We start from the raw sequence: 57,671 nt of genomic DNA on the forward strand, positions 1-57,671 counted from the left end.
CAATGCTCTCAAAGGAACCTCAGTACGAGGTTCAATACATAAGCTCTACTGGCTTAGTTCACTAGCACACTGTTGAGTTCTCAAGCAACACACCCCGAGTCGCACCGCCGTCAAGCGGCCTTACTCGAAGCGAGTTATTCCTAGCAGTTTGTGTGGGCCACCCACTCAATCGCGATCCGCGAGAGCTTGGTTCGTGTCCCTGCCGCCCGGTTTCCCTGGCGACTTGGAGAACTTTACATGCCCCGAAAGGGCCCGAAACAGGGGGGTCCCTTAACAAGATCAGCGCAGGTCAGACCCCACGACGAAGCCCGTCTGCGGCCCAGTCTGCACCCCCGGGCCCCGGAGCGCCAGCGAAAGAACATTGCTCCGACTACATTGCACCGTATTGCTCCGCGGCAAAGCTCCGCCTAGCGTCGGCCGCATGAACCTCGCCCACGACGACCTCGGCCCCCGGGACGGACAGCCGGTCCTGCTGGTCCACGGCCACCCCTTCGACCGCTCCATGTGGCGTCCCCAGGCCGAGCACCTGGCCGGGCGGGGCTACCGAGTGGTGACACCGGACCTCCGGGGCTACGGCGACTCCCAGACCACCGACACCAAGACCGGCCTCGACGTCTTCGCGACGGACCTCGTAGAGCTGGCCGACCACCTGGGGCTGGCGAGCTTCGTCCTCGGCGGCCTCTCCATGGGCGGCCAGATCGTCATGCAGCTCGTCGCCGACCACCCGCAAAGGGTGAAGGCCCTTCTCTTGGCCGACACCTTCCCCGGCCTCGACACCCCGGCGGCGAAGCAAGCCCGCTACGACACCGCCGCGAGGATCACCGAGGAAGGCATGGAGCGCTACGCCGACGAGCTCCTCCCCAAGATGATCTCGAAGCGGACCCGCGCGACCAGGCCCGACGTCGAGGCCCACGTCCGCCGCATGATGCGCAACGCGCCGAAGGAAGGAGCCGCGGCCGCTCTGCGGGGCCGCGCCGAGCGTCCCGACTACACACCGGCCCTCAAGCGCATCGACGTCCCGGCCCTGGTCGTCGTCGGCAGCGAAGACGAGTTCACCCCGGTCGCCGACGCCGAGCTCATCCACCGGGAGATCGGCGGTTCGACCCTGGTGGTGATCGAGGGCGCGGGCCACCTGCCTAACCTGGAGTGCGAGACCGAGTTCGACGAGGCACTCAGCACCTTCCTGAAGAACAGCGGAGCCACCCCATGACCCAGCAGACCGTGTTCGTGACCGGCGCCAGCGCCGGCTTCGGCGACGCCATCGCGCGCCGGTTCGTCGCCGAGGGCGACCGGGTGATCGCCGTCGCCCGCAGCGAGGACAAGCTCGAGAAGCTGGCCGGCGAGCTCGGCGACGCCGTCCTGCCTGTGACCCTGGACGTCAGCGACCCCGAAGCGGTCCGGCAGAAGATCGAAGCTCTCCCCGGGGAGTGGGCAGCAGTCGACGTCCTGATCAACAACGCCGGCCTGGCCAAGGGCCTCGAGCCCGCCCACAAGGCCGAGCTCGACGACTGGGACCAGATGATCGCGACCAACGTCCGCGGCCTCGCGCACGTCACGCGCGCGCTGCTGCCCGGCATGGTCGAGCGCGGCCGCGGCCACGTGATCAACATCGGCTCGATCGCCGGCACCTACCCCTACCCCGGCGGCAACGTCTACGGCGCGACCAAGGCGTTCGTCCACCAGTTCAGCCTCAACCTGCGCAGTGACCTGCACGGCACCGGCGTGCGCGTGACGAACGTCGAGCCCGGCATGGTCGGGGGCACGGACTTCTCCAAGGTCCGCTTCGACGGCGACGCGGCCAAGGCCGACAAGGTCTACGAGGGCACCACCCCGCTGACCGCCGAGGACGTCGCCGAATCCGTCTACTGGGCGGCGAGCCAGCCGAAGCACGTCAACATCAACGTCATCGAGCTGATGCCGGTGGTGCAGAGCTTCTCGGCCCTGCAGATCTACCGGGAATCCTGAAACAGGGAGAGGAGCGCCTGCTGCTCCGGGTCCGACCCGGTCAGCAGGCGCTTGGTCCGCGGCCGCCCGCCGGTCGACGGATACGTCAGGACCAGCTCGCCGATGCCCGCGAGCTGGTCCAGCAGCTCCCGGACCGACAGGTTCATGCCCGCCCGGTCCGCCTCGCGGCGCATCAGGTGGGTCACCGTCGCCGCCAGCACCGACACCAGGCCGTGGGCCGCGATCCGCGCGCGCGTCCATTCCCAGCGCGGGGTCGGGCTGGTGAGCGCGGGCCCGGTCAGCCAGCGGAACGTCGACTCGAGGTGAGTGCGGGCGCGGTAGGCCGTGACGACGTCGCCGACCGGCCAGTCCCGGTCGGTGACCAGCACCTGCTTGCCGAAGAACTCGTCGTCCAGCCGGGCCAGGGCGGCGGAGTCGATCCGCCGTTCCACCCGGATCTCGCCGGGCCGGGTGCCGCTGAGCACGGCGGTGAGGACGCGTTCGATGCGCCGGCCCCGCGTGACCCGGCCGATTTCGGCGTGCACCTGCGCGCGGTCGCCGCGGTGGGTGCCGGCGGCCAGCGCCGCGGCCAGGCCGTCCAGCTCGCGGGTGGTGGTGGCCAGCTCGTCGGCGAACGCCCGGGACTGGGCCGCATGCAGGGTCGCCGAGTGGGTCAGGATCACCCGGCGGCGGACACCGTCGACCACCGCGTGCGTGTCCAGCGCGGTGAGCCCGGCGAACCGCTCGGGGTCGACGCGCTTGCGGGCGGACGCGGGCTGCGTCAGCAGCTCCGGGTGGTCGGTCAGCGGCAGCGAGCCGACGAACCCGCTGCGGGAACCGAGGTCGAGCTGCGCGGCCTGCCCGGCGTGGAAGACCAGCGTCGCCGGGCCCAGCTCGCCGGTCAGCGCGGCGAACGTCGGGGCGTTGTCGCGGCGGTACAGCCGCGAGGCCAGCGGGATGGCGCCGTCACGGGTGACGCGCAGCCCCACGCCGGCGAGCACCTCCCGGCAGGCCGAGGGCAACGTGCAGTCCGCGGGGGCGAACACGGCGAACTGCGGAACGTCGACGGCGAGGGCTTCGTGGTCGTCGAGGGTCTCGAGGACGGCGGCGGAAACGGTCTCCTCGATGCCCGCGATCCGCTCCGGGGTCAAGCGTTCCAGCGCCCGCCACAGACCATCCACTGTGGACAGCCGGACCAGGTCCGCGGCCGCGCTCCTGCCCCACCACTCGCCGATCGGCGTGTCCGGCGCGGTCGCGCGGTGCAGCACCGCCACGGCCAGGGTCAGGCCCAGCGACGGCTTCGAGCGCACGACGTCGTCGACGCGGCGGACGAAGTCCAGCCGGGACAGCGTCGCCCACACCGCGGCGACGTCGCCGTACGTCCGGTGCGATGCCGCGGCCGGTTCGCCGCCGGGGACGGCCCGGGCGATCTCGTCGGCCGTGCCGAGATAACGCTGGGTCACCACCCGGGGCTTGCCGTCGACCCGGGCGGACTCCGCCAGGTAGTAGTACGTCCGGCCGCCGATCTTCTTGCCGACCACAGATGCCACCCTTTAGGTAATACACCCCGCACCGGTGATCGACAACCCGCTGAGCGCGCTGACCTGCGACGACGATCACGTCCGGGTACAACCGCAGCCAGGTGCGGAACGCACACTGGCTGGTCGCGCGAGGACGGTCCTAGCGTGGGCGGAATGGGACCCGAACCCGACGCCACCACCCCGACCGCCTCCGCGATGCGCCGCGCGCTCGCCCGGGCGCGTGACGGGAAGACACTGGACGTCACCGAAGCGGCCGTCCTGCTGCACGCCCGCGGCGACGACCTCACGACGCTTTCCGAGTACGCCTCCCGCATCCGCGACGCCGGCCTGGCCGAGGCCGGGCGCGCCGGGATCATCACCTACAGCCGCAAGGTGTTCATCCCGCTGACCCGCCTGTGCCGCGACCGCTGCGGCTACTGCACGTTCGTCACGGTGCCGGGCCGGCTCGAATCGCCGTTCCTTTCGCCGGACGAGGTGCTCGACATCGCCCGCAAGGGTGCCGAGATGGGCTGCAAGGAAGCCCTCTTCACGCTCGGCGACCGGCCCGAGGACCGCTGGAAGGCCGCCCGCGACTGGCTGGACGCGCACGGCTACGACGACACGCTCTCCTACGTCCGCGCGATGGCCATCCGCGTGCTGGAGGAGACCGGCCTGCTGCCGCACCTCAACCCGGGCGTGCTGACCTGGCAGGACTTCCAGCGGCTCAAGCCGGTCGCGCCGTCGATGGGCATGATGCTGGAGACCACCGCGACCCGGCTGTGGAGCGAGAAGGGCGGGCCGCACTACGGCTCCCCGGACAAGGATCCGGCGGTCCGGCTCCGCGTGCTCGAAGACGCCGGTCGCAGCTCGGTCCCCTTCACCACCGGTGTCCTGATCGGCATCGGCGAGACGTTCGAGGAGCGCGCCGACGCGCTGTTCGAAATCCGCAAGGTCGCCAAGACCTACGGCGGCATCCAGGAAGTCATCGTGCAGAACTTCCGGGCCAAGCCGGACACGAAGATGCGCGCGACGCCGGACGCCGACCTCGAAGAGCTGGCTGCGAACATCGCCGTCGCGCGGCTGGTGCTCGGCCCGAAGATGCGCATCCAGGCGCCGCCGAACCTGATCGGCAGCCAGTACGACCTCATGATCCGCGCCGGCATCGACGACTGGGGCGGCGTCTCGCCGCTGACCCCGGACCACGTCAACCCGGAACGCGCGTGGCCGCAGATCGACGAGCTCGCCCGCCGCACCGAGAAGGCCGGCTTCGAGCTCAAGGAACGGCTGACGATCTACCCCGAGTACGTCAAGGCCGGCGAGCCGTGGCTGGACCCGCGGATCACCCGGCACGTCGCCGCGCTCGTCGACTACGACACCGGGATGGCGCGCGAGGACGCGATGCCGGTCGGCATCCCGTGGCAGGAGCCGGACGGCGGCTGGCAGGAGTCCGGCCGCACCGACCTGCACACCGAGATCGACACCAGCGGCCGCACCGAAGACCGCCGAAGCGACTTCGACTCCGTGTACGGGGACTGGAAGGAGATCGGCGACCGGATCAAGACCGGGCCGGCCAAGTTCGACACGGACATCCTGGAAGCCTTGCGCAGCGCGGAAAAGGACCCGGCCGGCCTGTCCGACGACGCCGCGCTGGCGTTGCTCCACGCCGACGGTCGCGAGCTGGACGCGTTCACGAAGCTCGCCGACGACCTGCGGCGCGAGACGGTCGGCGACGACATCACGTTCGTCGTCACGCGGAACATCAACTTCACCAACGTCTGCTACACGGGTTGCCGCTTCTGCGCGTTCGCTCAGCGTCGCACCGACGCCGACGCGTACACGCTCTCGCTGGAGCAGGTCGGCGACCGCGTCGACGAGGCGTGGGCCGCGGGCGCGACCGAGATCTGCATGCAGGGCGGCATCCACCCGGACCTGCCGGGCACCGCGTACTTCGACCTCGCGGCCGAGGTCAAGCGCCGGCAGCCGGACATCCACCTGCACTCCTACAGCCCGATGGAGGTCGTGAACGGCGCTTCGCGGACCAACCTGTCCCTTCGCGACTGGCTGATCGCGGCGAAGGAGTCCGGCGTGGACTCGCTGCCGGGCACGGCGGCGGAGATCCTCGACGACGACGTCCGCTGGGTGCTCACCAAGGGCAAGCTGCCGACGTCGGAGTGGATCAAGGTCGTCACGACCGCGCACGAGGTCGGGCTGCCGACGACGTCCACGATGATGTACGGCCACGTCGACACGCCGGCGCACTGGGTCGCGCACCTGAAGCTGCTCGCGCGGCTGCAGCGTGAGGGCCTGGAGAAGCACGGGCGACGCGGGTTCAGCGAGTTCGTGCTGCTGCCGTTCATCCACCAGAGCTCGCCGATCTACCTCGCCGGCCTCGCCCGCGCCGGGGCGACCGTGCGCGAGAACCGAGCGGTGCACGCGCTGTCCCGGCTGCTGCTGCACGGCATGATCGACAACATCCAGAGCTCCTGGGTGAAGCTCGGCGTGGAAGGCAGCCGCGCGGTGCTGCAGGGCGGCGTCAACGACATCGGCGGCACGCTGATGGAGGAGACGATCAGCCGGATGGCGGGCGCGTCCAACGGGTCGTACAAGACGATCAGCGACATGCGCGAGATGGTCGAACCACTCGGCCGTCCGCTGGTGCAGCGGACGACGGGGTACGGCCGGCCGTCGGCCGAGCGCGTCGCCGCCGCGGAGGCGTCGGACGGCGTCGCGACGGCGGTGCGCAAGCCGCTGCTGCCCCTGCTGACCCCCTGACGGAACCGACGTGAATGACTCATTCACGTCGCCTGGCGACATGAATGAGTCATTCACGTCATCCGCTACCCTTCCGCCGCATGGGGGTTTCACGCTTCGCGCCGCTGCTCGTCCTCGCGCTCTTGGTGGGCTGTGAAAGCCCGCCACCACCCGCGCCGACACCCACGCCGACGCCGAGCCCGACGTACGGGCCACCGCCGTCGAGTGGACTGTCGCTTTCGGTCGGCCAGTTCGAAGCCGGGCTTGGGCACCGCGCGAGCGTGCTGACGCTGACCAACCGGGACACCGCGCCGCGGAAGGTCACCGGCTACCCCGACCTGAAGATCCTCGCGGGTGACGGCTCCCCGCTCGAGGTGAAGGTCGAGCACGGCACTTCGTACTTCGCGCGCGACCTCGGCCCGCAGGACCTGACCGTCCAACCGGGCGAGAAGGTCGTGGCCGTGCTCGCGTGGTCGGCGACCGTCACGAGCGGCGACACGCGCACCGGCGCGGCAATCGCCGTGGTCCCGGTTCCGGGCGAGCCTGCGCAAAAGCAGCCCCTCGACACCGATCTCGGCACCACCGACACCGTCACCGTCAGCTCGTGGGCCACCGAGGTGGGGGCCTGACGACCCTGTGTCACCGCTCACAAACCGACGGTTGACCAGCGGGACTCTGTGCTAACTCTGGTCCTTCACCCGCCGGAAGGGACCTCGATGAGCACCTCCGTAGCGCCACTGGAAATGGTCGACACCGACCGCTACCCGCTCACCGAACCGGACAGCCCCGCGTGGCGGGAGACCGTCGGGCGCACCCGGGCCGACCTGGCCGACGCCGGGTGCAGCGTGCTCGCCGACTTCATCCGGCCCGAGCTGCAGGAAGCCCTTCGCGCGGAGTGCGCCGCGCTGGAGCCGCACGCTTACACGAAGATCGAGAAGGTCAACGCCTACAACACGGCGATCGACGAGCCGCTGCCCGAGGACCACCCGGGCCGCACGATCATGGAGCGCGGCAACGCCTTCGTCGCGCGGGACCGCATCCCCGCGTCGTCGATCATCGCGCGGCTCTACACCAGCCCGCTGTTCCAGCGGTTCGTCGCCGACTGCTTCGGCCTGCCGGAGCTGCACGAGCTGGCCGACCCGCTGTCCGGCCTGACGCTCAACGTGATCGCGCCCGGCCGCGCGCACCCGTGGCACTTCGACACGAACTCCTACACCGTGAGCATGCTGACGCAAGCCGCCGAAGCGGGCGGGACCTTCGAATACTGCCCGGGCATCCGGTCGGCGGCGGACGAGAACTTCCCGGCCGTCCGGGCCGTGCTCGCCGAGGACGGCACCCAGCCGGTCCAGCGCCTCGGCCTCCGTCCGGGGGACCTGCAGCTCTTCCAAGGACGCTTCGCCTTGCACCGGGTCAGTACGGTGGAGGGTGCGATCGCGCGGTACTCCGCGATCTTCGCCTACAGCGAGCGCCCGGGGGTCATCGGCAGCGCGGAGCGGACCAGGCAGCTGTTCGGCCGGGTCCTGCCCGCCCACCTGGCCGGGCGCACCGACCGTGGCGACGAGTTGCTCGACTGATCAGGAGCCAGGCCAGTGCCTTTCGACTCGACCGGCAAGATCTCGTTCGACCACATCTACACCGCGCCCGACCCGAGGCCGTTCTTCGGCACCCTGCGGCGCGTGAACTACGAAATCCCGCAGCTGGCGAAGCCGTACTTCGCGAAGCTGATCGCCGAACACCCGGCCGAGCGCCCGACCGTGCTGGACGTCGGGTGCTCGTACGGCGTCAACGCGGCCTTGAGGCGCTGTGACGCCACGATGGACGACCTCTACGCGCACTACACCGACCCGGACGTGCGGGCACTCAGCCACGCGCAGCTGATCGAAGCCGACCGCGCCCGCGTCACCGATCCGGGCGGGGCGAAGTTCTACGGCCTGGACGCGTCGGCGCCGGCGCTCGAGTACGCGCTTTCCACCGGGTTCCTCGACGAAGCGATCCACGCGGACTTCGAAAGCGACGACCCGGACAGCACCCAGCGCAAACTGCTCGACGACGTCGACCTCGTGCTCTCGACCGGCTGCGTCGGCTACGTCACCGAGAAGACGCTCTCCCGGATCGCCCGCGGGTCGCGGCCGTGGATGGCGCACTTCGTGCTGCGGATGTTCTCCTACGAACCGGTCGCCGACAGCCTGGCCGGACTCGGGTACGAGACCGCGCAGGTCCCGGGCGTGTTCCGGCAGCGGCGGTTCGCCTCCGCCGAGGAGCAGGCGCAGATCCTCGACACCCTCGACACCGCCGGCGTCGACCCGACCGGGCTCGAATCGGATGGTTGGCTGTACGCACAGCTGTATGTTTCCCGACCTGACAGCGCAGCCGCTCTGGCTACCGCGCTGGGCAACTTCGACGAAGAAGGATGACCGTGAGCAGTCCGGACTGGTCCACCCGCACCTTCGGCAACGAGGACCGGCTTCCCCGCGTCCCCGTCCCCACGCTGGAGGACAGCCGCCGCCGTTTCCTCGAGTGGTGCGCCCCGCTGCTGACGCCGGACGAGCTGGCCGAGACCGAGACGGCCTTCGCGGACTTCCTCGCAGGCCCCGGGCCCGAACTGCAGGCCGCGCTCGAGGAGTACGACCGCTCACCCGGTGTGCGCAGCTGGCTCGACACGTTCTGGCCATACCGCTACCTCGGCCGCCGCGACCGGATCGCACTCAACGCCAACTTCTTCTTCCTGTTCCAGGACTCCCCGCTCGGCCAGGTCGAGCGCGCGGCCGAGCTGACCGCGTCCGCCGTGGACTACAAGCTGAAGCTCGACGACGAACGCGTGCCGCCGGTGCTCCTGCGCGGCACGCCGCAGTCGATGGTGCAGCACCAGTACCTGTTCTCGGCGACGCGGATCCCCGGCGAGCTGCTGGACACCGCGCGCACGCGGTTCCCGTCGCCCGAGCGGCACATCGTCGTGTTCTCGAAGGGCACGCCGTTCCGCATGGACGTCCTCGCCGAGGACGGGCGCCCGTACTCGCCGGAGCAGATCGCCGACGGGCTGCGCGCGATCCTCAAGGACGACCACGTCACCGACGTCCCGGCCGGTCCGTTCACGACGAAGGCGCGCGCGGAGTGGGCGGCTTCGCGGGCCGCGCTCATCGAGGCGGGCAACGCCGCCGCGCTGGAGACCATCGAGACCGCGCTGTTCTGCCTGTGCCTGGACGACTTCACGCCGGCGAACGCCCTGGAGGCGGGCGACCGGCTGCTGTACGGCGACAACCGCTGGTACGACAAGGCCGTCTCGCTGATCGTGTTCGAGGACGGCACCGCGGGGATCAACGTCGAGCACTGTGAACTCGACGGCACGACGATCCTCGGCTTCACCGACGCTCTCCTGAGCGGCTCGCGCGAGGAGCGTGAACCGGCTGACGGCGTCCCGGGCTATGAAGTCGTCGAGTTCACGCTGACCGACGCCCTCCGCGAAGACGCGCGCGCCGCCCGAGAAGCCTTCAAGGCCTACGCGGACGCGACGGCGACGCAGACCGTGTCGTTCGACGTCGGCGCCAACCGCGCGAAGGAGCTGGGGATGTCCCCGGACGCCTTCGCGCAGATGTCGTACCAGCTCGCGCATCGCCGCGCGAAGGGCCTGACGGGTGCGACGTACGAGTCGATCGCGACGCGGCAGTTCCAGAACGGCCGGACCGAAGCGATGCGGGTCGTGACGCCGGAGGTTGTGCGCTTCGCCGACGTCATGACTTCGCCGGACGCCTCTCTTGAAGAAAAGCGTGCCGCGTTCCGTGCCGCTGCCGCGAAGCACGTTTCGCGGGCGAAGGAGTGCCAGGCCGGGGACGCGCCGGAGCAGCACCTGTGGGAGCTGCAGCTGATCGCGAAACGCCGCGGGGAAGCCACGGACCTGCCGCTGTACTCCTCGCCGGGCTGGCTGAAGTCACGGGACGACTACCTGAGCACCAGCTCGGCGCCGTCGGTCAACATCCAGTACTTCGGCTTCGGCTCGACGAGCCCGCAGTGCATCGGCATCGCGTACGTGCTGCTGCCGGACCGCTGGAACATCTACCTCAGCACGCCGAAGCACGTCTCGGCCGAGATGTACCGCTTCGCGGACGAACTCGCCGTCGCGGTGCGGGAGCTGCAGGAGCTACTGGCCGAGTAGGCGTCCCAAGGCGGCCTTGGGTGCGTCTGACGCATCCAAGGCCGCCTTGGGTGTGTCTGACGCACCGAAGGCCACGTTGGGGCGCTCGAGGCGGGCCGCGCTACTGGCCGAGTAAGCGCCGCAACCAGGTCAGCCGGGCGGCGCGCGCCGCCCGGCTGAGCCGCGCTTCGGGGGCCAGCGAGTCGAAGCCGTGGAAGCCGCCCGGCCACACGTGCAGTTCCGCCTCGCCGCCCGCCTGCCAGAGGCGGCTCGCGTAGGCGACGACCTCGTCGCGGAACGTCTCGGCCGTGCCGACGTCCAGGAACGCCGGCGGCAGGCCGGAAAGGTCGTCGGCGCGGGCCGCGGCGGCGTAGGCCGGGACGTCCTCGAGGCCGCCCAGGTAGGCCGTCCAGCCGACGTTGTTGGCCGTGCGGTCCCACAACCCGCGGCCGTCGAGGTCGACCGCCGACGGGGTGTCGTTGCGGTCGTCGAGCATCGGGCAGAGCAGCAGCTGCCCGGCGAGGGCCGGGCCGCCGCGGTCGCGGGCCAGCAACGCGGTCGCGGCCGCGAGCCCGCCGCCCGCGCTGATCCCGCCGAGCACGAGCGGGCCGGCGAACCGCTCGGCCGTCCACCGCAGACCGGCGTAGCAGTCCTCGACCGGCGCCGGGTACGGGTGCTCGGGGGCGAGCCGGTAGCCGGGCGAGACGATCGTCAAGTCCAGTTCGCCCGCCCAGGTCAGCAGGTTCGGCACGTCGGCACCGAGGTGGCTGCCGACGATCGTGCCGCCGCCGTGCACGTAGTACAGGACGCCCGCGCTCGACGCCGGCGTCATCACCAGCAGCGGGACGTCCCCCGCGTGTTCTTCGGCGACCTTGTACCCGGGGTGTGCGGCGGCCAGCTCCTCGACGGTCCGGTGCTCGGCGGCGTTCAGCTCGCGCCGGCCGGGGATGTCGGCGAGCGACGCCAGCGGCGGCCGGAGGGCGCGCAGCACTTCGACGACGGGCGCCAGTTCCGGGTCGAACGGCGGCGGCGTCACGACGTCGGGTCCGAGACGACGAGGACCAGGGAGCCGTCGAACGTCTGCTGTTCGCGCAGCCTTCCGTAGCGGCGGTCCCACGTGCCGTCGTCGAGGTCGTGCTGCAGTTCGGCGGCGAAGCGGTGGTGCACGCGGTCGTCGACGAAGCTCCACGCCGAGCACGACAGCCGCGCGCCCGGGTCGAGCAGGCGTTCCGGCCGCGCGTAGTAGGCCTCGTTGAAGCCGTCGGTGCAGTCGATCGGGATCGGCACGCCGACGATCGACGTGTGGCCGCCGAGCCCGTCGGCGATGTCGTCGACCGACGGGTAGCGCCGCGCCTCGGTCTCGATCACCTCGGGCGCGTAGTCGAGCAGCCAGAACCGCCGCAGCAGCGCGGGATCGCAGGTCAGGATGGCGATCGGGCCGCGGGTGACCCGCCGCATCTCCTTGAGCCCGGTCCACAGGTCGTTCCACTGGTGGACGCTGAACGTGCTCATCGCGCCCTCGAACGCCCGGTCCGGGAACGGGAGCTTTTCGGCCACCGCGTCGACCGCCGGCGGCAGGTCCGCCGGCCGCTGCGCGCGCATCGACGCGGACGGCTCGACGGCGGTCACTTCGCGGTCTTCGGGCTCGTACGCGCCGGCGCCCGCGCCGACGTTGAGCACGGTCCGCGCGTCGCCCAGCGCGTCGAGGATGTACTGGCCGATACGGGGATCCGGCTTGCGGTAGTCGGTGTAGACCCCGCCGATCGCGCCGTAGTCCGCGTCCCCGGCGCTGCCGTCCGCACGTCGCTGGCTCATGCCTGAAAACTATCAGCGCGCTCCGCCGTCGACGGCGTTGCTCCGCAGGGCGCAACCGAACGTCGGGCATCCGGCGCAGTCGTCAATTCCTGTCGCAAACTTGCGTAAGTTCGTCCAACTATTGCGATTTCCTGTCCAGGATTCGTATGATCCGGATCACAGAGGTCCCCACCTGCTGCGGAAAGGCCAGTGCCGCCCATGTCTCCCAGCTCTGTCTTCAGCGCGCCCAAAATCCGGTTGGGTGCGGCAGCCGCCGCCGTACTCACTGCCGTCGGACTCACGATCGCCGCTGCTCCCGCGGGGAATTCGGCCCTCGCGGCCGGCCGCGGCGCGAGCGTGCCCTTCGTCGAACAAGAAGCGGAAGCCGCTGCCACCAACGGCTCGGTCATCGGCCCGAACCGCGCGGCGGGCACGCTCGCCGGGGAAGCGTCCGGCCGGAAAGCCGTGACGCTGTCCGGTCAAGGCCAGTACGTCGAATTCACGCTCACCGCGCCGGCCAACTCGATCGACTTCCGGTACAGCGTCCCGGATTCCGTGAACGGGACGATCTCGCTCTACGTCGGCGGTGCCCACAACCGCGACATCGCGCTGACGTCGAAGTGGGCCTGGTACTACGGCTCGTACCCGTTCACCAACAACCCGGGTGACGGGCACGCGCACCACTTCTACGACGAGACCCGCGCGCTGCTCGGCACCTCGTACCCGGCCGGCACCAAGATCAAGCTGCAGGTCGACGCGGGTGACGTCCCGGCGACGATCGACCTCGCCGACTTCGAACAGGTCGGCGCGGCGGCCACGCGGCCGGCGAACTCGGTGTCCGTCACCGACTACGGCGCGACAGCCGGCGACACGAGCGACGACGCCGGCGCGTTCGACTCCGCCGTGGCCGCGGCGAAGAGCCAGGGCAAGGAGGTCTGGATCCCGTCCGGCACCTTCACCCTCGGCCACCACATCACGGTCGACCAGGTGACGATCCGCGGCGCGGGGCCCTGGTACTCGGTGCTCACCGGCCCGCGTGCCGGCGTCTTCGGCAAGGGCGAACCGGCGAGCTGCGGGACGTCGACCTACCCCGGCAACCCGGCCGTGCCCGGCACGAGCAGCGCGGTGAAGCTCTACGACTTCGCGATCATCGGCCAGGTCGACGCCCGCGTCGACTGCGACCAGTCCAACGCCATCGGCGGCGCGCTGGGCGGCGGCTCGGTCGTGCAGAACCTGTGGCTGCAGCACACGAAGGTCGGGCTGTGGCTCGACGGGCCGTTCGACGGGCTCACCGTGGCCGGCAACCGGATCCTCGACCAGACCGCCGACGGGCTGAACCTGCACCAGGGCATCAGCAACGTCACGGTGACGAACAACTTCCTGCGCAACACCGGCGACGACGGCCTGGCGATGTGGTCGGAGCACGACGCCGACCACCACAACACGTTCTCCTTCAACACCGTGCTGCTGCCGATCCTCGCCAACAACATCGCGATCTACGGCGGGCACGACAACACCGTGTCCGACAACGTCGTGGCCGACAACCAGGACCAGGGCGGCGGGATCCACATCGCGAACCGGTTCAGCGCGGTGCCACTGTCGGGCACCACGACGGTCGCGCGCAACACCGCGATCCGCACCGGGGTGCTCGACTCGAACTGGCAGTTCGGCGTCGGCGCCCTGTGGTTCGACGGCCGCGACTCGGCGATCACCGGCCGCGTCGACGTCACCGACCTCGACCTGCTGGACAACAACTACGAGGCGATCCAGTTCATCGACGGCAACACCACGGACGTGCACTTCACGAACGTCCGGATCAGCGGCGCCGGCACGTTCGCCTGGCAGCTGCAGTCGAAGCCGACGGGTTCGGTGAAGAACGTCGTCGCCACCGGGATCGGGCGAGCGGGCGTCTACAACTGCCTCGGCCCGGACGCGCTCGCCGGACTGGCCGACCAGGGCGGCAACTCCGGCTGGACGACGACGTTCTGCGGCTCCTGGCCGACGCCGGTCTACGGCTCGGACAACGGCGGCACGACGACCCCGCCGCCGACCACCACGCCGACTCAGCCGGCAGGGAACCTCGCCCTGCACAAGACGGTCAGCGCTTCCGGCTCGCAGGGCGGCTTCCCGCCTTCGAACGCGGTCGACGGGGACGCGAATTCCTATTGGGAGAGCACGAACAACGCGTTCCCGCAGTCGGTGACCGTCGACTTCGGCAGCACGGTCAGCGTCTCGCGGCTGGTGCTGAAGCTGCCTGCTTCGTGGGGAGCGCGCACCCAGACGATCTCCGTCGACGGCGTCAAGGCCGCCGCGACCTACGCGTTCGATCCGGCCTCCGGGAACACCGCGACCGTCAGCTTCCCGGCCACCTCGCAGCGCACCCTGCGCCTGACTTTCACCGGCAACACCGGCTGGCCCGCCGGTCAGCTGTCCGAACTCGAAGCCTATTCGTCCTGAGAGGTGATGAGGATGTCCCGCATTCCGGCTCTGCTCGCCGTCGCGCTCGCCGCGTCCGGCCTGACCGTGCTGTCCGGCGCCGCGCCCGCCGCCGCGGCGACCTGCCCGACGACCGCGTCCGGCGGTGCGAGCGTGCCGTTCCGGACCGTCGAAGCCGAGTGCTCGGCGACGAACGGCTCGGCCGTCGGCCCCGACTACACCCAGGCTTCGATCGCCTCGGAGGCCTCCGGGCGGCAGGCCGTGCGCATCACGACCGGCCAGTACGTCGAGTTCACGCTGCCCGCGGCGGCGAACTCGATCAACGTCCACTACAACCTGCCGGACGGGTCCTCGGGCCGGCTTTCGGTGTACGTCAACGGGACCAAGCTCGGCAGCGGCCTCTCGGTGACGTCCCGGTATTCCTATGTGGACACCAGTTGGATCCCGGGCGCGAAGACGCACCACTTCTTCGACGACGCCCGGTTGCTGTTCGGGCAGAACGCCTCGGCGGGCGCGAAGGTCCGGGTGGCGGCGGACTCCGGTGACGTCGGCCAGGCGACCATCGACCTCGCGGACTTCGAGCAGGTCGGCGGCGCGGGCTCAAAGCCGTCGGCCGCGCTGTCGGTGACCGACTACGGCGCCACGGCGAACGACTCTTCCGACGACTCGCAGGCGTTCCGCAACGCACTTTCGGCGGCGCGCTCCCAGGGGCGTGAGGTCTGGGTCCCGTCCGGCCGGTTCGAAATCGGCTCGGCGCTGCAGATCGACCAGACGACCGTCCGCGGCGCGGGTCAGTGGTACACGGTGTTGCACGGCAACAACATCTTCAACAACGGCAGCGCGTCCGGCAACATCAAGCTGTACGACTTCGCGGTGTTCGGCGACGTGACCGAGCGGAACGACGGCAGCCCGGACAACGCGTTCCACGGCGTGCTGGGCAACGGTTCGGTCGTGTCGGGGCTGTGGATCCAGGACACGAAGTGCGGGCTGTGGCTGATGAACGGCGCGTCGTCGAACGTCACGATCGAGAACAACCGCATCCTCGACACCCAGGCCGACGGCGTGAACTTCGACGGTGCCGTCACGAACTCGACGTTGCGCAACAACTACCTGCGCAACAACGGCGACGACGGGCTCGCGCTGTGGTCGAACGGCCAAGCCGACTCGGGCAACTCGCTGGTCAACAACACGATCGTGCAGCCGAACCTGGCCAACGGCATCGCGCTGTACGGCGGATCGAACAACACGGTGAGCGGCAACCTGGTGCAGGACACCAACGCCCTCGGCGGCGGCTACCTGGTCGCGAACCGGTTCAACTCGGTGCCGCTGTCCGGCACGGTCACGCTGTCGAACAACACGGCGCTGCGAGCGGGGGCGCTCGACCCGAACTGGCAGTTCGGTGTCGGCGCGTTGTGGTTCGACGCGCGCGACCAGGCGATCACCGGCGTCACGATCCGCGTGACCGGGTTCACCGCGATCCAGAGCCCGTACGAGGCGATCCAGTTCATCGACGGCAACGGCGCGGGCAAGCAGATCCAGGGCATCACGATCGACGGCGTCTCGGTGCAGGGCGTCGGCACGTTCGTGGCGCAGTCGCAGACGCAGGGGTCGGTGTCGATCAGCAACCTGACGGCGTCCGGCGTCGGCGTGACCGGGACGTACAACTGCCCGTACCCGACGTCGATCCCCCGCATGACCTTCAGCGGGTCGGGCAACAGCGGCTGGACCGGGACGTGGAGCGACTGCTCGACGTGGCCGGCGCCGAACTCGGGGCCGCCGCAGCCGCCCACGTCCGGCAGCAACCTCGCGCGCGGCAAGGCGATCAGCGCGTCGGCGTCGGTCGGTGGCTTCCCGCCGTCGAACGCGAACGACGGTGACGCGAACACGTACTGGGAGAGCGCGAACAACGCGTTCCCGCAGACGCTGACGGTGGACCTGGGCGCGGCGGCGTCGATCAACAAGGTGACGCTGAAGCTGCCGCCGTCGTCGGCATGGGGCGCGCGGACGCAGACGGTGACGATCTCGGGCAGCACGGACGGCGGGACGTACACGACGCTGGTGGGTTCGCGCGGCTACGCGTTCGACCCGGCATCCGGCAACACGGCGTCGGCGTCTTTCACGGCGACGTCGCAGCGTTTCGTCCGGCTGACGTTCACCGGCAACACCGGCTGGCCCGCGGGCCAGGTGTCCGAGTTCGAAGTGGCGGCTTCGTAGCTCGGCTGGTGACAAGCCCGTACCGGTGGGTGACACCGGTACGGGCTTGTCATACTTTTGCGCCCAGTTGCTGTAAAGTTTCACTCATGACGCGTCGTCTTGCCGAAGTCGCCCGCCAGGTCGGGGTCAGTGAAGCCACGGTCAGCCGGGTGCTCAACGGCCGGTCCGGGGTGTCCGCCAGCACCCGGGCCGCCGTGCTCACCGCGCTGGACGTGATGGGCTACGAGCGCCCCACCCAGCTGCGCGGCGAGCGGGCCCGCCTGGTCGGGCTGGTGCTGCCGGAGCTGCAGAACCCCATCTTCCCCGCGCTGGCCGAGATCATGGGCAACGCCCTCGCGCAGCAGGGGTTCACGCCGGTGCTGTGCACGCGGACCGCGGGCGGGGTGTCCGAGGCGGAGTACGTCGAGCTGCTCCTGCAGCAGCAGGTGTCGGGCGTGGTGTTCGCCGGCGGGCTGTACGCGCAGGCGGACGCGGTCCATTCGCACTACCACCACCTGGTCGAGCGCCGCCTGCCGACGGTGTTGATCAACGCGGCGGTCGAGCACCTGGGCCTCCCCCAGGTCTCGTGCGACGACGCGGTGGCGGTCGAGCAGGTCGTCGGCCACTTGAGCTCGCTGGGGCACGAGAAGATCGGGCTGGTGCTGGGGCCGTCGGACCACGTGCCGTCGCAGCGCAAGCTGGCGGCGTTCCAGGCGTACGCGGCGAAGCTGGGGTTACCGGTGCTGGACGAGCTGGTCGAGCACGGGATGTTTTCGATCGAGGGCGGCCACGCGGCGGCGGCGAGGTTGTACCCCCGAGGCGCAACGGCGGTGCTGTGCGCGAGCGACCTGCTGGCCTTGGGCGCGGTCCGCGCGGCGCGGCGGCAGGGCTTGTCGGTGCCGGAGGACATCTCGGTGGTGGGCTACGACGACTCGGCGTTGATGAACTGCACGGACCCGCCCCTGACGACGACCCGCCAGCCGATCGAAGCCATGGGACGGGCCGTGGTGGAGCTGCTGGTGAAGCGGATCAATGGTGGTGAAGTGGCGGCCGAGGAGTTGCTGTTCGCCCCGGAGCTGGTGGTCCGGGGGTCCACGGCGCGCCGCATCGCCTGACCCCCGACCGGATGTCATGAACAAGTCGTTCACCGCGCCGGACGCCCTGAACGAGTCGTTCATGGCGTGTGGGCGCCAGGCGGCCGCCGCGCGCGCCACCTGACCGGAACCGCTGTGGCCCGAAGGGTGCGACGGCTCGCGAGCCGTCGCACCCTTTCGCGCGCCAGGACTCAAAGCGCCCCAAGGCCGCCTTGGTTGCGTCTCACGCACCGAAGGCCGCATTGGTTGCGTCTCACGCACCGAAGGCCGCCTTGGGGCGCTCGAGTAGGTGCGCTCCCGACTCGCGCGAACGTTGCCCCGCCACTCTTCCGCACGGGCGGCAGCGACCCCTGCGGCCCGCTGCCCCCTCCGAAGAGCGCGCCAGCTCCCGAAGCCGTCGCGCCCTTCGGCACGCCCCGGTCACGCCGCTTGCACACCCCTGCGCCCTGCCGGACACCAGACACCCGCAGCCTGTTCGTAACTTGCAACTTCTCGTCGTCTTATTGCGTCGATCTGCTTCAACACTTTAGAGTGACCGCAATCACGTGACAGCCGTCGCGACCCCGAGAAGAGGCTTGAGATGAGCAGTCCCTGGTCCCGATCCGCGTCCCGCCGCACGTTGTGCCTGATCGCCGCGGGAGGGTTGGCACTCTCACTGGCCGCCTGCGGTGACGGGGACACCGCCGCCCAGCCGGGCGGCAAGGTGAAGATCACGGTCACCGGCCAGCCGCCGACCAGCCAGCCGTTCGAGCGCAGCGTGTTCGACGCCGACGTCAAGGAGTTCGAGGCTGCCCACCCGAACATCGACATCGACCCGCACGAAGGGTTCATGGACCCGAAGACGTTCTCCGCGAAGCTCGCCGGCGGGCAGCTCGAGGACGTCTACTACGTCTACTTCACCGACCCGGCGCAGATCATCGCGCGGCACCAAGCCGCCGACATCACGGAAGCCGCGAAGAGCGTTCCGCACATCAACGACATCAAGCCGGAACTGCTGGACAACTTCCGGGACTCCAGCGGCAAGCTGTACGGCCTGCCGACCATGAACTACACGATGGGCCTGCTCTACAGCCGCCCGCTGTTCCAGAAGGCCGGGCTCGATCCCGACAAGCCGCCGGCCACCTGGGACGAAGTCCGCGAAGACGCGAAGAAGATCGCCGCGCTGGGCAACGGCGTCGTCGGGTACGCCGACTACAGCAAGAACAACCAGGGCGGCTGGCACCTGACCAGCTGGCTGTACTCCCTCGGCGGCGACATCGCCCGCAAGGACGGCGACAAGTGGGTCGCCGACTTCGACAACGAAAAGGGCAAGCAAGCCCTGCAGTACCTGCACGACATGCGCTGGACCGACAACTCGATGGGCGCCAAGCAGCTCCTCGAGGCCACCGACGTGCAACGCATGATGGGCGCCGGCCAGCTCGGCATGTACATGGCCGCCCCGGACAACGTCCCCGTGCTCGTCAAGCAGTTCAACGGCAAGTACGAGGACTACGGCGTCGCCGGCATGCCCGGCGGCCAGGGCACGCTGCTCGGCGGCGAGGGCTACATGATCAACCCGAAGGCCTCGCCGGAGAAGGTCAAGGCGGGCCTCGAGTGGATCCAGTGGAAGTACCTCAACCCGGACCGCTTCGAGAAGCACATCCAGCAGTACGTCGACGGCAAGCAGCCGGTCGGCCTGCCCGCCGAGCCCACGCCGGACGTCTGGACCGGCTCGGTCCGCGACCAGCAGCTGGCCCTGAAGGCCAAGTACGCCAACGTTCCCGCGAAGAACTACCAGTCCTATGTGGACACGACCAGCAAGATCAAGGGCAGCATCGAGCCGCCGAACGCGCAACAGATCTACGCCGCGCTCGACAGCGTGATGCAGGCCGTCCTGACCGACCAGAACGCGAACCTCGACCAGCAGCTGTCGTCGGCCGCTTCGAAGGTCAACAGTGTCCTCGCCCAGGTCAAGTAGCCTGCTCGCCTGGCCCGCGACGTCCTCGTCGCGGGCCAGGCGCCCGGCTGCCTCGCCGGAAGAGCGGCGCCGCACCCGGCTGCGGCGGAAGATCAAGGAGAACCTCACCGCGTACGGCCTGCTCTGCGCCGCGCTCGTGGTGTTCGCCCTGTTCTCGTGGTACCCGATCGTCCGCGGCGTCCTGCTGAGCTTCCAGCAGGTCGACTTCGTCAACGCGCCCACGTGGGTCGGGTTCGACAACTTCCAGCGCCTCTTCGACGACCCGCTGTTCGGCGTCGCCTGGCGCAACACGCTGCTGTTCACCGGGCTGGCGCTGGTCTTCGGCTTCGCCGTCCCGTTCCTGACCGCGGTGCTCCTGAACGAACTGAGGCACGCCAAGGCGTTCTTCCGCCTCGCCGTCTACCTGCCGGTGATGCTGCCGCCGGTCGTGACGGCGCTGATGTGGAAGTGGTTCTACGACCCGGGTCCCGGCCTGTTCAACTCCGCGCTCGGCGCGGTCGGCCTGCCCGGCGGTCAGTGGCTCGACTCGAGCGGCACGGCGATGCTGTCGCTGGTCTTCGTCTCGACGTGGGCCAACATGGGCAGCACCACGCTCATCTACCTGGCCGCGCTCGGCACGATCCCCGGCGAGCTCTACGAAGCCGCGGAACTCGACGGCGCCGGACTGTGGAAGCGGCTGCGGCACGTGACGTTCCCGCAGACGCGGTTCGTCCTGCTGGTGCTGCTCCTGCTGCAGATCGTCGCGACCATGCAGGTGTTCACCGAGCCGTACGTGATGACCGGCGGCGGCCCGGACGATTCGACGGTCACCGTGCTCCTGCTCCTGTACCGGTACGCCTTCGTCTACAACGACTTCGGCTCGGCGAGCGCGATGAGCCTGCTGCTGTTCGTGGCGCTCGGCGTGTTCTCCGCGTGGTACGTCCGGCTGACGCGGAAGGCGGACCAGTCATGAGGACCCTCGTTTCGCCCGCCGCGCTGCGCAGCCCGAGCGGCAAGGTCGTCTACGGCGTCGTCTTCGCCTGCACGCTGGCGATCTTCGTCCTCGCCTTCATGTTCCCGCTCTACTGGGCGGTCACCGGCGCGATGAAGTCACCGCAGGAACTGGCCGCGACGCCGGCGACGCTCGTCCCGCACGAGTGGCACCCGGAGACCTTCGCCGACGCGTGGAACCAGCTGAGCCTGGGCAAGTACTTCCTCAACACCCTCGTCGTCGCCGGCGGCGCGTGGCTGGCGCAGCTGGCCATCGACGTCCCGGCCGCGTTCGCGCTGTCGAAGCTGCGGCCGAAGTTCGGCAACGTCGTGCTCGGGCTGATGCTGGCGACGCTGATGCTGCCGGCCACGGCGTTGCTCGTCCCGACGTACGTGACGGTGACCGACCTGCCGCTGGTGCACCTCAACCTGATCAACTCGCCGACCGCGGTCTGGCTCCCGGCGGCCGCGAACGCGTTCAACATCTACCTGCTGAAGCGGTTCTTCGACCAGATCCCGGACGAGCTCATCGAAGCGGCGCGCATCGACGGCGCCGGGCCGGTGCGCACGCTCTGGCGGATCATCCTGCCGATCTCGCGGCCGATCCTGGCCGTGGTGTCGATCCTCGCGGTGGTCACCGCGTGGAAGGACTTCATCTGGCCGCTGCTGGTGTTCCCGGACACCGAAAAGCAGACGCTCTCGGTGATGCTGCAGCGGGTGGCGATCGACATGCCGCTCAACGTGCTCGTCGCCGGGATGGTGCTGGCCAGCCTGCCGATGGTCGCGCTGTTCCTGGCGTTCCAGCGGCAGATCCTCGCCGGGCTGACCGCCGGCTCCATCAAGGGCTGAACTCCCAATCGACTCAGGAGGGGCACTTTCGTGACCGACAAGACCGGCTGGTGGCGGAGCGCGGCCATTTACCAGGTGTACATCCGCAGCTTCGCGGACGGCAACGGCGACGGCGTCGGCGACCTCGCCGGCGTGCGCGCCCGGCTGGACCACCTGGCCGACCTGGGGATCGACGCGATCTGGTTCACCCCGTGGTACCCGTCCCCGATGGACGACGGTGGCTACGACGTCGCCGACTTCCGCGACATCGAACCGCTCTTCGGCACGCTCGCCGAGGCCGAGGAGCTGATCGCCGAGGCCCACGCCCGGAACATCCGGGTGATCATCGACATCGTGCCCAACCACTGCTCCGACGAGCACCGCTGGTTCCAGGCCGCGCTGGCCGCGGGGCCGGGATCGCCGGAGCGGCAGCGGTTCTGGTTCCGGCCCGGCCGGGGGCCGGACGGCAGCGAACCGCCCAACAACTGGAAGTCGCGCTTCGGCGGGTCCGCGTGGACGCGCGTGCCGGACGGCGAGTGGTACCTGCACCTCTACAGCTCGCGCCAGCCCGACTTCAACTGGGACAACCCCGAAATCCGCGCGGAGTTCGAGGACGTGCTGCGGTTCTGGTTCGACCGCGGGGTCGACGGCTTCCGCATCGACGTCGCCGACGGCCTGGTGAAGGACCCGGCGCTGCCCGACGTCGAAGACGGCGACGAGACGCCGTTCTCCGACCAGGAGGGCCTGCACGAGATCTACCGCTCGTGGCGCAAGATCGTCGACAGCTACCCGGGTGAGCGCGTGCTGGTCGGCGAGATGTGGCTGCCGGACATGTCCCGGGCGGCGCGCTACCTGCGCCGCGACGAGCTGCACTCGGCGTTCAACTTCGACTTCCTGGTCTGCCCGTGGGACAGCAAGCGCTTCCGGGACGTCATCGACCGGACGCTGCGGGCGCACGACGAGGTCGGCGCGCCGGCGGCGTGGGTGCTGTCGAACCACGACGTCACGCGGCACGTGACGCGCTACGGCCGGCAGGGCGACACGGGGTTCTCGTTCGCGAACCGGCTGCACGAGCTGCCGGTGGACCTCTCGCTCGGTACCCGGCGCGCGCGGGCGGCGGCGCTGCTGACGCTGGCCCTGCCCGGCGGCCTGTACGTCTACCAGGGCGAAGAGCTGGGGCTGTGGGAGGTCCTGGACATCGCCGACGAGCTGCGCCAGGACCCGGTGTGGGCCCGCACGAACGGCGCCGACCCCGGCCGCGACGGCTGCCGCGTCCCGATCCCGTGGTCGGGCGACGAGCCGCCGTTCGGCTTCGGTTCCGGCGGCACGTGGCTGCCGCAGCCGGAGGAGTGGAAGGCGTACACGGCTTCGGCGGAAGCAGCGGATCCCGACTCGATGCTGTCGCTGTACCGCGACGGCCTGCGCATCCGGCGCGACCTGCCGACGGGCGCGCTGGAGTGGCTCTCGCTCGGCGAGGCCGTGCTGGCGTTCCGGATCGGGACGGAGTTCACGTTCGCGCTGAACTTCTCGGCCTCGCCCGTGCCGCTGCCGGCCGGCGAAGTCCTGCTGGCCAGCGGTCCGCTGGACGGCGAGCTGCCGACGGACACGGCGGTCTGGCTGCGCGGCTGAAGACGCACCGGAGGCCGTCGCCGAGCGGACTCGGCGGCGGCCTCCGGTGGATCAGCCGAAACGCGCCCACGGCGCGCGGCCGGGGCACGCCCGCTACTTCGTGAGCTGCAGGACGTCGATGCCGCGGGCGTTGTCGGCCACGTAGACGTACTTGCCGTGCCAGTACGGCGCCCACGCGCTCGCGTCGCCCGGGCGGTAGTACGCGATCTGGCGCGGGTTCGTCGGGTCGCTGACGTCGAGGAACCGCGTGCCCTGCGAGTAGAACGACTGCACCAGGATCTTGCCGCGGACGTCGAAGTAGTGCGCCGAGCAGTCGTCCGACGCCGGGTCGCTGCCCTCCTGGCCGTTGACGCTCCACGTGCCGACGCTCTCCAGCCGGAAGGGCTGCGAAGGCGTCGAACGCCAGCCTTCGCCGTGGTACGAACCCTTCAACGACGAGATGGTCAGGACGCCGTCGCCCGCGCAGCCGTCGACGAAGTTCTCCTCCGTCGCGTAGATCAGGTCCTGGCCGCGCCACGCGCCGTCGCCGATGCGGTGGCCGGCCGGGTGGAAGCTGTTGTGCATGAACCGCGAGGGCGCGGCCGTCTCGGCGATGCCGCCGCCGGCGTACGGGATCGGTTCGTGCGCCGTCGCGCGGCGAACCTTGTTGGTCAGCGGGTCGCGGTGGACACCGTTGGTCCAGTAGCCGCGCACGCCGCCGCGGCCGGACACCCAGGCCACGCCGGCGTCGTCGACCTGGACGTCGTGGACGTAGTCGGTCTTGCCGTCGTTGCGGGCCAGCTCGATGGGCTGCGGGTTCACCTTCGGGTGCCGCGGGTCGCGGATGTCGGTGACCCAGATCGGGCGGCCGCCCCAGTCGGCGGGCTGGTCGTCGGCCTTCGCCGGGCCACCGGTCCAGAGGTAGCGGCAGCCGTCGACGCAGCTGGTCGTGTGGCCGGCCGGGACCTTCGTGTAGCTGAGGATCGCCGGGGCCTCGGGCTTCGAGACGTCGACGACGTAGATGCCGGACTCGCCGGTGTGCGTCGTGCCGCCGAACGCGCGCGGGTCGCGGGAGAGGAACACCAGCTTGCGGACCGGGTCGACCTCGGTGTCCTCGGTCTCCCACAGCCCCGGCAGGCTGACCTGGCCGACCAGCTTGGGCGCGGCCGGGTTCTTCGTCAGGTCGTAGACCTTGAGCCCGAACTCGCCGGACACGACCATGACGTCGCGGCGGCCGTAGTCGAGGAAGTTGACCGAGATGGCGCCGGCGGCGTCCGGGACGCTGCCGACGGCCTTGACGTTCTTGATCGCCCCCGGGTCGCCCAGGGTGCGCGCGGCCGGGACCGCGGGCTTGTCATCCTCGCCGCAGGCGGCGGCCGGGAGTCCGGTCGCGACCAGCGTGGCGCTGACGGTGACGGCGGCGAAGCACGACCGGAGCCAGGTGCGCACGAAACCTCCCAGAACGCGTGTCCAGCGAACGGTACGACGGAGATCAACCGGACACAACCACCTTTGGTTGCCTCCTGGCTGGTAGGACTGGCCCATGCGCCTGCTCGCCCTGCTCGCCGTCGTGGCCCTCGCCGTCACGGGCTGTACCGCTGCCGACCCGGCCCGGCCCGGTGTCCTGTCCGCCGGCCTCCGGGAGCCGGCGACGCTCCTGCCGGCCGACGTCACCGACCAGGCGGGCCGGCTGGTGACCGGCGCGCTGTGGACCCCGCTGGCCGACTACGACGCGGCGACCGGCAAGGTCACCCCGCGCGCGGCCGAGTCGATCGAGAGCACCGACCGGGTGCGCTGGACGGTCAAGCTGCGGCCGGCGAAGTTCCACGACGGCACCCCGGTCACCGCTCAGTCCTATGTGGATACCTGGCAGGCGATCGCCGGTTCGCATTGGTCTTCATCTGTTGTCCTGACGAAGTTGTTGCGCGCCCGCTCGATCACAGCGTCCACTCCGGACACGATCACGCTCGTCCTGGACCGGCCGTCGGGTCAGGTGCCCGCGTTGCTGTCCGCACCGGGCCTGGTGCCGCTGCCGGCGTCGGTGCTCGCGTCCCGCGACTGGGCCGGCTTCGCGAAGACGCCGATCGGCAACGGCCCGTACCGGCTAGAGGGCCCGTGGCGGCCCGGCTCGGGCGGCACGCTGAAGCGCGTCGGTCCCGGGAAGGCCGAGGAGATCGACCTGTGCGTCGGTGACCCGGCGACCCAGTACGACGCAGTCAAGGCAGGCACGCTCGACATCGCAACCGAGGTCCCGGGCGAGAAGCACGACGCGATGCACACCGACTTCGCCGACGACCACCACGCGACGTGGGCGCTCCCGCAGGCGGGCTACCTGGCGTTCCCGGTGACGAACCCCCGATTCGCCGACGCGACGGTCCGCCACGGCTTCGCGCTCGGCATCGACCGGGCGGCGCTCGAAGCGGGCCCGCTCGCGCACCAGGCCGACCCGGCCAAGGCCCTGCTGCCCCCGGCGGACGCACCGGGCGAGCGATCGGGAACGTGCCGCCCGTGCAGCTTCGACGCGGCGGCGGGGAAAGCATTGCTGCACCAGGCATCCTTCCCCGGCGGCGCGACTGTCTACTTCGCACCGTCCACGGAGGAATGGACGCGCGCACTCGTGGTCGGACTGCACAAGTCCCTGGACGTTTCGGTGACGGCCCAGCCCGCACCGGGCGCGGCGGACGGTCCGTCCACACTGGACGTATCGCTGGCGACGGCGAGCCCGTACGAACTGCTGTCGCTGCTGGCCTCGGCGTCCGGGTACACGGACGAGGTGTTCCGCCAGAACCTGGCGCTGGCGGACGCGGCGGCAACACCGGAGGAGGCGGGCGAGCTGTACCGGCTGGCGGAGAACCAGCTGCTGCGGGACCTGCCGGTGGCCCCGCTGTGGTCGGGCCACGGCCACGCGGTGTGGTCGGCCCGAGCGCACGACGTCACGACGACGCCGTTCACCGGCCCGGTGCTGGCGGGAATCGGGGTTTCGTGACCTGGGATCCCGCACCTCTGCCCGAGGCGGCGGCCTTGTTTTCGCGAGCCGGGCTCGGAGGTCGCTAGCGTGTGGCCGTGGTGCCGTTCGGCTGTGTGGGTCCCGGACCCGGTGACCACCAGCCCCAGACGGTCTTCTCGCCGTGCACGACATGAGGTGGCTGCCCGGTTGCGTACGGCTGGACGCGCATCAGCTGGCCCCACGGCTGCCCCGGCGCCCCCTCCAGGTAACTCGGCACTTCGGGCTGGTCGGCCACCTCTTCGAGCCAGCCGAGCGGGCCGCCGTGGGCGTTGCTCGCCCAGTTCGCCTCCGACTGGAGGGTGCCCGCGGTGATCCGGTACGCCGGTACCTCGGAGATCCCGTCGTGCGACGCCACGGGGTTCATGCGCGGGTACACGAACGCCGCGGGCCAGTCGAGGTAAACCGGTGCGGCTCCGACCCGCTGGGTCAGCGTCGTGAACGTCGGGATGCGCGGCGCCGTCACGGCGACCCAGCCGTCCGGGGTGACGTCGTCGTCCTTCGCGACCACGCGGACCAGCGTGACGTCCTTCGGCAGGTCACCGATCCCGATCCGCTCGTCGGCCCACTTGCCGGTGCTCGACGGGTCACCGCTCGATTCGGTGTCCGACCCCGGGGCGTGCACCTGGTCCGATTTGACGACCTCGACCCCCGCCGAGGTCAGCGTGCCGAACTCGAACCAGACGCTCTCCGCCTTGCCGGCCTTGGCCGCCACCGCGACCGCGAGCTGCGCGTCCGCCCGGTTGCCCGGCAGCTGGTACCAGGACGTGCGCAGGCGGCCGGTCCGCTCCTCGGCGCCGTAGCTGCTCCACATCGGCAGGGTGCTCGTGCTCAGCCCGTTCGGCGGGTTGTCGAGCGGGTCGTCGCCGGACTTCGCCTTCGGGTGGAACCCGGCGGAAGTCGTGTCGTTGTCCTGGTCGGCCGGCGGCAGCCCCGGCTTGACCGGCCGCTCCCCGGCCGGCACGGTCCGCGCCGGAACCGGCTTGAGCACGCTCGAGGCCGGGTCCTTCTCGACCATGACGTGGTCGGAAAGGTTGCCGCTGCTGGTGAACAGGTGCGCCACGTTCGCGGCGCCGAGGCTGTAGCTGTGCCACTGCTTCTGGATCGCCTTGCCCATGCCGGCGAATTCGAACGCCACGACCACGCCGCACACCACGACGAGCGAGATCGAACCGAGCTTCAGCGCGCGCAGCCGTCGTTCCCGCGTCGGCGGTGGCAGCGGCCCCGGCCGCTGCGCCCGCACGTTCTCCACGAACGCGATCACCGCGGCGACCGCCGCCGCGAGCAGCAGCAAGGTCGACAGGTGGTAGCCGTGCAGCGACGGCGCCTTGTCGAACCACGGCACGCCGATGCTCGAGACGAACCAGTACGCGTTCGGCCCGGTCACCGCGAGCGCGGCCACCACCAGCAGCCCGGCCGTGAACGCGGCCCGGTTGCGCTTCGACCGCAGCACCGCCGAGCTCGTGGCGAGCGCGGTGAGCGCGGCCATCGCCGAACCGACCGCCGCGAACGCGCCGAAGTGGTGCGTCCACTTGGTCGGGGTCAGCGCCAGCAGGAGGAAGAACAACGCGGTGGTACCGATCAACCGCCGGGCCGGGCCGAGCGCGGCGCCCTGGATCCGGCCGCGACGCAGCAGCACGACCAGGCAGGTGCCGGTGCACAGGATGAGCAGCAGCACCGGGAACCGCCGCGTCAGCGAGCCGTCGGCGTTGTCGGAGAACAGCAGCTGGTACCGCGAAAGCTCGTTGTACCAGGGTTCGCTCGGGCCGACCCTGCCGCGCAGCCGGGTCGCCTCCGCCACGGTGGCGAACGTCTGGTCGGCGAACACGACGACGAGCACGATGACCCCGGCGGCCGCGATCGGCGCGAGGACCGCCGCCCAGCCCGCTTCCCGCACCCGGGCGCGCAGCAGCTGGACCAACGGGCGCGCGGCCACCAGGAAGGGCGCCACGGCGATCAGGGCGGTCGGGGTCGCGGCCAGGGCGAACGCGGCGGCCACCAGGCCGAGGCACAGCGGCAGCAGGCGCCGCGTGACGAGCGCCCGTTCGACCGCGCACAGCGCGAGCAGCGAGCCCAGCGCGGCCCACGGCTCGGGGCGCACCCCGTTGTTGAACGGCAGCCACCAGACGAGGAACACCATCGCCGCGGCCCAGCTCGCCGCCGGGCTCTGGCGGACCTGGTTGCCCAGCCGCGGGATGACCTCGCGGCTGATCAGCAGCCAGCAGATCACGCCGATGAGGAACGACGGCAGCCGGATCCACGGCGGCACCGTGGAGACCGTCGCCATCAGCTCGTAGATGTGGTCGTTCCAGCCGAACGGCGCCTCGGCGACCCCGAACCACCGGTGGTAGTTGGTCAGGTAGCCGACCTGCGACGCCACTCTGGCCATGGTCAGGATGTAGCCGTCGTCGGAGGTTCCCGGCCCGATGAAGACCCAGGCGCCGAGCACCCCGACGACCGTGAAGTCGCGTTTCGTGAGCTTCCACCAGCCGACCGGCGCCCAGCGGGGCGCCCGCCGAGCGCCGCCGCGGTCGAGCCGGTTCACCGCGATCAGGCAGCCGATCAGCGCGAGCACGCCGACGATGCCGACCCCGGTCTTCAAGGCCGTCGGCGCGGACTGGTAGCGGGTGTCCGGGGTGATCGACACGCGCAGCCCGGCGATCGGATCGCTCGCCGACGTGATGTCGGTGTAGATCCCGACGACCCGCGGGCGCACGTCGCCGCCCGCGTCGTACACGGCCGTGCCGCCGACGGTCAGCGTGGTGTGCGTCGCCGACGAGGAGAACCGGACGTCGCACCCGGTCGCGGGCAACGGCTGGCTGGCGACCTGCCGGCCGCGGCTGAACGCGGTCAGCACCCCGTGCTCGACCCGCAGGAACATCCCGGCACCGTTCCCGGTGCGCGCGCCCGGAACGGTGGAGAACAGGGTGCCGCCGCCCGGCTTGCGCGCGTCGACCGCCCGGATCGTCGGGCACGGCAGGTCGGCGCGCATGTCCTGCGCCCAGTAGCCCGTGAGCGGGGCGTTCACCGGGCGGGTGTCGGTGCCGGCGGGCCAGGTGATCTCGGCGGTGTCCTGCACCACCGGGAGCAAGGGGGAGGCGAGCGCACAGCCCGCGGCGAGAATTCCCAGCACGATCACCAGCCGGCGCCACAACCGGGTATTCGTCCGGTTCGCGGCGCCGGTGCCGGGTCGCCCTGAATCGGGCACCTCGGCGGAGATGAACGTGGATATTCCGCCGAGCGTCTGCATCGGGCGGACGCTATCACGCTGTTCAAGGGTGGATCAGGACCCCTCCGAACCGGTCCCGATCGACTGGCGCCACACGAGCGGCACTGCGGTTTCCCTTGCTGCACCTTACAATCACGGGCCGCGCCGCTCGCCGGTTAATTCGGTGCGAACATCCGGCGACCGCGCCGGCGGATTGTGAACGGCGCGTTTCGGAATGTCCGGTACATCAGGGAATTCGGACGCGCTAACCGCGTCCGATGAACGGCATCGTGGTCGCGGTGATGGTGAGGAACTGCACATTGGCGTCCAGCGGCAGCCCCGCCATATACCGCACCGCGGAAGCGACGTGCTCGACGTCGAACGTCGGCTCCGCCACGACCCGGCCGTCCGCCTGCGGGATGCCCGCCGCCATGCGCTCGGTCATCTCCGTGGCCGCGTTGCCGATGTCGATCTGGCCGCACGCCACGTTCCACGCCCGGCCGTCCAGGGAAATCGAGCGGGTCAGCCCGGTGACAGCGTGCTTCGTCGCGGTGTAGGCGACGCTCGCCGGGCGCGGGACGTGCGCGGAGATGGACCCGTTGTTGACGATCCGCCCGCCCTGCGGGTCCTGGTCGCGCATGAGCCGGACCGCCTGCTGCGCGCAGAGGAACATCCCGGTGAGGTTGACGTCGACGGTCCGCTTCCAGTCCTCGACGGACAGATCCGCGACGGTCCCGGCGGCCCCGATGCCGGCGTTGTTGAAGAGCAGGTCGAGCCGCCCCCACTCGGTGCGAACCGCGGAGAACAACCCGGCGACCGAGTCCTCGTCGGCGACGTCGGTGGGCACGACGAGGGCGCTGTCGAAGCCGGCCGCGGTTTCCTCGAGAGCCTTGGCGCGCCGCCCGGCCAAGGCCACGGACCAGCCGTCGGTCAGCAAAGCCCGGGCCACCGCGCGCCCGATGCCCGAACCGGCCCCGGTGACCACCGCTGTCTTCGCCATGTCCCGACCCTAACGAAAAGAGGGCCCGGCAAGCACCGGGCCCTCTTCCGCGAGAAAACCTACTTCGGCTGGACACCCAGCGCGGCCAGGGCCGGGCCGGCCATGATCACGCCGGTGCCCGTCACCGTGTCGAAGCCGGGCGCGCCCAGGTCGATCGCCGAAGACAGCAGCGCCGAGCGGATCTGGGCCGGGGTCGCCGTCGGCTTGCCCGACAGCAGCAGGGCCGCGATCGCCGCCGCGTGCGGGGCCGCCGCCGACGTGCCGTAGAACGGCTGGAAGCCCGCCACCGACGTCGCCACGCCGTCCGCCGCCGTGATGTCCGGCTTGTTGCGGGTCGTGCCGCCCGTGGAGGACACGTTGCCCGGCGTGATCGCCGACCCGTCCGCGTTGTAGAACAGGTGACGCTTGCCGTCGGAGGAGAAGCGCTCCCACTTGCTCGACGCGCTGAACTGGCCCGGGTACGGGCCGGCCGGGTTGGCCGGGTCACCGGTCTCCAGCGGGCGGGTGAACGCGCCCGCCGCCGGGGCCGCCGCCACGCTGAACGCGTTCGCCGCCGCCGAGTGGCCGTTCGTGACGCCGTTGGTGCTGAACGCCTTGAGCGAGCCCGAGGCCACGAACCGGCCGCGGATGACGTTCAGCGCGATGAACCGGTCGGCGCCGCTGTACTTGACCACCGCGACCTTGTAGCCGGAGCCGGTGGTGGGCACCGAAGCGATCTCGTACGGGTTCTGCGAGCCGGACTGGCCGTTCTCGCTGGAGGCCACGACACTGCCCGAGGAGTTCAGGATGAACAGGTCGTAGTCGTTGGCGGACTTGCCCCACGGGTCGGACCAGAACAGCGTGACCGGCTTGCCGAGCGAGCCCGCCGAAAGCGCGTCGAAGTTCTGCGTGGTGCTGCTCGGGTCGAAGTCGTGCGGGGTGCCGGTGACGCCGCTGATCTTCGACGACGACGCGCGGAAGTCGCCCTCGTAGTAACCGCTCGTGCCGTCGGTCGCGTTGCCCGAGTTGCCCGCCGAGGAGAAGTACAGGACGCCGGCCGCGGTGACGTCGTTGACCGCCTGCGCGACCTGCGTGTCCTGGAACGGCGACTCGTCGAAGTAGGACACGTCGTCGACGATGATCGTGCAGTGGCCGGTGGTGCGCAGCGCGCGGATGTTCGCGGCGAAGCTGGCCTCGCTGGTGAACGCGGTGGCGAAGCCGAGGGCGGCGTTCGGCGCGAGGTCGTGGATGATCTCCAGCATCGCGGTGCCTTCGTCGCCGCTGCCCTTCTGGCCGGACAGGACGTCCACAGTGGGCAGTTCGCCGGCGCTCTGCGACTTGGCGAGCGAGTCGACGCCGTCGGAGAGGACGCAGACCTTGACGCCGGAGCCGCTGACGCCGTAGGTCGTGCGGGCGGCGTCGGCACCGTGCGCCTTGTCGCCTTCGGACACCTGCGTCGCGGCGGCGGCCTGCACGGCGGCATCCCGGTTCGCGGACTCGCTCCAGGTGGTCGCCTGCGAAGCGGGCCGGACCTCGGCGACGTCGGCGCGCCCGGCGATGGCGTCCACGGCGGCCAGCGGCAGGTCGGCGCGGACGGCGCCACCCGCGGCGTAGCGGACGGTGCCGCCCGCGGCCTTGACGGCGCTCGCGACGGCCTGGTCGCGGCTGGCGGCGATGTCGACCGAGACGGTGCCGGCGGTGCTGACGCCGACGCCGGAGCGGTAGTCGGGCAGCTTCGCGGCGAGCGACCGGTCGGCCCGCAACCGCTTCTCCACGACGAGTTGGCTCGATTGCTTGCGCTCGGCGGGGGTCAGGCTCTTCTTGATGCCCTGCAGCGCGTTGATGCCCGCCTCGGTGCGCGCGGCCGCCGCGTCCACGGTGGACGGCTGCGCCGCGGAAACCCCCGTGGTCAGCAGCAGGGCGCCGACCGTCAGCGGAACCGCGTGCGCGGCGACCCGGCTGAATCTCACCATCGATTTCTCCCTGAAGGCACTCGGCCGTATGACACCCAACCGGGTGTAATGGGGAGAATCTAAGTAGTGACCGCCCGGTGGTCCACCGACCAAAGTCGGGAACGTCCGGGCGCCCACATGCTGGAACGATCAGGGAAACATGAGAACGATTTTTCCGCGCCCGTGCCCGGTCTCGATCTCCCGATGCGCGGCCACGGCCTCGGTGTACGGGTAGGCCCGGCGCACGTGGAACCGCAAGTCACCCTTCGCGTAGAGGGCGGCCAGCTCCGCGAGCCGGGAAGCGGAGCGTCCGGACTTCGAGACGAGCACCCCGAGATCAGCGGCCCGATCGTGGTCGACGAGGGTGAGAATCCGCGACCTGTCTCTCACCAATTCGAGTGAGACGTCGAGCGCGTCCCCACCAGCCCCGTCGAGCACGACGTCGACCCCCAACGGCGCAAGGCGGTCCCGCAACTCCGGGCCGTAGACGACGGGCGTGGCACCCAGCTCGCGGAGGTAGTCCTGGTTGGCCTCGCTCGCGGTGCCGACAACGGTGGCACCGGCGAGCTTCCCGAGCTGAACGGCGGCGGTACCGACGGACCCGGCAGCGGCGTGCACGAGCAAGGTCTCCCCCGCGGTCACCCGGAGCACCTCGAGAGCGATCGACGCGGTCTGGGTACCGGCGGTGAAGCCCCCGGCGACATCCCACGGCATCCCGGGCGGCTTCGGAGTGACGTCCCCGACGGGAACGACGATGTACTCGGCGCAGGCCTGCACGGCGGTGAAGCCGAGAACTTCGGTCCCGGCCGCGAGCTCACCTTCATCGACAACGCCGGCGAACTCATTACCGGGAACGCGCGGCCAACCAAGATTGAGATGCGGAGGTTCCCACCCAGCCCGCACGGCGGCATCGAAGGGCTGGACACCGGCGGCTTTGACGCGCACGCGAACCTCCCCGGGCCCGGCGTGCGGCTCGGGGAGATCGAGAACGCGAAGAACCTCGGGACCACCGAACTCGGTGAAGGCAACGGCTTTCATGCCCCGAGTCTGATACTTCGAGTTACCTTGAAGTCAAGACTGCGAGTTCAGGCCACCGGTCTTTCCACCGAGCGGCCTTGCGTTCGAAGACTTCAGGCGGCGCGAGCCCGTGAAGGGTTACGCGACAGGAGGCCCTGAAGCCGAGCGCAACCTGCCAAACCAGCCACAAAGCCCACACTTCCCCGCCCCCGATACGAAGCCGCAGTACACGGCCACCGGGTCGGGTCAAGGCACGCTTTCCCGCCTTGACGCGAGCCGGTGGCCGTAGTGACAATGGGGCATCGGGGCAGCGGAATCACATGTTGATCATGTGCCCAGCAAGCCCATGAACAGCTTCCTTGACGGCTTCACCAAGAGTCGGATGAGCATGAACGTTCCGAGAGACCTCATGAACGGTCAAATCCCACTGCTGAGCCAAGGTCAACTCGGGAAGCAGTTCAGTGACATCAGGCCCGATGAGATGCCCCCCGATCAGCTCCCCATACTTGGCATCACTGATCAGCTTGACGAACCCACCGGCATCCCCCAACCCCTGAGCCTTCCCATTGGCCGTGAAGGGGAACTTGGCGACGCGAACGTCAAAGCCCTTCTCCCGAGCCTGAGCCTCAGTCCACCCGAAGCTGGCAATCTGAGGCTGACAGTAGGTAGCCCGAGGAATCATCGGGAAGTCAAGCTCCATGGTCTCGACACCAGCGATGGTCTCAGCAGCAACAACCCCCATCGACTCGGAAGCATGAGCCAGCATCAGCTTCGCGGTGACATCCCCGATGGCGAAGATGTGCGGAACATTGGTCCGCCCACGCCCATCAATGGCAATAGCACCGCGTTCGGTAAGAGCAACGCCGGTCTTCTCCAGCCCATAACCCTCGACCCGAGGCTGGAACCCGATGGCCTGCAGAACCTTGTCGGCGGAGAGAACCCGCTGCCCATCCTTCTCCGACGAAACAGTGACCTGCACAGAAGAACCGGAGTCGTCGATGGCCTCGACCCGAGTAGAGGTAAGCACCTTGATGCCCAGCTTCCGATACCGCCGAGCAAGCTCAGCCGAAACCTCGGCATCCTCCAAGGGCACCATCCGATCGAGGAACTCGACGATGGTGACATCGACCCCGTAGTTGTGCAGCACGTAAGCGAACTCGACCCCGATGGCCCCCGCACCGGCGATCACGATGCTGGCAGGCAGCTCACTGGAGAGGATCTGCTCTTCGTAAGTAACCACTCGCGAGCTACGCGAAGTCCCCGGAAGCAACCGAGTAGTGGCCCCGGTGGCGATGATGCAGTGATCGAAGGTGATCTGCGACCCGTTCACCTCGAGCGTGTGGTCGTCGACGAAAGTCCCGTGCCCGTCGAACTCGGTGATCTTGTTCTTCTTCATCAAGAAGTGCACGCCCTTGACGCGCCCGTCGGCGACCTTCCGGCTCCGCTCGTAGGCGGCCGTGTAGTCCACCCGGATCGGACTGTCGGAAGAGATCCCGAACGCCGCGGCCTCCTGGGTCACGACGTGCGCGAGTTCGGCGTTGCGCAGCAGCGCCTTCGACGGGATGCACCCGACGTTCAGGCACACCCCACCCCAGTACTTCTCCTCGACCACGGCGGCGCTCAGTCCCAGCTGGGACGCGCGGATCGCCGCGACGTAGCCACCGACCCCGGCCCCCAGCACGACGACATCGAAGTGTTGTGCACTCATACGCCCGAAACTACCCCTTCGGCCGGGTCCGGGCGGGGTGACGCGGACCTCACGCGGCGGCGGGGCGCTCCTCGCCGCGGATCGTCTCCAGCAGCGACGTCACCTCGCCCATGATCCGGGCCGTCGCCTCCTCCAGCACCTCACGCGTGAGCGGGCGGTCACGCAGGTCCGAGAGGTCGACCGGCGGCCCGGCGACCAGCTCGACGGTCTTGCGCGGGAACCCGCGCGGGAACCACGCGGTCGACGGCAGCAGGCGGTGGGTGCCCCAGTTGGCCACCGGGATCACCGGCGCGCCGGTCTCGAGGGCGGCGCGCACGAGGCCGGTCTTGCCGCGCATCGGCCAGCCGTCCGGGTCCTTCGAGAACGTGCCTTCCGGGAAGACCGCGACGCACTCGCCCGCCCGCACGGACGCGACCAGGTCGCGGTAGGCCTCGGCGGCCGTCGCCGCGCCGCGGTACACCGGGATGTGCCGGCCCGAGCGCATCACGCGGCCGACCACCGGCAGGTTCCACAGCGACGCCTTGGCCAGGTACCGCGGCACGCGGCCGGCGGCGAGGCAGAACGCCGTCAGCGTCGTCGGGTCGGCGAACGACAGGTGGTTCGACGCCACCAGCACGCCGCCGGTCTTCGGGATGTGGCGCGAGCCCCGCACCCGGAACCGGGTCGTCTGGGCGAGGAACTGCCAGACGACCTCGATCGCGAAGCTGTACCAGGCGCCCCGGCCGGCGCGGGCGAAGCGCCGGCCGTAGGCGATCATCTGGCGTCGGGTGAGCAGCTCACCTTCGGTGTCCAGGGCGGTCCAGCGATCCATGGCTGTCATTCGTAGCCGACGGACGGCCGGATCGGCCCCCGCGCGCGCGGAACGCGGCGCAGATCACACCCGCTCGAGAACCACGACAGGAATTTCGCGGTCCGTCTTCTTGGCGTATTCGTTGTAGTCCGGCCAGACGGCGGCGAGCTTTTCCCACAGCTTCGCGCGCTCCTCACCCTCGGCCGTGCGGGCGCGGGCCTTGAACTTGTCGGCCTTCACCTGCACGCCGACCTCGGGGGTTTCGAGGAGGTTGAAGTACCAGCCGGGGTGGTTCGGCGCGCCGCCCTTGGAGGCCACGATCACCGGGTTGCCGTCGACTTCCTGGTAGATCAGGGCGAACTTGCGCTCCTGGCCGGTCTTGCGGCCCTTGGTGGTCAGCACGAGCGTCGGGACACCGTCCTTCCAGTCGTGGCCGACCTCGCCGTCGGTCTCCTCGTAGCGGCGGACGTGCTCGTCACCGAACAGCATGCGTGTTCCTTTCGCGGTCATCGGGGCAGTGGCGTACAAACCACTTGAAGGTTCTCCTTGTTTTCAACAAACCCACGGCCGCGGATCTTCCCGCGCAATTCACTCGAACGGGTCAGGTCCCCCGGCCAGCGGCTTCTCCCGGCCCACCCCCCTCCCAGTAGATTGCACCGACCGAGCACGCCGAGACACTCGAGACCGATCTTGGAGGAGCCAGCCATGAAGGCCCGGCCGCACGTGACACTGGAAGACGTGGCACGCAGCGCGAACGTCTCGCTCGCGACGGCGTCGCGGGTGCTCAACGGCACCGCGTCCGTCCGCGCCGACCTGCGGGAGCGGGTTTCCACCGCCGCGGCCGAACTGGCCTACGCCCCCAACGCGCACGCGCAGGCGCTCGCCGGGGGCACCCACCGGACGGTCGGCGTGATCTGCCACGACGTCAGCGACCCGTACTTCGCGGCGATCGCCGGCGGGGTGATGCGGGTGGCCACCGACAACGGGCTGCTCGTGATGCTGGCGGGCACCTTCCGCGACCCGGACCGCGAAGTCGCCTACGTCTCGACGCTGCGCGCGCAGCGGGCCGCGGCGATCCTGCTGATCGGCTCGGCGTTCGAGGACCGCGCGTGGGAACGCGCGATGGCCGCCGAGCTCGAGCCCTACCGCCGCGGCGGCGGGCAGGTCGCGGCGGTCAGCCGGCACCGCGGGCTCAAGATCGACACGGTGCAGCCGGACAACAAGGGCGGGGCCGCGGCGCTCGCGAAGGCGCTGGCCGGGCTCGGCCACAAGCGGTTCGCCGTGCTGGCCGGGCCGCGGAAGCTGAGCACCGTCATCGACCGGCTGGCCGGGTTCACCGACGGCCTCGCCGAGCACGGCATCACCCTGCGCGAGGACGACGTCATCGAGGGCGCGTTCACCCGCGACGGTGGCTACGAGGCGACGAAGCGGCTGCTCGCCGGCCGTAAGCGCAAGCTGCCGACCTGCGTCTTCGCCGTCACGGACGTGATGGCGATCGGCGCGATGACGGCGTTGCGCGAGGAAGGCCTGTCCGTGCCCGGGGACATCTCGGTGGCCGGCTTCGACGACATCCCGGTCGTCCGCGACCTCGCGCCGGCGCTGACCACGGTCCGGCTGCCGCTGGAGGAGCTCGGCGAACGGGCGATGGACCTGGCGGTCAAGGGGTCCGCGGGGACCCGGCCGCGGACCGTCCGGCTGTCGGGCGAAGTCGTCCTGCGGGACAGCACCGCGCGCCCCAAACGCTGACCCGGTCGGGCCTTGTCGTGCTCCGGCACAGGCCCTACCGTGGAATCGAGAAAGCGCTTTCTGACTCCCGCGGAGGTCACCCGATGCTCGTGCTCCCGGTTCCCGGCGGCGGGCTCGTGAACTGGTCACCGGCCGGCCCGCCGCGGCCGGAACCGCCGGGCACACCGCCGTCGTCGCGGATCGCCTACGCCGCCGTGCACGTCGTCGTGGACGCGCTCGCCGACGAGCCCGGCGCGATCGACTGGGACACCACCCTGGCCTTCCGCGAGCACCTCTGGGCGTGCGGGCTCGGCGTGGCGGAGGCGATGGACACCGCGCAGCGCGGCATGGGTCTCGACTGGGCGACCACCCAAGAACTGGTGACGCGCACCGGGGCGATCGCCGCCGGCCGCCGGTGGTGCGCGGGCGTCGGCACCGACCAGCTGCCCGCCGGGCCGGCCACGCCGGTGTCCATTGTGGACGCCTGGCGGGCGCAGCTGGACCTGGTCGGCGGCGCGGGCGCGGTCCCGGTCGTCATGGCGAGCCGGGCGCTGGCCGCCGCGGCGAAGGGCCCGGACGACTACCACGCGGCCTACGGGAAGCTGTTGTCCGAAGCGAGCGGCCCGGTCCTGCTGCACTGGCTGGGCGAGCAATTCGACCCGGCGCTGGCCGGCTACTGGGGTCACGACGACGTCCGCGCGGCGGCACGGGAGCTGGCCGCGCTCTGCGCCGAGCACGCGGGCACGATCGCCGGGGTGAAGGTCTCGGTGCTGGACGCCGAGGTCGAGACCGAGTTCCGGCGCGCGCTGCCCGCTGGTGTCGCCTGCTACACCGGCGACGACTTCCACTACCCGCAGCTCATCGCCGGTGACGACCAAGGGCACAGCGAGGCGCTGCTCGGCATCTTCGACCCGATCGCCCCGGTGGCGGCGGCCGCGCTGGCCCGGCTGGACGACGGCGACCGCGCCGGGTTCGCGGCCCTGCTCGACCCGACCGTGCCGCTGGCGCGCGAGATCTTCCGCGCCCCGACCCGGCACTACAAGACCGGCGTCGTCTTCCTGGCGTACTTGAACGGCCATCAAGACCACTTCCGGATGCTCGCCGGCAGCGAGTCGGCCCGCACGATCACCCACCTGGCCACGCTGCTGCGGCTGGCCGACGCGGCGGGCGTGCTCGCCGACCCGGACCTGGCGGTCGCCCGGATGCGGCCGGTGCTGCAGGTCGCGGGGGTGGCGTGATGGACCCGCGGTTCAGCCTCAACCAGATCACCACCAAGGCGTGGTCGCTGCCGGAGGCGGTGGCCGGGTGCGCCGCGGCCGGCGTCGGGTGGATCGGGCTGTGGCGGGACAAGGTCGCGGAGACCGGCGCCGAAGAGGCCGCGCGGCTGCTGAAGGCGCACGGGGTCCGGGTTTCGTCGTTGTGCCGCGGCGGGTTCTTCACCGGCGTAACGCCGGAGGGGTCCCCTGTGGACGGCGTGGCGCAGACGCGGGAGGCGATCGACGAGGCGGCGACGCTGGGCGCCGACGTCCTCGTCTTGGTGGTGGGCGGGATCGCGGGCAACGACCTCGCGGCGTCCCGGCAGCGGGTCGCGGACGCGGTGGGCGAGCTGGCCCCGTACGCGGGCGAACGCGGCGTGCGGCTCGGGCTGGAGCCGCTGCACCCGATGCAGTGCGCGGACCGGTCGGTGCTGTCCACTGTGGACCAGGCGCTGGCGATCGCGGCCGAGCACCCGGCCGGGCAGGTGGGAGTGATCGTCGACGAGTTCCACGTGTGGTGGGACCCGCGCATCGAGTCGTCGATCGCGGCGGCGGCGGGCCGGATCGCCGGGTTCCACGTGTGCGACGTGCTGGTGCCGCTCCCGGACCCGCTGCTGGGGCGCGCGTTGCCGGGTGACGGGCCGATCGACCACCGCCACCTGCGCGCGGCCGTGGAGGCGGCGGGGTACACGGGCCCGATCGAGGTGGAGGTCTTCAACGCGGATCTTTGGGCCCGGCCGGGCGCGGAGGTGTTGGCCGAGGCGGTTGCGGCGTTCGAGCGACACGTCGCCTGAGGGACGCCCGGCCCGGATGACGTGAATGACTCATTCATGTCGCCACACGCCGGGGCTCCGGCAAAGTCGGGCGGGGCGATGCTCCGCCCGGCACCACCGCCCGGGGAACGCCGGGCCGAAGAGGCGCTTCGGCAGGATGCCGAGCTTCGATGGTCATGAACGACTCGTTCATCGCATCCGGCGAGGTGAACGACTCGTTCATGCCATCCGCCAACCCCGCCTGAACGACTGCCCACCGCATCGCCCCAAAAGCCGACGCCAAAGGCGAGAGGCCCCCGAGAACAGACACCGACGAGAACCCAGACTCCCCCGCACCCCGATCCGAAGCCACAACACGGCCGGCGGCGCCGGGTCAAGGCATCTTTCCCGCCTTGACGCGGTGTTGCCGGCCGTAGTCACCATGACAGCTTCGGGGTGCCGGAAGGCGCTTTAACAGGACAGCTGCCCCCGCCTCACCCCAAGCGCCATGACCCATTCAAGTCACCTGACACCAGGTCTCCACCAGCCGGGCGGGGCGATACTCCGCCCAGCACCACCGCCCACGGAACGCCAGGCCGAAGAGGCGCTTCGACAGAATGCCGAGCTTCGATGGTCATCAACGACTCGTTCATCGCATCCGGCGAGGTGAACGACTCGCTCACGACGTCGCCGACCGCCGCACCGGCCGCACCGGCCGCACCGATCCGACTTTGCCGGGACCCTGTCGCCACACGCCATGAATGAGTCATTCACGTCGTCGGGCCACTGCGACTTTCGAGCGACACGCGCCCGAAAAAGTCCACCTGGCGGTACGCTCAAACCACCAGGCGGACGGGGTCGCTCATGAAACCAGACGACGACGGATCGGTCCGCAGCGTGCTCCGTGCGTTCGACCTGCTCGCCCTCTTCACCGAACACCGCCGGACCTGGGCGGTCAAGGACCTCACCACCGCCAGCGGCCTGGCGAAGACGACCGTCCTCCGGCTGATCGCCACCTGTGAACAGCGCGGCCTGCTCTGGACCCGGCCGGACGGGCGGATCACCGTCGGGCCCGGGATGCTCCGGTGGGCGCAGCTGGCGAACACCGCCTGGCAGCTGCCCGAGCCCGTCCGCCAAGTGCTGCGCGACCTCGCCCGGGAGTGCCGCGAGACCGTCAACCTCTACGTGCGGAGCACCTCCGTGCTGGTCTGCGTGGCCCAGCAGGAGGGCCCGCTGGCCATCCGGCACGTCGGGCGCGTCGGCGACGAACTGCCGCTCGGCTTCGGCGCCGCCGGGCGCGTTCTCGACGGCTCCGAAGGGGCGGCGGTCAGCCACGGGGAGCCGGAAGCCGGCGCGTCCAGCGTCGCCGCGCCCGTGCACGACGGCGATGGGCGGGTGCTGGCGGCACTCGCGATCACCGGACCCGGCAGCCGGTTCGGGCCCGCCGAAGTCGCTGCGTTTACCGAAGCCGTCGCCGGGGCCGCACTGCGGATATCGCAGATCGGCCTCGGGACACGGGCGGAATAGGCCACAGTCGTCGGGATCCCGGCGGGTCGTTGGTTAGGCTCCCCGCATGCCGAACCTGCTGGTGGTGGAAGACGACGCGGCGATCGGCAGCGTGCTCGAATCGACCCTGCGACTGCACGGTTACCAGGTGTGCTGGCGCCGCGACGGCCGCACCGCGCTGCAGGCCGCCGACACCGGCGACTTCGACCTCGTGCTGCTCGACCTCGGCCTGCCCGACCTCGACGGCGTCGAGGTCTGCCGCCGCCTGCGGGCCGCCTTGCCGGCCGCCGTCCTGGTCATCCTCACCGCGCGGCAGGAGGAGATGGACGTCGTCGTCGGCCTGGACGCCGGGGCCGACGACTACCTCACCAAGCCGATCCGGCTGGGCGAGCTGCTGGCCCGGGTGCGCGCGCACCTGCGCCGCGGCGCGCCGGCCGGGGCCCGGCCGCCGGTGACCGTCGGCGGGCTGGTCGTCGACATCGCCGGCCGCCGCGCCACCGTGGGCGGGCGCGAGGTCGTGCTGCGGGCGAAGGAGTTCGACCTGCTGGCGCGGCTCGCCGAGCAGCCCGGGGTCGCCGTCAGCCGCGAGACGCTGATGTCCGAGGTCTGGGACGCCCACTGGTACGGCTCCACGAAGACCCTCGACGTGCACATCGCGGCGGTGCGCCGCAAGCTCGCGTCGGCCGCCGGGCCCGAGGTCGAGGTGCCCCGGATCGCCACCCTGCGCGGCCACGGCTACCGGCTGGAGGATCCCACGCGGACCCTCGCCGAGGGCTGAGGCGTGCGCCGCCGGATCACCTCGCTGACGGTGCTGGCCGCACTCGTCGCCACCCTGCTGTTCGCGCTGCCGCTGGGCTTCGCGGTGTGGCAGTACTACCACGACGACGCGAAGGGCGACCTGGAGCGGGCCGCGGACGCCACCGCGCTGACCGTGTCGGAAGACCTCAACGCCGGACGGCAGCCGGTCGTGCCCGCGCTCGACGGGGACGACGACGAAGTCGGCGGCGAAGTCGGGATCTACGCCCCGGACGGCCGGCTGCTCGCCGGGCGCGGGCCCGCCGTCGCCGGCCCGGTCGAGCGGCAGGCGGCCAAGGCGACGGTGGACGTCGTCCTCGGCCGCGAAGGCGACGAACTGGCGCTGGCGGTGCCGGTGGTCAGCGGCCCCCGGGTGACCGGCGTCGTCCGCGCGGCGACGCCGTTGTCCGACCTCCGGCTGCGGATTGTCCTGACCTGGCTCGGCATGGCCGGGCTCGCGGTCGCGACGACCGGGGTGAGCTGGCTGATGGCCCGGCGGTCCACCCAGCGGTTGGTGCGCCCGCTGGAGGAGCTCGCCGCCGCGGCCGAACGGCTCGGCGACGGCGACTTCACCGCCCGGTCGCCGCGGGCGGGCATCGCCGAGATCGACCAGGTCGGCGAGGCGCTCGACACCACGGCCGCCCGGATCGGCGAGACACTCGAACGCGAGCGCGCGTTCTCGGCGGAGGCGTCGCACCAGCTGCGGACCCCGCTGACCGGGCTGCGCCTGCAGCTCGAAGCCGCGTTGCAGACGCCGGCCGCCGACCCGTACGCGGCGATCCGCGCCGGGATCGCGTCCGCCGACCGGCTGGAACGCACGATCGACGACCTGCTGGCCCTGGGCCGGGAGCGCCGGGCGCCCCGGGCGGAACTCGACCTCGACGCCCTCCTGGACGAGCTCCGGCAGTCCGGCGAAGCCCTGCTGGCCCCGCGCGGGCGGACGCTGCGGATCGTCCGGCAGGACCCGCCGCCGGCCCGGGTCGCGGCCGCGGCCGTCCGGCAGGTGCTCGGTGTGCTGCTGGACAACGCGGTGACCCATGGGCGGGGCACCGTCACGGTGGTGGCCCGCGACGCCGGGGACACGCTCGCCATCGACGTCGCCGACGAAGGCCCCGACCTCGGCGAGACCGACCCGTTCGCGGCCGCGACCGGCGGGGACGGGATCGGCCTCCGCCTCGCACGCGGCCTCGCCGAGGCCGAGGGTGGCCGGCTGCGGCTGAGCAAGCCGGAGCCGCCGACGTTCACGTTGCTGCTGCCCGCCGCCGAGTAGCTCACGGAATGATTCGCCATGATTCGCACGCGTTGTGCAATGAATCACCTGTGATTCATCTGTACGCGCAACGTTGTCCTGTTTTGTGCGTCCGGGACGGCCGATACCGTCGTCGGCATGAATCTGCGGGCCGCGACGGTGCGGCGGAAACCGGTCGCCGATCTGGTCGCCGAAAGCGAGCACGGCACGTTGAGGCGATCGCTCGGCCTCGGGCAGCTCACCACGTTGAGCATCGGCGCGACGCTGGGCAGCGGGATCTTCGTCGTGCTGGGCGAAGCCGTCCCGGTGGCCGGGCCGGCGGTGGTCCTGTCGTTCGTGCTCGCCGGCGTCACCGCGCTGTTCTCCGCGCTCTCTTACGCCGAACTCGCCGGCATGATCCCGCTGTCCGGTTCGTCCTACTCCTACGCGTACGCCACCCTCGGCGAGCTGGTCGCCTGGGTCTGTGGCTGGTGTCTGGTCCTCGAATACGGCGTCTCGGTCGCTTCGGTCGCCGTCGGGTGGGGCCAGTACCTCAACGAGCTGCTGCGGCTGGCCTTCGGCTTCGCCATCCCGGACGCGCTGAGCCAGCCGCCGGGTTCGGGCGGGATCGTCAACGTGCCCGCGATCGTCGTCGTGGTCCTGGCGATGTTCCTGCTGCTGTCCGGGGCGAAGGAAAGCGCGCGGGCCAACGCCGTCATGGTCGCGGTGAAGATCGGCACGCTCGTGCTGTTCTGCGCGATCGCGTTCACCGCCGTGAAGGCCCAGAACTTCACGCCGTTCCTGCCGCTCGGCCTGGCCGGGATGAGCGCCGGCGGCGCCAAGCTGTTCTTCTCCTACATCGGGTTCGACGCCGCGTCGACCGCGGGCGAGGAGGCGAAGAACCCGCAGCGCGACCTGCCGCGGGCGATCCTGCTCTCGCTCGGCATCGTCACCGTGCTCTACTGCCTGGTCGCCGTCGCCGCGGTCGGCGCCCTGCCGTGGCAGGAGTTCGACGGGCAGGAAGCCGCGCTGTCGCACGTGCTGAGCGTCGTCTCGGACAACCCGTTCTGGGCCGGCCTGCTGGCCGTCGGCGCGATCGTGGCGATCTCCAGCGTCGTGCTGACCGTCCTCTACGGACAGACGCGCATCCTGTTCGCGATGTCCCGCGACGGCCTCGTGCCGGAGTCGCTGTCCAAAGTGGATGATAAGTCCGGCTCGCCGCGGACCAACACGCTGGTCGTCTCGGCCTTCGTCGCCGTCCTGGCCGCGTTCATCCCGCTGGGCAAGCTCGCCGACACCACCAGCATCGGGACGCTGTTCGCGTTCCTGCTGGTCAACATCGCCGTCCTGCTGCTGCGGCGGCGCCAGCCCGACCGGCCGCGCTCGTTCCGCGTGCCGTTCTCGCCGGTGACGCCGATCCTCGGCGTGCTGTGCTGCGGCTACATGATGTTCAGCCTCGACGGCGCCACGTGGGTCGTCTTCGGCGGCTGGATGGCGCTGGGCCTGCTGATCTACTTCGGCTACGGGATCCGGCGGTCGAGGCTGGCATGAGGGTCGCGATCCACCAAGGCCCGATCGACGCGCTCCCCCGCGTCGACGCCGACCTCCTCGTCACCGCGGAGATGAGCACGACGGGCTACCACATCGGCGCGCGCACGCACGAACTCGCCGAACCGGCCGACGGACCCACCGCGGCCCGGATGGCCGCGCTGGCACGGGAAACCGGCACGGCGCTCGCGTACGGCTACCCGGAGACCGACGGCGAGCGCGTCTACAACAGCGTCCAGCTCGTCGATGCCACCGGCCGACGGCTCGCGAACTACCGCAAGACGCACCTCTTCGGCGACCTCGACAAGAAGTGGTTCACCCCGGGCGACGAGCCGGTCGTGCAAGCCGACGTCGCCGGCGTCCGGGTCGGGCTGCTGATCTGCTACGACGTCGAGTTCCCCGAGCTGGTCCGCGCGCACGCGCTCGCCGGCACCGAACTGCTGGTCGTGCCGACCGCGCTGATGAGCCCCTACGAGCTGGTCGCGGACACGCTGGTGCCGGCCCGGGCCTACGAGAGCCAGCTGTTCGTCGCCTACGCCAACCGTTGCGACGTCGAACAGGAGCTGACCTACTGCGGACGCTCCTGCGTGGTCGCCCCGACGGGTGCGGTGCTCACCCGCGCCGGCTCCGGCCCGGCGCTGATCACCGCCGAAGTGACCCGGGAAGCGCTCGCCGCGTCCCGGGTGGAGAACACCCACCTGGCCGACCGGCGGCCCGAACTGTACCGAGGAACCACCGCATGACCTCCGCCTTGCCGACCGCGATCCCGACTGCGATCCCCCGGGACGAACCGGCGGGCCGCCCGATCACGATGTTCGGCCCCGACTTCCCGTTCGCCTACGACGACTACCTCGCCCACCCCGCCGGGCTCGGTTCGATCCCGGCCGACCGGCACGGCACCGAAGTCGCGGTGATCGGCGGCGGCCTGTCCGGCATCGTCACCGCGTACGAGCTGATGAAGCTGGGCCTGCGGCCGGTGGTCTACGAAATCGCGGAGATCGGCGGCCGGCTGCGCACGGTCCGGTTCCCCGGCTGCCCGGACGACGTCGTCGCCGAGATGGGCGCGATGCGCTTCCCGCCCGCGTCGACCGCGCTGTTCCACTACATCGACAAGGTCGGCTTGGAAACCACGCCGTTCCCGAACCCGCTGGCGCCGGGGACACCGAGCACCGTCGTCGACCTCAAAGGACAGAGCCACTACGCGCGCACGCCCGAGGACCTGCCCGCGGTCTTCCGCGACGTCGCCGCGGCGTGGGACCGGACCCTGGCCGAACACGCGTCCTTCGCCGAGATGCAGACGGCGATCCGCGACCGCGACGCGAAGACGATCAAGCGGCTGTGGAACGAGCTCGTCCCGCGGCTGGACAACCAGACGTTCTACGGCTTCCTCTGCGACTCCCCCGCGTTCGCCTCCTTCCGCCACCGCGAGATCTTCGGCCAGGTCGGCTTCGGCACCGGTGGCTGGGACACCGACTTCCCCAACTCCATCTTGGAAATCCTGCGCGTCGTCTACACCGGCGCCGACGACGAGCACCGCAGCATCGCCGGCGGCAGCAGGCAGCTGCCGTTGCGGCTGTGGGAGCACGCTCCCGCGGAGACCGCTTTCTGGCCCGCCGGAACGTCGTTGGCGTCGCTGCACGAAGGCGGGCCGCGCCCGGGCGTGACGAGGCTGCACCGCACGGCACCGAACAACATCACGGTGACCGACGCGTCCGGGCACATCCGGACGTACCCGGCGGCGGTGTTCACCGCGCAGAGCTGGATGCTGCTGTCCAAGATCGAATGCGACGAGGCCCTGTTCCCGATCGACCACTGGACGGCGATCGAGCGCACGCACTACATGGAGTCGTCGAAGGTGTTCGTGCCGGTGGACCGGCCGTTCTGGCTCGACCCCGACCCGGCGACCGGCCGCGACACGATGAGCATGACGCTCACCGACCGCATGCCGCGCGGCACGTACCTGCTGGGCTCCGACCCGGCGTCGCCGGCGGTGATCTGCCTGTCCTACACGTGGGCCGACGACTCGCTGAAGTGGCTGCCGCTTCCGGTGGGCGAGCGCGTCGAGGTGATGTTGCAGTCGTTGCGCGAGATCTACCCGGGGGTGGACGTCCGGCGGCACATCATCGGCGACCCGGTGACGGTGTCGTGGGAAGCGGAACCGCACTTCATGGGCGCGTTCAAGGCGAACCTGCCAGGCCACTACCGCTACCAGCACCGGCTCTTCACGCACTTCATGCAGGACTCGTTGCCTTCGCGGTACCGGGGGCTGTTCCTGGCGGGCGACGACGTGTCGTGGACGGCGGGCTGGGCCGAGGGCGCGGTCCAGACGGCGCTGAACGCGGTGTGGGGCGTACTGCACCACTTCGGCGGGGCAACCGACCCGGTGAACCCGGGGCCCGGAGACCTGTTCGACGACCTCGCGCCGATCACACTGCCGGACTGAGCGGCCCGGGCGATGGTCGCACGGGCTGCCGCGATGACATGAATGAGTCATTCATGGCGTCAGGCGACAGGGTCCCGGCAAAGTCGGGTGGGCGATGCTCCACCCGGCACCACCACCCGCGGAACGCCGGGCCGAAGAGGCGCTTCGGCAGGATGCCGAGCTTCGATGGTCATCAACGACTCGTTCATCGCATCCGGTGAGGTGAACGACTCGTTCATGCCAACCGCCGCCTGAACGACTGCCCACCGCCTAGCCACAATGCCGATGCCAAAGGCGAGAGGCCCCCGAGAACAGGCACCGACGAGGACCCAGACTCCCCCGCACCCCGATCCGAAGCCAGAACACGGCCGGCAGCGCCGGGTCAAGGCATCTTTCCCGCCTTGACGCGGTGTTGCCGGCCGTAGTCACAATGACAGCTTCGGGGTGCCGGAAGAGCTTTGACAGAATGTCGAGCTTCGATGGTCATCAACGAATCGTTCATGACGTCACCGGCCCCCGGACCGGCCGCACCGATCCGACTTCGCCGGGACCCTGACACCCCCCGACAGGAACGAGTCATTCACTACGTCAGGGCGAGCCGGCCACGGAACCGCCCGCCGCCGGTCACGCTGCCGGACTGAGCGTGCCCCGATCGTGCCATCGGGTCCGACATCGTGCCCATTGCCCTGCCCCGCCCCACCCCGCGTGCGACGATGGGACCATGAACACCGAGCCGGCGCCGAGATGGCGAAGACTGGAACCGGACGAACGGAAGGAACAGATCTACGCTTGCGCGGCGCGGCTGTTCGGTGACCGTCCCTACTCCGAAGTGTCCACTTCGGACATCGCCGCGGCGGCCGGTGTCGCGCGGGGGTTGATCAACCACTACTTCGGCACGAAACGCGAGCTGTACCTGGAAATCATCCGCCGCGCGCTGACCGTGCCGCGGCTGGCCGTCGAAATCCTCCCGGACGGGCCGCTCGAACTGCGCGCCGACGTCGCCATCGAGTGGTTCCTCGACATGGTCACCAGCCAGGAGCGGATGTGGCTCGCCGCGATCGCGCCGGAAGGCATCGGGCGCGACCTCGAAGTCGAGCGCATCCTCGAAGAAGCCGACCGCGAATCCGCCGACCGCGTACTGGAAGCCGTCGGGCTCTCCAGCGCGAGCGAGCACGGACCGGAGCTCAACGCGCTCGTGCGCGCGTTCGGCGGGATGGTGAAGTCCGCCGGCCGGGAATGGCTCGTGCGCGGCTCCCTGACCCGCGCCCAGGTGCACCTGCTGCTGTCCAAATCGCTCGTCACGCTCGTCGGCGAGATCTTCCCGGCGATCCAGGCGGAACCGGCGCAGCGGAGGAGTCCGGAATAGACCGAAGCCCCCGGCGCCACGAGGGGGAGGAGGGCGCCAGGGGCTCCGGGTCGGCGGCGAACCGCCGACGCACGTCCACGGTACGCCGGAGCGCTGTCAAGTCGCTGTCAGCCCGCGTCGCCCGATTCGGCGAGTTCGCCGAGGCGGTGGGCGAGGCCGTCGAGGCACCGGCCGACCGCGTAGTCGTACAACTGCGCGTAGTAGCCCGCCGCGAGGTCGGGGTCGCCCATCAGGTCGTGCATCGCCGCGCCGAGCTCGGCCATCCCGGGCAGGTCGGCCCGCTCGCGGTAGGTCGCGTACTCCTCGGTGTTGTCGATCCTGAGCGCGAGCGCGCCGTCGCGGTCGTCCTCCATCGCGACGAACTGGCACGCGGTCATCAGCAGCAGGTTGTACGCCAGCACGCTCTCGCGGCCGAAGCCCGCCTTCAGCAACACGCCGACGCCGGCGTCGATGCTGCGCGTGGCCGCCTGGACGGACGGGCCGAACAGCGCGAGCCGCCGCGCGCAACCCGGGTACGTGCGCAACAGCGCGCGCAGCGACGCCAGCAGCTCGGTGAACCACTCCTGCCACGGCAGGTCCCCGGCGGGCAGCTCCAGCAGCCCGACCACCCGGTCGACGACGGCGTTGACCACCGCGTCCCGGTCGCCGACGTGGTGGTAGATCACCGCCGGGTACGCCTCGACCGCGCGCGCGAGCTCCCGCAACGTCCAGTTGTCGAGGCCGCGTTCGGCGGTCAGGGCCGTCGCGGCGTCGATGATCCGGTCGGCGGTGAGCGCCGGCAGTCCCGCCGCGGCGCGCGACCGGGGGCGCTGGCCCGTGCCCGAGGATGAGGTCGGCATGGGGGGTAACGGTAACCGTACGAGTGGGACCGGTGCCAGCGCCGCGGGGGTACGGCAGGATCGGGGCATGGCACGCGCACAGGCCAACGGTCTCGAGCTCGAGTACGACACCTTCGGCGATCCGGGCGGTCCGCCGCTGGTCCTGGTGATGGGCCTCGGCGCCCAGATGATCACCTGGGAGGACGGTTTCTGCGAGCTCCTCGCCGCGCGCGGGTTCTTCGTGGTCCGCTACGACAACCGGGACGTCGGGCTCTCGACGTGGCTCGACCACCTGCCCGCGCCGGACCTGGCCGCGCTGGCAGCGGGCGACCTGTCCACGGCGCCGTACCGGCTCTCCGACCTGGCCGACGACGCCGTCGGGCTGTTCGACGCGCTCGGCATCGACCGCGCGCACGTCGTCGGCGCCTCGATGGGCGGGATGATCGTCCAGCAGCTGGCGATCGACCACCCCGACCGGCTGCTGTCGGTCACGTCGATCATGTCGACCACCGGCGACCCGTCGGTCGGGCAGGCCGAGCCGTGGGCGCTGGCGCTGCTGGCGCGCCCACCGGCGTCGACGCGCGAGCAGGCGCTCGCCGACAGCGTCGACGGCTACCGGCGGCTGGGCTCCCCCGGCTACCCGGACGACGAGGCGTTCCTGCTGGCCAAGGCGACGCTGCACTACGACCGCGCCCGTCACCCGGTGGGCACGCTCCGCCACGCGGCGGCGGTGATGGCGTCGGGCGACCGCACGGCCGGCCTGCGCTCGGTGCGGCTCCCGGCGCTGGTCGTGCACGGCGACGCCGACCCGCTGATCGACGTGAGCGGCGGCAAGGCGACGGCGGAGGCCATCCCGGGCGCGGAGCTGCTGGTGATCCCGGGGATGGGGCACAACCTCCCGCGCGCGGTGTGGCCGACGCTGGTTTCGGCGATCGCGCGCGTGACGGGTCAATAGCGCGTCAAGATCCGGGGGTCCGGGCGTAGGGAATGTGTCCTGGGTCATGCTCGGCGGGGCGGTCCGCGGCTTTGCTGGACGGCATGAGTGGTGGCTTCGGGTTCCCGTTCGGCTGCGTGGCGGCGGTGGTCGCGGTGGTGGCGGCGGAGCTTTGCGGGGCCACGGCTCATCCGTGGTACGCGCTGGTCACGCTCGGGCCGGTGGTGCTGTTGACGGCGTGGTGGAGCTCGGTCACCGCCGCGATCGGGGTCGCGGCGGTGGCGTGGGCGCTGGACTCGGGGTTCGTGCTCGGCCGGGCCGGGGAGCTGCGGTTCGACACGGCTTCGGCGGTGGTGGCGGGCGTGCTCGCGGGGGCTGTCGTGGTGGGTTTCGCCGCTCGTGCCTCGCGTCGCCCGGCCCGGGTTCGGATCCCGGCTCCTCGCCGCGCGGCCACGGTCGACGCGCCGCGAAGTGTCTTGAATGAGTCATTCAGGACCTCCGAAGACCTGAATGAGTCATTCAAGACGGTGGCCGAGCCGCCACCGGCCATCCCACCGCGACTTGCCGGAGTCCTGGCCAAGCGGCCGGGGCCGCGATGATCCGCGCGAGGCCCGCCCCGATCACCCGCGCCGCGGCTCCGAAGCGCGCCGGGCCGCCAGCGCCGCGATGATCCGCGGCAAGCCCGCCGGGTGCAGCGGATCGATCCCCGTCAGATCGCGCACCCTCCGCAGCCGGTAGTCGACCGTGTTCGGGTGGACGTGCAACCGCGTTGCCGTGCGGCGGCGGTTCGTGTCCAGCTCCAGGTACGCCGCCAGCGTCTCGATCAGCTCCGGGTGCGCGTCCAGCGGGGCCAGCACCGCCGCGAGCCGGTCGCGGGCCTCGCCCGGGCGGGTCAGCTGGTACTCCACCAGGACGTCGTCCAGCCGGTACAGCCCCGGTGGCCGCCCGAACCAGCGCAGCACCTCCAGCACCTCCCCCGTCCGCGCGGCCACGAGCCGGACCTCCGACGGCGCCGCCGTCTCGGCCGCGGCCAGCACGTCGACCCCCGCCGCGCGGCCGGCCGTGTCCAGCAGCGAACGCCACTCCGCCACGTCGGCCAGCCGGCCGGCCAGCGGCAGCAGCACCAGCCCGCCCGGCCCGTCCAATGACGCCAGGACGCCGTCGCCGCAGGACTGTTCGAACGCCGCCAGGAACCGCCGCAGCTTGCGGCGGATCGCGATCCCCGCGTCGACGCCCGGGGACGCCTCGTCCGCGTGCGGCCCCAGCTCGACGCTCAGCACCAAGTACCGCGCCGGCAGCGTGATCCCGGCGCTGCGGGCGACGCCGTCGACCGGGCCGCCGTCCGCCAGCACCGAAAGCAGCGTCCGGCGCGCGGTGTGCTCCTGCCCGACCTTCGTGCGCAGTTCCTCGAGATACCCCCGCGTGACGGCGCCGGTGATGGTGCCGACGAACGCGAGCACCCGGTCGGCGACGTCGAGGAGGTCCGCGACGTCCGCGCTGCCCGAATCGGCCGAACCGACGGCGAAGATCTCCCGCGCGCCGACGTGGTACGCGGTCAGCACGGCCTCCAGCGGGAAGCCCTCCTCGGCCCGGCGCACCGCGGACGCGCCGATCTGCCGCAGCTCGGCGTCGTTGAGCTGCCGGTCCTCGCGCAGGCTCCGGGCGAACGCGCGGACCGCCTGCCGGGTGATCCGCGCGATGTCGCCGGCCAGCTCCTCGACCGGCAGCCGCCGGTAGTCGGCGACCTCCTCCTGGATGCGCGTCAGCACCCGCGCGATCAGCTCCGGCTCGTCCCGGGTCAGCCGCTCGTGGACGCGCTGCCCGCCGAGGGTCAGGTCGCCGCCGGTTTTGTGCTCCGTCACAACCGATCCCCTCGTTCTCTGCCCGGATTCCCAGTCAATCCGGCCACGCTCCGTGCCGATGGTGTCACGGAAGCCAACCACGTCAAGGAGGACGGTGTGCGAGTGAGAACAACGGCGTTCATCACGATCCTGGTCACCGCGCTGGCGATCACCGGAGCGGGCACCGCGACCGCGGCCACCGGCGAGTACGTCGCCCTGGGGGACTCGGCGGCGGCCGGCCCGCTGATCCTGCCCCCGGACCTCTCGTCCCCGGGCTGCCTGCGCTCCCTCGCGGACTACCCGCACGTCGCCGCGAAGCAGCTTGGCGTCCCGCTGAAGGACGTCACGTGCTCCGGCGCGACGACCGCGGACATGTACGCGCCCCAGCAGACGGAAACCGGCGCGGTCCCGCCGCAGCTCGACGCGCTCAGCGCGGCCACCGAAACCGTCACGGTGACCATCGGCGGCAACGACGTCGGCCTGGTCGGCGCCGCCACCAGCTGCATCAACCTGCTGCCCGGCATCACCCCGGACTGCGTCGACCGCTACACCGCCGGCGGCCACGACCAGCTGGCCGAGAAGATCGCCGCGTTCGAACCGACGTGGGGCACGCTGCTCGACGCGATCCACGCGAAGGCGCCGAACGCCGACGTCTTCGTCGCCGGCTACGGCACCTACCTGCCGCGCAACGGGTGCTGGCCGATCGCGCCACTGACCCCGCGCGACGCGAACTACATCCAGGGCAGCATCGACAAGACGAACGCGGCCCTGGCCCGGCAGGCCGCCGCGCACGACGCGCGGTACGTCGACGTCCGGACGGCGTCGATCGGGCACGACGTCTGCAAGCTGCCCGGCGTCAAGTGGTTCGAGAGCGTCATCCCGACCGCGGTGGCGGCCCCGCTGCACCCCAACGCCGACGGCATGCGGCACATCGGCGCGGTGGTGGCCGCGGCCGTCAGCGGGTGAAGTCCCAGCGGGACGCGCCGTAGGGCTCGGCGCACGCCACGCCGATCGCCCGGGTGGGCACGAGCCGGTACAGGAACCACGGCGCGGGTCCGGCGCTCGGCGCCATGAACGACGCGTCGAAGCCGCCTTCGTACACCGTCGCGGGCCAGCCGCCCTCGCGGTAGACGGCCGCCACCCGCTCCAGGGTGGCGGCGTCGTCGACGCGGTGGGCCTCGCCTTCCATGGTGAGGTCGAGGCCGTTCAGGCGCACCGAAACGCTGCACGCCGGGTTCGTGGCCAGGTTGCGGGCCCGGCGGGTGCCGGGCCCGCTCACGAAGTAGAGGGCGTCGTCGACCCAGATCGCGCCGACGCCGGCCGCGTGCGGGCGGCCGTCGGGGCGGACGGTCCCGACGAAGAACGTCAGGTCCTCCTTGGGGGTCTGGGTCGCGAGGAGGTCGCGGGCCCGGCTCCACGGCAGCGCCGGGGCGCCGTTCTGGTCGAGGTTCTTGGTCTTCGTCGGCTCAGTCATGCCTACGCGTCGAACGGGACGACGGCGGATCGACACGCGGCGAGGATTCGCTTCCGGCCGGATCGGTCGCCGGCAGCGCGAGTGCCGTGGTGTCTTGAATGAGTCATTCAGGACCTCCGACGACCTGAATGACTCATTCAAGGCCTCCGGCGAGCCCCAGCGCCGCCGCACACGCGGCGAGGGTTTTCGCGCCACCAGGGTCGTCGTCCGAGGTCGCGGGCACGATCGCCAGCTCGTCGATCCCGGCTTCCGCGTACTCCCGCGCCTTCGCGGTGACGTCCTCGCGCGAGCCCAGCAGACCCACCGTCGCGATCGCCTCGACCGGCACCGCGGCCAGCAGCTCACGCGGGTGCGGCCGGGTGCGCGCGAAGTCCACCAGGTCCCCGAACCCGGCCTCGCGGAACATTTCGCCGTACCCGGGCGCCGCCAGGTACCCGACGACACCGCGGCGCAGCTGCTCGATCTCCGCCGGGCCCGGATCCACCGCGCCGACCACCCACGCGGCGACCGGCGGCGGCGCGACCTCTGCCCGCGCGGCCGCTTCGCGCAGGCCTCGAACCAAAGAGGCCGCGGCGGCGGGGCTGACCAGGTTGACCACCATCCGGTCGGCGTGCCGCGCGGCGACTTCCAAGGCTCGCGGCCCGAACGCGGCGATCGTCAGCGGCGACTTCGGCGCGGCCAGCCGCAACCGGTACCCCCGCGAACCGACGACCGTTCCGTCCACAGCGGACTTCTCGCCGTCGAGCAGCTGCCGGACGGCGATCGCGGACTCCGCCAAAGCCGTCGCGGCCCGAGCACGCGAACGGCCGTGCCAGCCACGCACCACGACGTCGCTCGACGTGCCCAGCGCGACCCCCGTCAAGCGCCCGGTCAGCGCCGCGACCGACGCGACGCCCATCGCGATCGTCGCCGGGTCCCGCACGGTCACGGCCAAGGGCCCGAACGTCAGCGAGATCCTCGAGGTCGCCGCGCCGATCGCGGTCCCCAGCGCGAACGCGTCCCACGTCGCCATCTCGCCGATCCACAGCTCCGGGTAGCCGGCGGCCTCGGCGGCGCGCGCGGTTTCCAGGGCCTCCTCCGGCGGGCGGTCCTGCCAGAGCCCCAGCGACACCGAAAGCCTCATGCGGTGACCACCATCGTGACGACCGTGGTGAACGAGCCGCCGACGTTGAGCGTCAACGCCGTCCGCGCGCCGTCGACCTGCGTTTCGCCCGCGGTCCCGGTCACCTGCCGGGCGACGTCGTGCAGCATGCGGACGCCGGTCGCGCCGACCGGGTGACCGAGCCCGAGCAGGCCGCCACCGGGGTTGATGCCGGCCGCGTCGAGCCCGCCGCCGGCGACGAACCGGCCGCCGTCGCCGGGCGGCGCGGCGCCGAGGTGCTCCAGCGCGACCAACCCGGTGATGGTGAAGCAGTCGTGCAGTTCGACGACGTCGAGCGCGGCCGGCCCGGCCACGCCCGCGCGCTCGTAGGCGTCGACGACCGCGCCGCGCAGGTGCGGGAACAGGTACTCGCCGTCAGCAGCCAGCTTCTCGGCCAGGCCGAGGTGGGAGGTGCGGTGCCCGAAGCCCGCGATGCGCGGGAAGCCGCCCCCCAGGCGTTCGGCGAACGACGGCGAGGCCAGCAGCACCGCCGCCGCGCCGTCGGTGATCCGGCCGCAGTCCTGCTTGCGCAGCCGGCCTTCGATCACCGGGTTCAGCTCGTCATCGGCTCCGAACGCACCCTCCGGGAAGCGCCAGTCACGGGCCTGCGCGAGCGGATTGCGGGCCGCACGGTCGAAAGCGTGCGCAGCGAACTGCCCGAGGTGATCCGGATCGAGGCCATAACGCGAGTCGTACGCGGAGGCGACGTCGGCGAACAGCGCGGGCCACGGGAACTTCGCGCCGACGGCCTCGTGCCCGGCCCATGCGGCGGACCCGAGGTGCTCGGCCGCGCGCTGCCCGTCGACGTTCCGCATCAGCTCGACGCCGACCACCAGCGCCAGGTCGTAGCGTCCCGCCTCGATATCGGCACACGCGGCGAGGACGGCGGTGCTGCCGGACGCGCACGCAGCTTCGTGCCGGGTGGAGGGCACGCCGTCCAGCTCCGGGACGGCGGCGACCAGCAGGCCGCCCAATTGAGCTTGCCCGGTGAACAGCTCGGCCGCGAGGTTCCCGACGTGCGCGACTTCGACGTCCGCGGCTTCGACTCCGGCGTCCGCGAGGGCGGCGGGCACGACCTCGGCGAACAGCTCGAGGATCCCGCGCCCCTCCTTCGCGTAGTTGCGCGCGAAGTCGGTCTGCGCCCCGCCCAGCACGAACACCGTCATGGCCTCACTCCAGACTTTCCCGCAGCTGCCGCTTCAGGATCTTCCCCACCGGGTTGCGGGGCAAGGCGTCGGCGTACTCGAGCCGTTCCGGCAGCTTGAACGCGGCCACCTTCTTCTCGCGCAGGTACGCGACCAGCTCGTCGAGCGACGGCTTCCGCACGCCCGGCACGACGACCGCGCACACCCGCTCCCCCATGACGTCGTCCGGGACGCCGATGACGCCGACGTCGGCGACGTCCGGGTGCCCGGCCAGCAGACCCTCGACCTCGGCCGGCGAGATGTTCATGCCGCCGCGGATGACCAGGTCCTTCATCCGGTCGACGTACTTCAGGAACTCCCCGCGGTCACCGGCGATCTCGAAGACGTCGCCGGTGCGGAAGTGCCCGTCCTCGTCGAAGGACGCCGTGTCCAGCGGCTCGCCCACCGACGTCAGGTAACCGGCGAACACCGTCGGCCCGGCGATGTGCAGCTCGCCGGGCCGCCCGCGTTCGGTGACGCGCTCGCCGGTGACCGGGTCGTGCAGCCGCACCGACGTCCAGCCGGCCACCGGGGTCGACCAGGTGACGTCGGCGGCGTAGTTCGGGAAGAAGCTCGCGCGCTGGTCCGGGTCCGGGATGTCGGCCGGGCCGGACAGCAGCGCGGTGCCTTCGTTGGAGCCGAAGAAGTTGATGATGTCGATGCCGTACCGCTCGGCCCAGCTGCGCACGAGCCACGGCGACAGCGGCGCCGAGCCGGACCCGATCTTGCGCAGCGCCGAGATGTCCACTCCGGACAGGATCTTTTCGTTGTGCAGCAACATGGTCAGCAACGCCGGCGGCGCGAGCGTGTACGTCACGCGGTCGGCGGCGAGCTGCCCGAGGAACACCGGCAGGTCGAACGGGTGGTGCGGGACGAAGACGGCGCCGGTCAGCAGCCAGGGCAGGAACATCCCGCCGATGCCGGCCATGTTCGTCATCGGGAACGGCGAGAGCAGGACGTCGTCGCGGGTCATCCCCGCGGCTTGGACGCAGCCGCGCGCGGTGGCGAGCCAGTCGCCGTGGCAGCGTGGCACCGCCTTCGGCTCGGCTTCGGTGCCGGACGTCCAGCAGATCGTGACGCAGTCGTTCACGTCGGCTTCGGTCAGGTAGGAGTCCAAAGTGGATTGCTCCGCCTCGGACAGCGGGTCTTCGGGCCAGGCCAGGGCGCCGGCCGGTTCGTCGTCCCCCCGGGCGACGACGAACCGGACCGACGGCGCCGCAGCGCCGATTAGCCCAAGGGCCGCCCCGGCGAGCTCGTGCTCGCCGTATCTGGATGCGGTCACCACCCCGACGGCACCGGTGCGCCGGCACATCGGGCCGAGTTCGTGTTCCCGGTAGGACACCGGGAACGGGGTGACGATCGCGCCGATCCGCACGATCGCGAGGAACGCCTGGACCAGGGCCGAGCAGTTCGGCAGCTGCACGGCCACGACGTCGCCTGCTCGCACCCCTCCGGCGAGCAGGAACGCGGCCAGGACGTCGACGCGTTCGTCGAGCCGGTTCCAGGTCCACCGCACCGGGTCGCGTCCGACCAGTGCGGCGGTGTTCGGTGGATCGACCAGCGCGAGACCCTCCGGGTCGGCACTGACCCGCTCCTTCACGAGCCGGTCGATCGTCTCCGCACTCCACCACCCCCGCGCCCGGAAGTCCCGGGCGCGACCCTCTCGATGGCATCTCATGAACGGAGGTTTTCCAGCTGGTCCGCCCGGACCCAGGTCGCGTGAAAACCGAGCGGGACACGCTGGGGAAGCAGGACCCTGGCCACGGGTCCGGCAGCGAGATCGGCGGCGTCGAAGATGTC

General features: G+C 71.0%; 46 protein-coding genes (1 of these 46 running past the window's edge). 28 read left to right on the top strand and 18 right to left on the bottom strand.

All coding sequences use genetic code 11. The features are described from left to right. Positions 1 to 421 precede the first annotated feature (421 nt). Positions 422 to 1,210, top strand: a complete 789-nt coding sequence (locus ACERZO_RS38380) for an alpha/beta fold hydrolase (protein ID WP_372670913.1) — start codon at positions 422 to 424, stop codon at positions 1,208 to 1,210. Continuing rightward, entirely contained in the window at positions 1,207 to 1,965 is a 759-nt protein-coding gene (locus ACERZO_RS38385; protein ID WP_372670914.1) for an SDR family oxidoreductase, read from the top strand. The genes ACERZO_RS38380 and ACERZO_RS38385 overlap by 4 nt, the downstream gene beginning before the upstream one ends. On the opposite strand, the gene ACERZO_RS38390 is transcribed toward ACERZO_RS38385, so the two are convergent. Then, the gene (locus ACERZO_RS38390; RefSeq protein ID WP_372671220.1) at positions 1,950 to 3,485 is read right to left on the bottom strand and encodes an IS1634 family transposase; all 1,536 of its coding nucleotides are present in this window, start codon (positions 3,483 to 3,485) and stop codon (positions 1,950 to 1,952) included. The genes ACERZO_RS38385 and ACERZO_RS38390 overlap by 16 nt on opposite strands. A 153-nt stretch (positions 3,486 to 3,638) precedes the next feature. Here ACERZO_RS38390 and ACERZO_RS38395 point away from each other — a divergent pair, with 153 nt between their 5' ends. The 5 genes from ACERZO_RS38395 (at position 3,639) to ACERZO_RS38415 (ending at position 10,365) form a co-directional block, all read left to right on the top strand. Then, positions 3,639 to 6,236: a bifunctional FO biosynthesis protein CofGH gene (locus ACERZO_RS38395; RefSeq protein WP_372670915.1), complete on the top strand. Its 2,598-nt coding sequence runs from the start codon at positions 3,639 to 3,641 to the stop codon at positions 6,234 to 6,236. Positions 6,237 to 6,316: 80 nt separating this feature from the next. Continuing rightward, on the top strand, positions 6,317 to 6,844 hold the full coding sequence (locus ACERZO_RS38400) for a DUF4232 domain-containing protein (protein ID WP_372670916.1): 528 nt from the start codon (positions 6,317 to 6,319) through the stop codon (positions 6,842 to 6,844). Between the two features lie 87 nt (positions 6,845 to 6,931). Beyond that, positions 6,932 to 7,789 (top strand): HalD/BesD family halogenase, encoded by an 858-nt coding sequence (locus tag ACERZO_RS38405; RefSeq protein ID WP_372670917.1) that lies wholly within the window; start codon positions 6,932 to 6,934, stop codon positions 7,787 to 7,789. 15 nt (positions 7,790 to 7,804) lie between these two features. Next, positions 7,805 to 8,629, top strand: coding sequence for a class I SAM-dependent methyltransferase (locus tag ACERZO_RS38410; RefSeq protein WP_372670918.1), 825 nt, complete (start codon positions 7,805 to 7,807; stop codon positions 8,627 to 8,629). Continuing rightward, positions 8,626 to 10,365 carry a choline/carnitine O-acyltransferase gene (locus ACERZO_RS38415; protein ID WP_372670919.1) on the top strand — a complete coding sequence of 580 codons (1,740 nt, stop codon included), beginning with the start codon at positions 8,626 to 8,628 and terminating at the stop codon, positions 10,363 to 10,365. The genes ACERZO_RS38410 and ACERZO_RS38415 overlap by 4 nt, the downstream gene beginning before the upstream one ends. Positions 10,366 to 10,465: 100 nt before the next feature. Here the strand turns inward: ACERZO_RS38415 and ACERZO_RS38420 are convergent, their stop codons facing one another. Beyond that, the gene (locus ACERZO_RS38420; RefSeq protein ID WP_372670920.1) at positions 10,466 to 11,380 is read right to left on the bottom strand and encodes an alpha/beta hydrolase fold domain-containing protein; all 915 of its coding nucleotides are present in this window, start codon (positions 11,378 to 11,380) and stop codon (positions 10,466 to 10,468) included. After that, the gene (locus ACERZO_RS38425; RefSeq protein ID WP_372670921.1) at positions 11,377 to 12,159 is read right to left on the bottom strand and encodes a class I SAM-dependent methyltransferase; all 783 of its coding nucleotides are present in this window, start codon (positions 12,157 to 12,159) and stop codon (positions 11,377 to 11,379) included. The genes ACERZO_RS38420 and ACERZO_RS38425 overlap by 4 nt, the downstream gene beginning before the upstream one ends. Before the next feature lie 198 nt (positions 12,160 to 12,357). Here ACERZO_RS38425 and ACERZO_RS38430 point away from each other — a divergent pair, with 198 nt between their 5' ends. The 7 genes from ACERZO_RS38430 (at position 12,358) to ACERZO_RS38460 (ending at position 23,244) form a co-directional block, all read left to right on the top strand. Then, the gene (locus ACERZO_RS38430) at positions 12,358 to 14,595 is read left to right on the top strand and encodes a discoidin domain-containing protein (protein ID WP_372670922.1); all 2,238 of its coding nucleotides are present in this window, start codon (positions 12,358 to 12,360) and stop codon (positions 14,593 to 14,595) included. A gap of 6 nt (positions 14,596 to 14,601) precedes the next feature. Then, positions 14,602 to 16,788, top strand: coding sequence for a discoidin domain-containing protein (locus tag ACERZO_RS38435; protein ID WP_372670923.1), 2,187 nt, complete (start codon positions 14,602 to 14,604; stop codon positions 16,786 to 16,788). 86 nt (positions 16,789 to 16,874) lie between these two features. After that, complete coding sequence (locus ACERZO_RS38440; RefSeq protein WP_364464248.1) at positions 16,875 to 17,882, top strand: LacI family DNA-binding transcriptional regulator; 1,008 nt, start codon at positions 16,875 to 16,877, stop codon at positions 17,880 to 17,882. A gap of 559 nt (positions 17,883 to 18,441) precedes the next feature. Continuing rightward, entirely contained in the window at positions 18,442 to 19,818 is a 1,377-nt protein-coding gene (locus ACERZO_RS38445; RefSeq protein WP_372670924.1) for an ABC transporter substrate-binding protein, read from the top strand. Continuing rightward, positions 19,796 to 20,770: a carbohydrate ABC transporter permease gene (locus ACERZO_RS38450; protein ID WP_372670925.1), complete on the top strand. Its 975-nt coding sequence runs from the start codon at positions 19,796 to 19,798 to the stop codon at positions 20,768 to 20,770. The genes ACERZO_RS38445 and ACERZO_RS38450 overlap by 23 nt, the downstream gene beginning before the upstream one ends. Next, the gene (locus tag ACERZO_RS38455) at positions 20,767 to 21,636 is read left to right on the top strand and encodes a carbohydrate ABC transporter permease (RefSeq protein ID WP_372670926.1); all 870 of its coding nucleotides are present in this window, start codon (positions 20,767 to 20,769) and stop codon (positions 21,634 to 21,636) included. The genes ACERZO_RS38450 and ACERZO_RS38455 overlap by 4 nt, the downstream gene beginning before the upstream one ends. A 30-nt stretch (positions 21,637 to 21,666) precedes the next feature. Then, positions 21,667 to 23,244, top strand: coding sequence for a glycoside hydrolase family 13 protein (locus tag ACERZO_RS38460; protein ID WP_372670927.1), 1,578 nt, complete (start codon positions 21,667 to 21,669; stop codon positions 23,242 to 23,244). A 93-nt stretch (positions 23,245 to 23,337) separates the two neighbouring features. Here ACERZO_RS38460 and ACERZO_RS38465 read toward each other — a convergent pair whose 3' ends face one another. Further along, a complete protein-coding gene (locus ACERZO_RS38465; protein WP_372670928.1) occupies positions 23,338 to 24,672 on the bottom strand; it encodes an LVIVD repeat-containing protein in 1,335 nt (444 codons plus the stop codon). A 94-nt stretch (positions 24,673 to 24,766) separates the two neighbouring features. Between ACERZO_RS38465 and ACERZO_RS38470 the strand changes: the two genes are divergently transcribed. Next, complete coding sequence (locus tag ACERZO_RS38470; protein WP_372670929.1) at positions 24,767 to 26,209, top strand: peptide ABC transporter substrate-binding protein; 1,443 nt, start codon at positions 24,767 to 24,769, stop codon at positions 26,207 to 26,209. Positions 26,210 to 26,273: 64 nt separating this feature from the next. Here ACERZO_RS38470 and ACERZO_RS38475 read toward each other — a convergent pair whose 3' ends face one another. The 7 genes from ACERZO_RS38475 to ACERZO_RS38505 form a co-directional block, all read right to left on the bottom strand. Then, entirely contained in the window at positions 26,274 to 29,477 is a 3,204-nt protein-coding gene (locus ACERZO_RS38475) for an arabinosyltransferase domain-containing protein (protein ID WP_372670930.1), read from the bottom strand. 223 nt (positions 29,478 to 29,700) lie between these two features. Then, complete coding sequence (locus ACERZO_RS38480; RefSeq protein ID WP_372670931.1) at positions 29,701 to 30,435, bottom strand: SDR family oxidoreductase; 735 nt, start codon at positions 30,433 to 30,435, stop codon at positions 29,701 to 29,703. A 59-nt stretch (positions 30,436 to 30,494) separates the two neighbouring features. After that, positions 30,495 to 32,387, bottom strand: a complete 1,893-nt coding sequence (locus ACERZO_RS38485; RefSeq protein WP_372670932.1) for a S8 family serine peptidase — start codon at positions 32,385 to 32,387, stop codon at positions 30,495 to 30,497. Between the two features lie 129 nt (positions 32,388 to 32,516). Then, entirely contained in the window at positions 32,517 to 33,404 is an 888-nt protein-coding gene (locus tag ACERZO_RS38490; RefSeq protein WP_372670933.1) for an NADP-dependent oxidoreductase, read from the bottom strand. A gap of 295 nt (positions 33,405 to 33,699) precedes the next feature. Further along, positions 33,700 to 35,091 (bottom strand): dihydrolipoyl dehydrogenase, encoded by a 1,392-nt coding sequence (gene lpdA / locus ACERZO_RS38495; RefSeq protein ID WP_372670934.1) that lies wholly within the window; start codon positions 35,089 to 35,091, stop codon positions 33,700 to 33,702. Positions 35,092 to 35,140: 49 nt separating this feature from the next. Further along, positions 35,141 to 35,902: a lysophospholipid acyltransferase family protein gene (locus tag ACERZO_RS38500; RefSeq protein WP_372670935.1), complete on the bottom strand. Its 762-nt coding sequence runs from the start codon at positions 35,900 to 35,902 to the stop codon at positions 35,141 to 35,143. Between the two features lie 63 nt (positions 35,903 to 35,965). Then, positions 35,966 to 36,370, bottom strand: coding sequence for a nitroreductase family deazaflavin-dependent oxidoreductase (locus ACERZO_RS38505; RefSeq protein WP_372670936.1), 405 nt, complete (start codon positions 36,368 to 36,370; stop codon positions 35,966 to 35,968). A 216-nt stretch (positions 36,371 to 36,586) separates the two neighbouring features. Here ACERZO_RS38505 and ACERZO_RS38510 point away from each other — a divergent pair, with 216 nt between their 5' ends. The 10 genes from ACERZO_RS38510 (at position 36,587) to ACERZO_RS38555 (ending at position 48,479) form a co-directional block, all read left to right on the top strand. After that, entirely contained in the window at positions 36,587 to 37,627 is a 1,041-nt protein-coding gene (locus ACERZO_RS38510; protein WP_372670937.1) for a LacI family DNA-binding transcriptional regulator, read from the top strand. Between the two features lie 83 nt (positions 37,628 to 37,710). Further along, a complete protein-coding gene (locus ACERZO_RS38515; protein WP_372670938.1) occupies positions 37,711 to 38,844 on the top strand; it encodes a DUF993 family protein in 1,134 nt (377 codons plus the stop codon). Next, positions 38,844 to 39,656, top strand: a complete 813-nt coding sequence (locus tag ACERZO_RS38520) for a sugar phosphate isomerase/epimerase family protein (protein ID WP_372670939.1) — start codon at positions 38,844 to 38,846, stop codon at positions 39,654 to 39,656. The genes ACERZO_RS38515 and ACERZO_RS38520 overlap by 1 nt, the downstream gene beginning before the upstream one ends. Before the next feature lie 822 nt (positions 39,657 to 40,478). After that, positions 40,479 to 41,141, top strand: a complete 663-nt coding sequence (locus ACERZO_RS38525) for an IclR family transcriptional regulator (protein ID WP_372670940.1) — start codon at positions 40,479 to 40,481, stop codon at positions 41,139 to 41,141. A gap of 46 nt (positions 41,142 to 41,187) precedes the next feature. Continuing rightward, positions 41,188 to 41,898 (top strand): response regulator transcription factor, encoded by a 711-nt coding sequence (locus ACERZO_RS38530; protein ID WP_372670941.1) that lies wholly within the window; start codon positions 41,188 to 41,190, stop codon positions 41,896 to 41,898. A 3-nt stretch (positions 41,899 to 41,901) separates the two neighbouring features. Next, positions 41,902 to 43,185: a sensor histidine kinase gene (locus ACERZO_RS38535; protein ID WP_372670942.1), complete on the top strand. Its 1,284-nt coding sequence runs from the start codon at positions 41,902 to 41,904 to the stop codon at positions 43,183 to 43,185. 117 nt (positions 43,186 to 43,302) lie between these two features. Beyond that, the gene (locus ACERZO_RS38540) at positions 43,303 to 44,694 is read left to right on the top strand and encodes an amino acid permease (protein ID WP_372670943.1); all 1,392 of its coding nucleotides are present in this window, start codon (positions 43,303 to 43,305) and stop codon (positions 44,692 to 44,694) included. Beyond that, positions 44,691 to 45,434, top strand: coding sequence for a carbon-nitrogen hydrolase family protein (locus ACERZO_RS38545; RefSeq protein WP_372670944.1), 744 nt, complete (start codon positions 44,691 to 44,693; stop codon positions 45,432 to 45,434). Before ACERZO_RS38540 ends, ACERZO_RS38545 begins: the two co-directional genes overlap by 4 nt. Positions 45,435 to 45,442: 8 nt before the next feature. Continuing rightward, the gene (locus ACERZO_RS38550) at positions 45,443 to 47,134 is read left to right on the top strand and encodes a flavin monoamine oxidase family protein (protein ID WP_372671221.1); all 1,692 of its coding nucleotides are present in this window, start codon (positions 45,443 to 45,445) and stop codon (positions 47,132 to 47,134) included. A 700-nt stretch (positions 47,135 to 47,834) separates the two neighbouring features. Beyond that, positions 47,835 to 48,479 (top strand): TetR/AcrR family transcriptional regulator, encoded by a 645-nt coding sequence (locus tag ACERZO_RS38555; RefSeq protein WP_372670945.1) that lies wholly within the window; start codon positions 47,835 to 47,837, stop codon positions 48,477 to 48,479. A gap of 107 nt (positions 48,480 to 48,586) precedes the next feature. On the opposite strand, the gene ACERZO_RS38560 is transcribed toward ACERZO_RS38555, so the two are convergent. Continuing rightward, positions 48,587 to 49,318 carry a TetR/AcrR family transcriptional regulator gene (locus tag ACERZO_RS38560; protein ID WP_372670946.1) on the bottom strand — a complete coding sequence of 244 codons (732 nt, stop codon included), beginning with the start codon at positions 49,316 to 49,318 and terminating at the stop codon, positions 48,587 to 48,589. Between the two features lie 67 nt (positions 49,319 to 49,385). Here ACERZO_RS38560 and ACERZO_RS38565 point away from each other — a divergent pair, with 67 nt between their 5' ends. Further along, the gene (locus ACERZO_RS38565; RefSeq protein WP_372670947.1) at positions 49,386 to 50,252 is read left to right on the top strand and encodes an alpha/beta fold hydrolase; all 867 of its coding nucleotides are present in this window, start codon (positions 49,386 to 49,388) and stop codon (positions 50,250 to 50,252) included. 83 nt (positions 50,253 to 50,335) lie between these two features. Beyond that, on the top strand, positions 50,336 to 50,830 hold the full coding sequence (locus tag ACERZO_RS38570; protein ID WP_372670948.1) for a hypothetical protein: 495 nt from the start codon (positions 50,336 to 50,338) through the stop codon (positions 50,828 to 50,830). Positions 50,831 to 50,851: 21 nt separating this feature from the next. On the opposite strand, the gene ACERZO_RS38575 is transcribed toward ACERZO_RS38570, so the two are convergent. After that, positions 50,852 to 52,093, bottom strand: a complete 1,242-nt coding sequence (locus ACERZO_RS38575; protein ID WP_372670949.1) for a PucR family transcriptional regulator — start codon at positions 52,091 to 52,093, stop codon at positions 50,852 to 50,854. 102 nt (positions 52,094 to 52,195) lie between these two features. On the opposite strand from ACERZO_RS38575, the gene ACERZO_RS38580 reads away from it, so the two are divergent. Then, positions 52,196 to 53,038 carry an SGNH/GDSL hydrolase family protein gene (locus ACERZO_RS38580; RefSeq protein ID WP_372671222.1) on the top strand — a complete coding sequence of 281 codons (843 nt, stop codon included), beginning with the start codon at positions 52,196 to 52,198 and terminating at the stop codon, positions 53,036 to 53,038. Here ACERZO_RS38580 and ACERZO_RS38585 read toward each other — a convergent pair. The 5 genes from ACERZO_RS38585 to ACERZO_RS38605 form a co-directional block, all read right to left on the bottom strand. Beyond that, positions 53,028 to 53,546, bottom strand: coding sequence for a pyridoxamine 5'-phosphate oxidase family protein (locus ACERZO_RS38585; protein WP_372670950.1), 519 nt, complete (start codon positions 53,544 to 53,546; stop codon positions 53,028 to 53,030). The two genes, ACERZO_RS38580 and ACERZO_RS38585, sit on opposite strands and share 11 nt — an antisense overlap. 133 nt (positions 53,547 to 53,679) lie before the next feature. Further along, entirely contained in the window at positions 53,680 to 54,669 is a 990-nt protein-coding gene (locus ACERZO_RS38590) for an LLM class F420-dependent oxidoreductase (protein WP_372670951.1), read from the bottom strand. Beyond that, positions 54,666 to 55,853 carry an acetyl-CoA acetyltransferase gene (locus ACERZO_RS38595; RefSeq protein WP_372670952.1) on the bottom strand — a complete coding sequence of 396 codons (1,188 nt, stop codon included), beginning with the start codon at positions 55,851 to 55,853 and terminating at the stop codon, positions 54,666 to 54,668. The genes ACERZO_RS38590 and ACERZO_RS38595 overlap by 4 nt, the downstream gene beginning before the upstream one ends. Before the next feature lie 4 nt (positions 55,854 to 55,857). Further along, a complete protein-coding gene (locus tag ACERZO_RS38600; RefSeq protein ID WP_372670953.1) occupies positions 55,858 to 57,549 on the bottom strand; it encodes a class I adenylate-forming enzyme family protein in 1,692 nt (563 codons plus the stop codon). Further along, positions 57,546 to 57,671: the final stretch of a carotenoid oxygenase family protein gene (locus ACERZO_RS38605; RefSeq protein WP_372670954.1), read on the bottom strand. It continues 1,347 nt past the right edge of the window; the window shows 126 of its 1,473 coding nt (coding positions 1,348–1,473); its start codon lies beyond the right edge, outside the window — the gene reads right to left on this strand; its stop codon occupies positions 57,546 to 57,548. Before ACERZO_RS38605 ends, ACERZO_RS38600 begins: the two co-directional genes overlap by 4 nt.

This window comes from Amycolatopsis kentuckyensis (assembly GCF_041679295.1).
GTDB lineage: Bacteria > Actinomycetota > Actinomycetes > Mycobacteriales > Pseudonocardiaceae > Amycolatopsis > Amycolatopsis kentuckyensis_A.

Bases quoted from the DNA above. Each gene is read 5' to 3' on its own strand.
- ACERZO_RS38440 (WP_364464248.1), top strand. From the start codon at position 16,875: ATGACGCGTCGTCTTGCCGAAGTCGCCCGCCAGGTCGGGGTCAGTGAA.
- ACERZO_RS38560 (WP_372670946.1), bottom strand. From the start codon at position 49,318: ATGCCGACCTCATCCTCGGGCACGGGCCAGCGCCCCCGGTCGCGCGCC.
- ACERZO_RS38540 (WP_372670943.1), top strand. From the start codon at position 43,303: ATGAATCTGCGGGCCGCGACGGTGCGGCGGAAACCGGTCGCCGATCTG.
- ACERZO_RS38395 (WP_372670915.1), top strand. From the start codon at position 3,639: ATGGGACCCGAACCCGACGCCACCACCCCGACCGCCTCCGCGATGCGC.
- ACERZO_RS38430 (WP_372670922.1), top strand. From the start codon at position 12,358: ATGTCTCCCAGCTCTGTCTTCAGCGCGCCCAAAATCCGGTTGGGTGCG.
- ACERZO_RS38480 (WP_372670931.1), bottom strand. From the start codon at position 30,435: ATGGCGAAGACAGCGGTGGTCACCGGGGCCGGTTCGGGCATCGGGCGC.
- ACERZO_RS38590 (WP_372670951.1), bottom strand. From the start codon at position 54,669: ATGAGGCTTTCGGTGTCGCTGGGGCTCTGGCAGGACCGCCCGCCGGAG.
- ACERZO_RS38545 (WP_372670944.1), top strand. From the start codon at position 44,691: ATGAGGGTCGCGATCCACCAAGGCCCGATCGACGCGCTCCCCCGCGTC.
- ACERZO_RS38385 (WP_372670914.1), top strand. From the start codon at position 1,207: ATGACCCAGCAGACCGTGTTCGTGACCGGCGCCAGCGCCGGCTTCGGC.
- ACERZO_RS38530 (WP_372670941.1), top strand. From the start codon at position 41,188: ATGCCGAACCTGCTGGTGGTGGAAGACGACGCGGCGATCGGCAGCGTG.
- ACERZO_RS38490 (WP_372670933.1), bottom strand. From the start codon at position 33,404: ATGAAAGCCGTTGCCTTCACCGAGTTCGGTGGTCCCGAGGTTCTTCGC.
- ACERZO_RS38380 (WP_372670913.1), top strand. From the start codon at position 422: ATGAACCTCGCCCACGACGACCTCGGCCCCCGGGACGGACAGCCGGTC.
- ACERZO_RS38485 (WP_372670932.1), bottom strand. From the start codon at position 32,387: ATGGTGAGATTCAGCCGGGTCGCCGCGCACGCGGTTCCGCTGACGGTC.
- ACERZO_RS38435 (WP_372670923.1), top strand. From the start codon at position 14,602: ATGAGGATGTCCCGCATTCCGGCTCTGCTCGCCGTCGCGCTCGCCGCG.
- ACERZO_RS38555 (WP_372670945.1), top strand. From the start codon at position 47,835: ATGAACACCGAGCCGGCGCCGAGATGGCGAAGACTGGAACCGGACGAA.
- ACERZO_RS38515 (WP_372670938.1), top strand. From the start codon at position 37,711: ATGCTCGTGCTCCCGGTTCCCGGCGGCGGGCTCGTGAACTGGTCACCG.
- ACERZO_RS38445 (WP_372670924.1), top strand. From the start codon at position 18,442: ATGAGCAGTCCCTGGTCCCGATCCGCGTCCCGCCGCACGTTGTGCCTG.
- ACERZO_RS38570 (WP_372670948.1), top strand. From the start codon at position 50,336: ATGAGTGGTGGCTTCGGGTTCCCGTTCGGCTGCGTGGCGGCGGTGGTC.
- ACERZO_RS38595 (WP_372670952.1), bottom strand. From the start codon at position 55,853: ATGACGGTGTTCGTGCTGGGCGGGGCGCAGACCGACTTCGCGCGCAAC.
- ACERZO_RS38400 (WP_372670916.1), top strand. From the start codon at position 6,317: ATGGGGGTTTCACGCTTCGCGCCGCTGCTCGTCCTCGCGCTCTTGGTG.
- ACERZO_RS38500 (WP_372670935.1), bottom strand. From the start codon at position 35,902: ATGGATCGCTGGACCGCCCTGGACACCGAAGGTGAGCTGCTCACCCGA.
- ACERZO_RS38585 (WP_372670950.1), bottom strand. From the start codon at position 53,546: ATGACTGAGCCGACGAAGACCAAGAACCTCGACCAGAACGGCGCCCCG.
- ACERZO_RS38425 (WP_372670921.1), bottom strand. From the start codon at position 12,159: ATGAGCCAGCGACGTGCGGACGGCAGCGCCGGGGACGCGGACTACGGC.
- ACERZO_RS38565 (WP_372670947.1), top strand. From the start codon at position 49,386: ATGGCACGCGCACAGGCCAACGGTCTCGAGCTCGAGTACGACACCTTC.
- ACERZO_RS38415 (WP_372670919.1), top strand. From the start codon at position 8,626: ATGACCGTGAGCAGTCCGGACTGGTCCACCCGCACCTTCGGCAACGAG.
- lpdA (WP_372670934.1), bottom strand. From the start codon at position 35,091: ATGAGTGCACAACACTTCGATGTCGTCGTGCTGGGGGCCGGGGTCGGT.
- ACERZO_RS38510 (WP_372670937.1), top strand. From the start codon at position 36,587: ATGAAGGCCCGGCCGCACGTGACACTGGAAGACGTGGCACGCAGCGCG.
- ACERZO_RS38525 (WP_372670940.1), top strand. From the start codon at position 40,479: ATGAAACCAGACGACGACGGATCGGTCCGCAGCGTGCTCCGTGCGTTC.
- ACERZO_RS38470 (WP_372670929.1), top strand. From the start codon at position 24,767: ATGCGCCTGCTCGCCCTGCTCGCCGTCGTGGCCCTCGCCGTCACGGGC.
- ACERZO_RS38600 (WP_372670953.1), bottom strand. From the start codon at position 57,549: ATGAGATGCCATCGAGAGGGTCGCGCCCGGGACTTCCGGGCGCGGGGG.
- ACERZO_RS38475 (WP_372670930.1), bottom strand. From the start codon at position 29,477: ATGCAGACGCTCGGCGGAATATCCACGTTCATCTCCGCCGAGGTGCCC.
- ACERZO_RS38505 (WP_372670936.1), bottom strand. From the start codon at position 36,370: ATGCTGTTCGGTGACGAGCACGTCCGCCGCTACGAGGAGACCGACGGC.
- ACERZO_RS38405 (WP_372670917.1), top strand. From the start codon at position 6,932: ATGAGCACCTCCGTAGCGCCACTGGAAATGGTCGACACCGACCGCTAC.
- ACERZO_RS38520 (WP_372670939.1), top strand. From the start codon at position 38,844: ATGGACCCGCGGTTCAGCCTCAACCAGATCACCACCAAGGCGTGGTCG.
- ACERZO_RS38455 (WP_372670926.1), top strand. From the start codon at position 20,767: ATGAGGACCCTCGTTTCGCCCGCCGCGCTGCGCAGCCCGAGCGGCAAG.